Origin of the sequence: Microbacterium sp. (assembly GCF_047607465.1) — a bacterium.
Taxonomy (GTDB): domain Bacteria; phylum Actinomycetota; class Actinomycetes; order Actinomycetales; family Microbacteriaceae; genus Microbacterium.
Window position 1 is genome coordinate 1 of the sequence record NZ_JASGCY010000092.1, and the last position, 56,228, is coordinate 56,228.

Below are 56,228 nucleotides of genomic sequence, written 5' to 3' on the forward strand. Positions count from 1 at the left end.
AGCTGCGGGCGCGTCGGCGGCGGGGGCATCGGCGGTCTCGGCATCCGCCTTCTTCGCGCGGCTGCGGCGCGGAGCCTTCGCCGTGGGCGCGCTCTCTCCCGACTCAGCGACCGGAACCGCCTCGGTCGGCGCGGACTCGGCGGCCGCTGCCGCCTTCTCGGCCCTGGCTGCCGCCGTCGCGGTGGTCGCCCGGCGCGGTGCGCGCTTGCGGGCGGGTGCTTCGGTCACGACGTCGACGGCCGGTGCCGCGTTCTCGTTCGCGGCGGACGAGTCGTTCTGGGTCTCGGAGAAATTCTCCACGAGTACTCCCTCTTTGGTCTCGGAGACATGAGCGTTTCGCGCGCAACGGGTGCTGCGCACGATCGCACGGGCTGACGCTCGGCGACAGCCTGCCTTGGCACAGAACTCTCAATGGAGCTGGGCCTGAAGGGTTTGCGTGCGGGTCCTGCAGAGTTGCATTGGGGCCAGATTCACGCTGTTACGTGGAGCCCTCCGCTCGTTCCCCCACTGTACCACCACGCACGTCGATGGCGAGCAACAACGCCTCCCACGGGGTGTCGGTCACAGAGGAGGCGAGCTCCACGGCGTCCTGGCGGCTTCCGGGGCCGTCGGCGAGCACCAGCACGCTGGGGCCGGCGCCGGAGACCACGGCCGCGAAACCGGCCGCGCGCAGCGCCTGGACGAGCCGTTGCGTCTCGGGCATGGCCTCGGCGCGGTAGTCCTGGTGCAGGCGGTCGGCCGTGGCGTCCAGCAGCAGCTCAGGGCTCTGCATGAGCGCGGCGATGAGCAGCGCCGAGCGCGAGACGTTGAAGACCGCATCCGCTGTCGACACCTGCGGCGGCTGCAGCGAGCGGGCCTTCGACGTCGACATCGTGTACGAGGGCACGAGCACGAGCGGCGAGACGCCGCGGTGCACCAGCAGCTTCTTGTGCTGCGGGCCGCGCTCGCCCATCCAGGCGATCGTCAGCCCGCCGAACAGGGCCGGTGCGACGTTGTCGGGGTGCCCCTCGATCTCGGTGGCGAGCCGCAGCAGGTCGTCGTCGCCGATCTCGACCTCGCCCTCCAGCAGGCCCTTCGCGGCGAGGATGCCGGCGGTCACCGCTGCACCAGAGGAGCCGAGCCCGCGGCCGTGCGGCACGCCGTTCTCGGCGACGATGCGCAGCCCGGGCATCTCGCGCCCGAGATCGGCGTACACGTGCGCGACCGTGCGGACGATGAGGTTGGACCCGTCGCGCGGGATCTCCGCGGCTCCGGACCCCGTGACCTCGATCTCCAGCTCGCCGGCCGGTAGCTCGGTGACCTCCAGGGTGTCGTAGACGCTGAGAGCCAGACCGAGCGTGTCGAAGCCAGGACCGAGGTTCGCGCTGGTCGCGGGGACCGTGACCCGTACTGTGCGCCCCACCGGCATCGTCACTCGCCTTCCACGCGCAGCACCGAGACCACGCGCTCCACGACCGTGCTCTGCGCGAGCGCGTCGACCGTGGCGCTGAGAGCCCCTTCGGTCGCGCGGTGGGTTCCGATGATGAGGCGGGCGGTCGGCTCCGACTCGCCCTCGACGGTCTGCACGACGGTGGCGACCGAGACGCCGCCGTCGCTGAGGATGCCTGCGACCGTGGCGAGCACGCCGGCGGCATCCGACACCTGCAGCGTGATCTGGTACCGCGTCGTGACGTGGCCGATCGGCACGACGGGCAGGTTCGCCCTCGTCGACTCGCCGACTCCGACGCCGCCGGCGATGTGGCGGCGGGCGGCGGAGACGACGTCGCCGAGCACGGCGGAGGCCGTCTGCACGCCGCCGGCGCCTGCACCGTAGAACATGAGGGAGCCGGCGGCCTCGGCCTCGACGAACACGGCGTTGTTCGCCCCGTGCACGTTCGCGAGCGGGTGCGAGTGCGGCACGAGCGCCGGGTAGACGCGCACCGAGATGGACTCGGCGCCGTTCGCCTCGATGCGCTCGCAGACCGCGAGCAGCTTGATCACGAACCCGGCCGCGCGCGCCTCGTCGATCATCGAGGCGGTGATCGAGGTGATGCCCTCGCGGTGCACGGCCTCCAGCGGCACAGCGGTGTGGAAGGCGAGGCTGGCGAGGATCGCCGCCTTCTGGGCCGCGTCATAGCCTTCGACGTCGGCCGTCGGGTCTGCCTCGGCGTAGCCGAGGCGCTGCGCGTCGGCGAGGACGTCGGCGAAGTCGGCGCCCTCGGTCTCCATGCGGTCGAGGATGTAGTTCGTCGTGCCGTTGACGATGCCCATGATCCGCACGACACGGTCGCCGGCGAGCGAGTCGCGCAGCGGCCGGATGATCGGGATCGCACCGGCGGCGGCCGCCTCGTAGTACACGGATGCGCCGACGCGGTCGGCCGCCTCGAAGAGCTCGGGGCCGTGCGTTGCCAGCAGCGCCTTGTTCGCCGTGACGACGTCGGCGCCGGAGCCCAGCGCCAGCAGGATGTTCGTGCGGGCGGGCTCGATGCCGCCGATGAGCTCGATGACGATGTCGGCGCCGAGGATCAGCGATTCGGCATCCGTGGTGAACAGCTCGGCGGGCAGGTCGACATCGCGGGGCGCGTCGATGTTGCGCACGGCGATCCCGGCGAGCTCGAGCGCGGCGCCCGCGCGGTCGGCGAGCTCGTCGCCGTGACGCAGCAGGAGTGCGGCCACCTGGGAGCCGACGGCACCGGCTCCCAGCAGAGCCACGCGCAGTCGTCGGTACTCGGCAGTCATTGGGTTGCTCCTTCGAAGAGTGTCAGCGCCGGCTGCTCGCGCCGGCGACGGGTCAGCGTACGACCGGATCGGATGCCGGGACGATCCCGACGTCGCGACCGAGGACGTCGGCGATGGTCTCGCCGCGGACGATGACCTGAGCGCGACCGTCGCGGACGGCGACGATCGGTGGACGGGGGACGTGGTTGTAGTTGCTGGCGAGCGATGCGCAGTACGCGCCCGTCGCCGGCACCGCGAGCAGGTCGCCGGGGGCTGCGTCTGCGGGCAGGTACTCGTGTTCGACGACGATGTCGCCCGTTTCGCAGTGCTTGCCGACCACACGGCTCAGCCGCGCCTCGCCGATGCCGAGGCGCGAGGCGAGCCGCGCCGAGAACTGCGCGCCGTACAGCGCGGGACGGGCGTTGTCGCTCATGCCGCCGTCGACGCTGAGGTAGCGGCGCACGGCGCCGGAGCCGAGCTGCACGTCCTTGATCGTGCCGACCTCGTAGAGCGTCACACCGGCGGTGCCGACGATCGCGCGCCCCGGCTCGAACGACAGCGCTGGCATCTCGATGCCGCGCGCGGCGCAGCCCTCGGCCACCGCCGCGACGATCTCGCCGGCGAGCGTCTCGATCGGCGTCGGGTCATCGACGCGCGTGTAGGCGATGCCGAAGCCCCCGCCGAGGTTCAGCTGCGGGACCGGGCCCGTCTCGCGCAGCGCCTCGAGCAGTTCGAGCACGCGCGATGCCGACTCGCGGAAGCCCGCGACGCCGAAGATCTGCGAGCCGATGTGGCAGTGCAGACCCGCGAACTCGAGCCCGTCGATCTCGCGGATGCGGGCGACGGCCGCCGCGGCATCCACCAGCGGGAAACCGAACTTCTGATCCTCGTGCGCGGTCGCGAGAAAGTCGTGCGTCTCGGCGTGGACACCGCTGATGACGCGCACGAGCACGCACTGGCGCGCGCCCGTCCGGGCGACGATGGCGGCGAGCCGCTCGATCTCGATCTCGCTGTCGACGACGATGGTGCCGACGCCGACCTCGACGGCGCGTTCGAGCTCCGGCACCGACTTGTTGTTGCCGTGGAAGCCGATGCGGTCCGCGGCGACGCCGGCGGCGAGGGCCACCTCGAGCTCGCCGCCGGTGCACACGTCGATGCGGAGCCCCTCCTCGATCACCCAGCGGGCGACCGCGGTGCACAGGAACGCCTTGCCGGCGTAGTAGACCTGCGCCGTGGTGCCGTGATCGGCAGCGGCGGCGTCGAAGGCGGCGCGGAACGCGCGGGCGCGGACGCGGACCTCCTCCTCGTCGAGGACCAGCACGGGGGTGCCGAACGTCTGCGCCAGGGCGGTGGCGCTCACGCCCGCGATCTCGAGGGCCCCGTCGGCGCCGCGGGAGGCGGATGCCGGCCACACGGCGGCTGCGAGATCGTTGGGGTCGTCGGGCACGACGAGCCATTCCGGGGCGAGCGAGTCGACAGGGGAGAGCAAGGAGCACCAATCGTGGATGATTCTCGGGCGGGATCGCGCACAGCGAGGCTGACCCGATTCTAGGGCACCGGGCATGCCCGATCGGGCATCCTCCCGCCGCGCTGGTTAGGGTGAGGGTGTGAACGCCGGATCCGGATCGAAGCGGCCGGGACCCCTCGCACGGGCGTCCGCGGCGGTGATCCGCCGCGCCCTGCGACTGCGGGCGGTGCGCGCCTGGCTGCTGTACTCCCAGCGGCGTGGGCCGGTGCTCGCCGACGCCGTGACCTACCGGGCGCTCTTCAGCGTGTTCGCCGGGGTGCTGCTCGGATTCTCGATCGCCGCGCTGTGGCTGGCTGGGAACGAGACCGCCTGGAACGCGGTCGTCTCGGCCGTTGAGACCGCCGTCCCCGGGCTGCTGAAGACCTCGGACGGCTCCGGCATCGTCGACCCCAAAGCGATTCTGGTGCCGACCGGGCTGTCGATCACCGGGATCGTCTCGCTCGTCGGTCTGATCGGCTCGGCCCTGGGCGCCATCGGCTCGCTGCGGGTCGCGATCGGCGCGATCGCCGGCACGACGGTGGCGGAAGAGCCCGCGTACCGCGTCATCGTGCGTAACGTCGCGCTCGCGCTGATCATCGGCGGCTCCTTCCTCGTCTCGGCCGCACTCACCTTCGCGGGCGAAGCGGTCCTGCGCTGGGTGGCAGGGATGCTCGGGCTCCCTGAGGACTCCGCCGGGGTCTCCTGGACGGTGCGGCTGCTGTCGCTCCTCGTCGTGCTGGCGCTGGATGCCGTGCTGGTCGCCGCCGCGTTCCGGATGCTGTCCGGGCTACGGCCCGCGGCCCGCTCGCTGTGGTCAGGGGCACTGATCGGCGGCGCGGCGCTGCTGGTGCTGCAGGAGCTCAGCGGGCTGTTCGTGGGCGGCGCGAAGTCGAACCCGCTGCTGGCCTCCTTCGCCTCGCTGCTGGCCCTGCTGCTCTGGCTGAACCTGTCGGCGCAGGTGATCCTCGTCGCGAGCGCCTGGATCGTCACCGCCGAGGACGAGCGGCAGGACCGCGTGCACGCCCGCTACGGCGCCGACACGCTCGCGCAGAAAACCCTGCGGCTGGCGGAGCAGGATGCACAGGCCGCGAGCCGTGCGCTCCGCGCCGCTCAGCGCGCGGCATCCGGCTCCTGACCTCTGCTCCGCCTCCCGGTGGGCGACCCGGCTCAGAGGTCGCGGATCCGCCAGCCGGAGCTGGCGACCTGCTCGCGCCAGAACGATGCGAAGCGTCCGCCTGCGGCGCGCAGCTCCTCGACGCTCCCCTGCTCGATGACCCGTCCGTCCTCGAGGAACACGGCGCGTTCGCAGCCGGCGATGCTGTCCAGGCGGTGCGCGACGATCACCCGGGTGCGCGGTCGTCGCTCGTCCGCCAGTGCGCGCACGACGGCGGCCTCGTTCTCGGTGTCCAGCGCGCTGGTGGCCTCGTCGATCAGCAGGATCGGCGCGGGCTTGACCAGGGCGCGGGCGATGCTCACCCGTTGGCGCTCGCCACCGGAGAGACTTCCGCCGCCCTCCCCGACCGTCCCGTCGCCGAGCCGCTCCGCGACCTCTCGGGCCCTGGCCACCTCCAGCGCGGCGGCCACTTCGTCGTCCGAGGCGTCGGCGCGGCCGACCCGCACGTTCTCCGCGATGGTCGCGTCGAACAGGGACGGATGCTGGAACACCGCCGTCACCAGCGCCCGCCTGGCCTCCGCGCTCAGCTCGGCGACATCGACGCCGCCCACCAGCACACGTCCCGCCGTCGGCATCCGCAGGCCCGCGATCAGCGCCAGCACCGTGCTCTTGCCCGAGCCGGACGGCCCGACCAGTGCCGTCGATCCGCCGGCGTCGAGCGTGAAGCTCACGCCGTCCAGCACCGCGGGCCCGTCATCCGTGTAGCGGAAGACGACATCCTGGAACTCGATGCTCACAGCGGCATCGACGTCGAGGACGGCATCTCCTTCGACATCCGTCGGTGCGGCGAGCACCGCCCGCATGCGGCGTACGGTGCCGAGGGTGCTCTCCAGCGCCGGCGCGAGGGCGCCGAGCATCGTGATCGGCTCGAGATAACGGACGATCACCACGATCAGGGCGATCGCCGCCGGCACGCCGATGTCGCCGCCCACGGTCAGCACGGTCGTGACGCCGGCGAGCAGCACGAGGCAGAGCTGGCTGGCAAGGCTGAACAGGATCTGCCCCGGGATCTGCATGAGCACCAGGCGCAGCAGCGAGCCGTGCTGGGCGTCCAGCGCGTGGCCGGCGAGGCTGCGGGCGGAGTCCGCCCTGCGCGCCGCGCGCAGGGCGGCCTGGGTGCGCGCGAACTCCACGATCCGCTCGGTCACGTCGCTGTTCGCCTCTGCGGCCTCCGCGTCGGCCCGGCGGACGATCCGGCCGGACGCCCACAGCGCGCCCAGCAGCACGGGGACCCCGGCGAGCGCCGCGAGTCCCAGCGGCCAGGCGATCGGCAGCAGCGCCAGCCCGATCGCGACCGGCAGCAGCAGAGCGCCGAGCAGCGGAGTGAACAGGTACACGACGAGCCCGACCAGGTCGGGACCGGTCGCGGCGATCGCCTGTCGAGCCGTAGCGGTGTTCGCTGCGTCGAACCAGGCCAGGCGGATGCGCACGACGTGCTCGGCGATCGCGTGCTGCGCCTCGTCGAGCAGTGCGAAGCCGAGGGCGAAGCCCAGGCGGGCGGCGCCGGCGTCCACCGCCCAGCCTGCGACGGTGACGGCGGTGAGCACCCCGACCCAGACGAAGGCGTCGGCGGGCGCCGGGCCGAACAGCGCGGTCAGCAGCGGGACGAAGAGCACGGCTCCGATCGCGCGCAGGATCACGGACAGCACCGAGAGCACGAGGTAGGCCCCGAGCCGGCCGCGGTCGGCGGCCGGGATGAGGCCGAGGAAGGTGCGGATCATCGGGTAACCTCCGAGGTTCGTTCTTCGTCTCCGGCGACGCCGCCGGAGACCCTGGCATCCCACAGCCGGCGGTAGGCGCCGCCGGCCTCGAGGAGCTCGGCGTGCGTGCCGCTCTCCACCAGCTCGCCCTGCTCGAGCACGAGGATGCGGTCGACGCCCGTGATGGTGTGCAGCCGGTGCGCGATGACGAGCACGGTGCGGCCGCGGGTGAGCTCGTCGATCGCGCGCTGCACCTGGTACTCCGACTCGGGGTCGGCGAAGGCCGTGGCCTCGTCGAGCACCAGGACGGGCGCGTCGGCGAGCAGCGCCCTGGCGATCGTGAGCCGCTGCCGCTCGCCGCCGGAGAGCGCGGCGTCGGGGCCGAGGACGGTGTCGTAGCCCTCCGGCATCCGCTGGATGCGCTCGTGCAACCGCGCGGCGCGGGCGGCGGCCTCCACCGCCGCCCGGTCGGCATCCGGCACGGCGAGGGCGATGTTCTCGTGAACCGTGGCGTGCACGATCTGGGCGTCCTGGAAGACGAACCCGACCCGCCGGTACAGCTCGTCGGCATCGAGCGAGCGGACGTCGTCTCCGCCGATGCGGACCGCGCCACCCGTGACGTCGTGGAAGCGGGCGAGCAGCCCGGCCAGCGTCGACTTCCCCGACCCGGACGGGCCGACCAGAGCCGTCACGGTGCCGGGTTCCAGCACGGCGGTGACGTCCTTCAGCACCGGCACGCCGGGACGGTACTCGAAGCGCACGCCGTCGAACTCCACCCGCCCGGCCGAGACACCTTCTGCGGGGGTTCCTGGACGCACGTCGAGCTCAGTTTCGTCGAGCACGACACCGATGCGGCGGGCGGCGAGGATGCCGTCGCGGATGCCGGACAGCCCGTAGCCGATGCCCAGCAGCCGCGCGCCGAAGGTCGTGCCGAGCAGCAGGAACGGCAGCAGGGAGACCGGGTCCATGCCGCCGGTGGCGACCAGCAGCGTGCCGAACAGCGCGATCAGCCACAGGTAGGTGCCTGGCCGGTTGGCGAGATCCATCACGGTCTTCGCGCCGATGAAGGGACGCTGCCACTCGCCGAGGAAGGCGATGTACCCGTCCAGCCGGCGCCGGAAGGAGGAGCCGGCCGCGCCGCCGAACACGCGCACGATCTGCTGGCCGGCCAGATACGCCCCGGCCTCGTCGTTCATCCGCTCGGCCCAGCGCTGCGCCTGGCCGATCTTCGCCCCAGACTGGATCACCATCACCCACATGCTGACGATGTAGACCAGCACCGGCAGGAACAGCACCAGCCCCAGCCGCCAGTCGACCACGAACATGTACACCAGCACTGCGATCGGGGCGATCACGGCTGACACCGCATCGGGGATCGCGTGCGTGACCAGATAGTGCAGCCCCAGGGTGTCGTCCTGGACGATGCCCTTCACCCCGCCGGAGCCGCGCTCGGCGAACCAGCCCAGCCGCAGCCGGGACAGCTTGTCCAGCAGGCGGCGGCGCAGGTCGCGCTCGAAGCGGGCGTCGACCGCGTGCATCCACAGCAGCAGCGCCGACTCCAGCAGGGCGCCGAGGGCCAGCAGTGCGGCGGCCAGGATGCCGACGGTCCACAGCGCCTGAGCCTCGGCCCCGGCCAGCAGCAGCCGGGCGAGCTCGACGAGCAGCACGAAGGGCGCCAGCTGCAGCACCGTGACGACACCCTGCACCACACCGGCCGCGATCAGGGTGCCCTTCAGCGGGGCCAGCAGCCTGCCCGCCGCCTGGGAGCGCCACCGCCCGGCGGGGGCGCTCGGCGCCGTGGCCGGTTCGGACGCGGTGGGCTCGGAGGCGGCCGGTTCGGACGCGGCCGGCGCCGTCACGGACTCAGCGGCGACGGGAACGGACGCGGCTGTTTCCTCCGCCTGCGCCGACGTCAGGGTCTCGGCGGCCCCCGCCGCCTGCTCCTTCTCGCCGTCGCGGCGCTTGCCCATCGCCCGCCCGTGGATCCAGTACGCCTGCGCGGTGATCTCGCCCTTCGGGAACCCGAAGTCGTCGCGCAGCCGGGCGCGGACGTGCTTCAGGGTCGTGCTCTCCCCCGCCAGCCAGGCGCTCCAGTTCGACCAGTCGCGCGTCTCGATCCCCGCCGCCAGCGCCGACCCGTCGCCGCGGGGAACCCAGTGCACGGCCAGCATCGGGTGCGAGGCGAGCGGAATCCGATGATCGTCGGGGTGATGCTCCTCGAGATACAGCTCGATGGGCACCTGCGCGGGGATCACCGGCAGGATGGTGTTGATCGCGGGCACGGCCGCGGAGTCGCCGATCAGCAGGTAGCCGGCTGGCAGCTCCTCTGGTAGCACGAAGCGCGTCGACCCCATCGACATCGCAGCGACCTCGTCGCCGGGCTGCGCTGACAGTGCCCAGGCCGATGCGGGTCCGGCCGGCTCGTGCAGCACGAAGTCGATGGAGAAGTCCCCGCTCGCCTCGTCGGCCTCGCTGAAGGTGTAGCCGCGCTGGAACTCGACGTCGCTCCCCTCGGGGTCGGGGAACCAGAACCGCAGCCAGGCGGTGGGATCGGGGACGGCATCCTCGAACACGGTGTCCGAGTGCATCCGCACCCGCAGGAAATGCGGCGCGAGATGCTCCTTCCCGGTGACGGTGATGCGGTGATCGCGCGCCCCGAAGCTGCGCATCACGGCGCCCTGGAAACCTCTCCTGGCCATTAGATTCCCTCTCCCGCGGAGCGCAGCTCCGCGATGACGTCCGCGACGGCGCGCCCTGGTGGCGCGACGTCGACGAGTCCCCGGATCGCCGCTGACAGCAGCAGGCGCACGTAGTCGTCCCAGTCCACGGCGGGGAGCCTCTCGTGCGCCGCGCCGAGCTCGGCGTCGGCGGCGAGCTCGGCGGCGGCGCTCAGGCGGGCGCGGTCGAGTCCGTCCGCCCGTTCGCGCTGCAGATCCTCCGCTGCGGCGTATCCGATGGCCACGGAGGCCACTGACGAGCTGAGCACCACCGCCGCATCGGGCGCGTACCCGCGCCGCCCCAGCGCCTCGACCTCGTGTGCGATCAGCGCGCGTCCGGCGTCGCCGCGCGGGAACAGGGTCTGCAGGTAGGCGGCAAGGCCCGGATGGCTCAGCACGAAGTCGCGCAGCTGGATGCCGAAGGACAGCAGGTGCCTGGCGACGTCGTGCCGCGGGTCGTCGATGAGCCGCAGATCGGCGAGCAGGCTCTCCCCGACGAGGGACTCCAGCCCCCAGCGGCCGTCGACATGCCGGTAGAGGGCGGTCGAGCTCACGCCCAGGGCGGCCGCGACGGCGTTCAGGCTGAGCTCGCGCATGCCGATCCGCCGGCCGGCGCGCACGATGTCCTCGTGCTCGATGCGCCGCGGTCGCCCGCCGACACGCGCGCTCGTCGCCGTACCGCTCACCCGCGCCTCCTGAGTTAGCCCCTATAACTAAGGTAAGGCTAACATGCCGCGCGGTGCCGAGCGAACGAGTGGCGGGGATTACGACGTGGGGCAGCTGCCTGTGGCGTAGAGGGCCGCGCCGTCGACGTCGAAGTCGGCCACGACCTCGGCGCCCTGCACCGAGATCGCCGTGAGCCGGATGCCAGCGGGCAGCCGGTCGGCGATGCAGATCCACTGCGGCTGCGTGAGCTGCTCCCCGAGCTCGCCCAGGCGCATCTCCAGCTCCTCCGCGGTGAGCTCGAAACCGCCGATGGTGGCCGCCTTCGGCACCAGCACGAGCTCTCCGGCATCCGCTTCGGGCGTCACGGTCAGCGACAGCGGCAGCGATATGCCGAGAACCGACACACTGCCCTCGGCGGTCACGTCGGGCTCCGCGAGGGAGATGCTCTCGATCGGGAGCCCGGATGCCTGCACGAACGGCGCGAACTGAGACTCGTCGATGCGCACCGTGCCGCTCGCCGATCCGAGATCACCGCCGCGCAGCGGCACGCCGTGCGCTGTAACCTCGGCCGCCCCGGTGAGGGTTCCGATGGTGACCTGCTCCGAGGACAGGTGCAACGCGTTCAGGCTCCCCGCGATCAGCTGGGGCAGCAGCACGCCGTCGGCAGCCACGTCGAGCTGCTGATCGGCGGGCAGGTCCAACTGCTCGATCACGATGCCGCGCACGATCCCTGGGAGCACGCTGCGCGCGATCAGCTCGGCCGCGACGGCGAGCACCGCGAGCACGAGCACCGCGATCAGCAGTACCCGGGGCCACCGGCTGCGACGCGGCGCGGCGACGGCATCCGCTGAGGTCATGGCATCACATGCGCTCGGGGGCCGAGACCCCGAGCAGCTCCAGGCCGTTGCGCAGCACCTGGCCTGTGGCGTCGTTCAGCCACAGACGCGTGCGGTGCACGCTCTCGATCTCGTCGTCTCCCTGCGGGATCACGCGGCAGTTGTCGTACCAGCGGTGGTAGAGGCCGGCGAGCTCCTCGAGGTAGCGGGCGACGCGATGCGGCTCGCGGACCTCGGCGGCGAAGCCGACGATGCGCGGGAACTCCTGCAACGCCCCCAGCAGCGCGCCCTCGGTCTCGTGCGTGAGCGTCTCCGGGGCGAACTCCGAGCGGTCGACGCCGGAGTCGGCCGCATTGCGCGCCACGTTGTGGGTGCGCGCGTGGGCGTACTGCACGTAGAAGACCGGGTTGTCGTTCGTGCGCTTCTGCAGCAGCTCCGGGTCGAGGTCGAGCGGGGAGTCGGCCGGAGAGCGCTCGAGGGCATAGCGCAGCGCGTCGGTGCCGATCCAGGCCTGCAGATCGTCCATCTCGATGATGTTGCCTGCACGCTTGCTGAGGCGCGCCCCGCGGATCGACACGAGCTGGCCGATCAGCACCTCGATGTTCTTCTCCGGATCGTCGCCCGCAGCGCCGGCGACCGCCTTGAGTCGATGCACGTAGCCGTGGTGATCGGCGCCCAGCAGGTAGATCTTGTTCTCGAAGCCGCGGTCGCCCTTGTTCAGGTAGTAGGCGGCGTCGGCGGCGAAGTAGGTGTACTCGCCGTTCGAGCGGCGGATGACGCGATCCTTGTCGTCGCCGAAGTCGGTGGTGCGCACCCAGACGGCGCCGTCCTCGTCGAAGACGTGCCCCTGCTCGCGCAGCCGATCGACGGCCTGATCGATGAGGCTCGCACCGTCGGGACCGGGGGCGTGGAGCGTGCGCTCGGAGAACCAGACGTCGAAGGGCACGTTGAAGCGCTCGAGCGAGCCCTTGATCTCGGCGAGCTGGTACTCGTAGGCGAGGTCGCGCGCGACGACGACCTGCTCGCCCTCTGGGAGTCCGAGCAGATCGGGGCGTGCCTCGAGCACGCGCGCGGCGAGGGCGGCGATGTACGCGCCCGGGTAGCCTCCCTCCGGGGTCGGCTCGCCCTTCGCCGCCGCCAGCACGGAGTGCGCGAAGCGCTCCATCTGCGCACCGGCGTCGTTGATGTAGTACTCCCGCACGGCGTTCGCGCCGCTGGCCAGCAGCAGGCGCACGATCGCGTCGCCGAGGGCCGCCCAGCGGGTGTGGCCGATGTGCAGCGGGCCGGTCGGGTTCGCGGAGACGAACTCCACGTTGACGGACACGCCCTGCTGCGAGTCGTTGTGACCGTATGCGTCGCCCGCCTCGACGATCGTCCGGGCGAGCGCTCCGGCGGCGGCGGCGTCGAGACGGATGTTGATGAACCCTGGACCTGCGACCTCGGCGCTGGCGACGCCGTCGACGGCGGCGAGGCCGTCGGCGATCTGCTGGGCGAGCTCGCGCGGGTTCGCGCCAAGCGGCTTGGCCAGGCGCATCGCGATGTTCGATGACCAGTCGCCGTGGTCGCGGTTGCGCGGGCGCTCGAAGACGATGTCGGCGGCGGTGAGTCCGAGCGGCTCGCCGGGACGTCGCTCGTCGGCAATCGGTGCGAGGACGGCAAGGAGGGCTGCGGCGAGCGTGTCAGGGTTCATAGACCCTCCAGTTTAGGCGCGCCTGGACAGTGGAGTTTGCAGAGCGGATGCCGTGATCTACAGTCGTGCCATGAACGCCGCATCCCGCCGCCGGTCGCTGCCCGCGTTGCTGGCGGGGGCCGCTGTGCTGGCGATCGCCGCGGTGGCGCTGGGGATGTGGCGGCCGTGGACGGCCGCCGCGCCCGTCACTGCGGTCGCCGGTGCCGGATCGGACGAGACGGTGACGATGGGTCCCGCCCCGCTCGCGCTTCCCGCGCATCCGTCCGTCCTCGTCTTCGGGGACTCCTGGACGTACGGATCCGCCGCCACCGTGCCAACGGAAGGGTACGCCTACGTGCTCGCCGACCTGATCGACGGCACGACCGTCGTGAACGGCGTCCGCGGCAGCGGATATCTGACGCCGGGGGTCGACGGGCCCGCCTTCGGCGAGCGCATCGCCGCGCTCGATCCCGCCCTCGACCCTGATCTGGTGATCATCCAGGGATCGATCAACGACCGCGACCTCGGCGAGGACGGCTATCGCGAAGCCGTGCGGTCCGCATGGGACGCGATGGCCGCCGTGTACCCGGAGGCGCAGGTCGTGATCCTGGGGCCGGCTCCGCACGAGCTGCCAGTGGGTGCGGGGACGGCCCGCATCGATCGCGACCTCGCGGCCGTCGCCGACGAACGCGGCTGGTGGTACATCTCCCCCATCAGCGAGGAATGGATCACCGCGGCGAACTACCTCGACGTGATCGATGTGGAGGCGGGGCGCAAGCATCCGTCCACCGCGGGGCACCGCTACCTCGCCGAGCGCCTCGCCGCCGATCTCGCCGATCTCGAGGCGGCGCCGCTGACCGTCGCCGACGGGTCTGAGACCGCGCCGAACCAGTGATAGTGTCTTTCCGTGCGCCTCCGTAGCTCAGGGGATAGAGCGCCGGTTTCCGGTACCGTAGGTCGGGGGTTCGAATCCCTCCGGGGGCACTTTGTGATGAGTCGCGACAGAGGTCGCTGATGAGTCGTGACAGAGCTCATGTTGTGGAAGCCTCCGGCCAGCGGCCGGGGGCTTTCATTGAACTCCGTGCACCAGGTCCTCACCACGAGCGGCGCTCCAGGTCTGCCACAGTTCGGCGTAGGTGCCGCCGCTGGCGACGAGCTCGTCGTGGGTGCCTTGCTCGGTGATGCGGCCGTGCTCCATCACGACGATCCGGTCACAGGTCCCGGCCTGCGAGAGCCGGTGAGCGATCACGAGTCCCGTGCGACCGGCCAGCACCGCGTCGGCCGCCCTGTCGAGCAGGTCGGCGTGGGCGGAGCCGGCCTCGGCGGTGGCCTCGTCGAGGATCGCCAGATCAGGGTCGGCGAGCAGCAGCCGGACGAGCGCGACCTGCTGGGCCTGCGCATCGGTGAGGGCATGTCCGCCGTTGCCGACGATGGTGTCGAGACCTTCGGGCAACGCGTCGAACAGCCCCGTTGACCTGGTCGCATCAAGCGCGGTGCGGATGTCGGAGTCGGTGGCATCGGGGGCGGCGAGGATGAGGTTGTCGCGCAGAGTCCCGGCGAACACATGCGTCTCCTGTGTGATGACCGCCGTGCGGTGCGGCCGGACGACGCTCCCGGATTCGGGCTGGTGGCTGCCGGCGATCACCGCAACGAGGGTGGTCTTGCCCGCGCCGGATGCGCCGACGACGGCCATACGCTGGCCGGCCGGGATCTCCAGCGTGATGTCGTCGAGCACACACGGGTGATCGCCGTACCGGAACGTGACGTTGCGGAGCCGTGCGCTGGTGTCGCTTTCCGCCGCCGGCAGGGTCGTATCGTCGGGAAGGGCGACGACACCGATCATGCGGTTCAGCGATGCGAGGGCGGACTGGAGGGTGTCGAGAACGAACAGCAGTTGGTTGATCGGCCCGAGCAGACGCAGCACGAGCAGCATCGCGGTGGTCGCGGCGCCGACGGTCGAGACACCGTGGTCGATGAGGACGAAGCCGACGACGAGAACGGCGGCCAGGCTCAGGCATTCGCCGACGTTGAGCCGGGCATTGAGCATGCTCCGCACGGTGCGAGTACGAAATGCGTGGACGGCGACACCCCATTACCTTTCTGAGTGACCCCGATGGCCGGGGTTGGTCGCTGGGACCGGTATGACTGTCTTGCCCTGTCGTTCGTATGATCCGGGGGTGTTGTCGCCGGTCGCAGAGGCGTCGGGTGACTGCTGATAGGGACACGGCCGAACCGCTCGCGGTTCAGGTCTCTTCGTAATGTGGGTGCCAGGACCGGACGTCGTGACAGCGGCCGGGAACGACAAGACGAGGAGGCCCGGCGCGGATGGTCGAGCAGCTGATCGATACGACGGACATCCAGGTGTGGTGCGGCTTGGATGTCGGCAAGGAAGAGCACCACGCGTGCGCGCTCGACCACGCCGGGAACCGGTTGTTCGACAAGCCGCTGCCGCAGGACGAGACAAAGCTCCGTGAGGTGTTCACCGGCCTGCAACGACACGGCAGGGTGCTGGTGGTCGTGGACCAGCCCAACACAATCGGCGCTCTGGCTGTCGCCGTCGCACGGGACTCGGGCTGCGAGGTCGCCTACCTGCCCGGTCTGGCGATGCGCAAGGCCGCCCAGCTGCTGCCCGGCGACGCGAAGACCGACGCGAGAGACGCGTTCGTCATCGCGACGACGGCACTGAAGATGCCTGACACGCTGCGAGCCGTCGACCGCGACAGCGAGGTGCTCGCGTCCTTGAAGGTACTCGCCGGATATGACGACGACCTCGCCCGCGAGTCCACCCGATCGATCAACCGGCTCCGGTCCCTGCTGCTGCAGATCCACCCCGCGCTGGAGCGCATGTTCGCGGGCACGAGGCTGACCAACAAGCTCTCCCTCGACCTGCTGGCCCACTACGGCGGCCCGACTGGGCTCGCGAAGGCGGGACCGGCAAGAGTGAAGGCGTGGGCGCGGAAGACCAAGCACCGCGGAGTCGACAAGCTCGTCGACGACGTGTTCGCCGCGCTCGGACAGCAGACCGTGACAGTGATCGGCACCGCCGCAGTCGAGACGATCGTGCCCCGCGTCGCGGAACAGATCAAGACACTCAAAACCCAGCGCGCCGAGCTCGCCGCCGAGGTCGAGAGGCTGCTTGATGACTTCCCTCTTCGCGACGTCTTGATCTCGATGCCAGGAGTCGGGACCAAGACGGCAGCCACCATCCTCCTGGCCATCGGAGACGCCTCCGCATTCCCGACCGCAGGACACCTCGCCGCCTACGCCGGCATCGCCCCCGTGACACGCCGCTCCGGGAAATCGATCCGCGGCGAACATCCCGCCAGATCCGGCAACAAGCAACTCAAGAACGCCCTGTTCCGCTCCGCCTGGGTCGCCTCCACCTGCGACCCCGAATCGGCCGCCTACTACCAACGCAAACGCGCCCAGGGGAAGAAGCACAACGCCGCAGTCATCTGCCTGGCCCGACGTCGTTGCGACGTCATCCACGCCATGCTCAAGACCGGCACGCTCTACCAGCCCCGCAACCACGAGGAACTCCCCGCCGCAGCTTGACAAAACCATAGGGACACATTCGTGGCCTGCCCGCCCGGTCATCGCCGCCGTGCTTCGGCCGGCCTCGATCGCCGCAGGCACTTCGGCGCCCGTTCGGTGAGCGGTCTCGGCCGTCACGGCGCGGTCATGGAGAATGCCCCCGCCGCGCATGACAACGGTGACGTGGTCGACGAGGCCGCGGTCGACCAGCTGCTCCACCGTCCTCGGCGCAGCTTCATAGGCGCTCTCGTGCGCAGCAGAGGGCGTCCACCGGTTCAGATCCGTACCAGAACCGTCCCCGAGGTAGCGCGTGACGGTCCCGAGAGCGGAGACGGCGCCCGGAACGGCGAGCACGCGCGCTTCGACCCGGTAGCCTTCCGCGCGGAACGCGGCCGCCGTGGCCTCGACCACGGGGAGTTGCCGCATCGTCGTCTCCAGGATGACGCTGCGGCGCTCTGCGCGGAGGTAGTCGGCGGCCATGCCGACCCACGCGCCGGAGGCCTGCGCGGTAACGTGCGGCATGGCGAGCGGGTCGCTGCGCATCAGGGCATCGTAGTCCGGATGGAAGGCACGTAGATCGTCACCGATGACGGGCACCGCACCGGGCCGGTCGCTGTGTACGTCCGCGATCGCACGCGACTTGCCGGCTCCCGGCTGGGCGCCGACGAAGACGACGGAAGGGTGCAGCTCGGCGGCGCCACCGGTAGTCAGTGTGGGCGCGATGTCCCGATCGAAGATCTCGCGCAGCTCGTCCGCGCTGAGATCATCCCTCCAACTCACGCCGTCGCGCGCAGTTGGCGCAGACGCGACCGGTACTCTTCGGTCTTCGCCGTGATCGTCGCGAAGTCCGAACCACGCACGCTGTTCACGTCCTGCCACAGGGCGATATGCGCAGCCGTGGCTGCCTCGCGGGCAGCATCCGTGTCAGCATTCCGCGCGAGCCAGATGTACGCCCCGCGCAACTCTGTTGCCGTCTCGCGCATGATGTCGTAGATCATCGGGTCGAAATCCACGATCTCGGGGGCGACTGCCGTCTTAGCCATGAGATCCCCTTGCATCTACCTCTCCAGTGTACGCCGCGCCTCCGACAGCGCCCTCGGAGCGCCCGGCGCGCTGATCGAGGTACCCGCGACGGCGCACCGCCGCGCTCACGCGAGCGCGAGGCCGATCGCGGTGACGCCGACGGCGAGCAGCGGCAGCGTGCCCTGCATCGCCGCGGCGCGCGCCTTCGAGCGATCGGAGAGCACGAGCACGAGAGCGGCCGCGAGCATCATGCCGGTCCCGGCGAACACGAGCGTGAGCCCGACGGTCTGCGCGCCGACGATCACGAGCCCGATACCGAGGAGGGCCGTCAGCGCCAGGAACAGGTTGTAGAACCCCTGGTTGAAGGCGAGCTGCTTCATCGTGACGGCATCCGCTTCGCTGCGCACGCCGAAGATCTTCCGCGTCTCCGGTTCGGTCCACTTCAGCGACTCGAGCGCGAAGATGAAGACGTGGAAGGCGGCGGCAGCAGCGGCCAGGACGAGTCCGATGATGAGCATGACTCGATTCTGCCATCGGGGTTCAGAGTCGGGGTTCAGAGGAGGAACACCGGCAGCAGACCAGGGTTGTGCGCATGCACGAGCACGCCGAACACGACCGCGTCGAAGAGCAGATGCACGGTGACGACGTATGCGAGCGAATGCGTGCGAACGAAGATGAACCCCTGCAGCAGGGCGAACGGGATCGTCAGCACGGGCCCCCATGCCTGATAGCCCAGCTCCCAGAGGAACGACACGAAGACGATCGCCTGGAGGACGTTCGCCGCGGCATCCGAAAAATGCCGGCGCAGCAGCGCGAACACCGTGCAGATGAAGAACAGCTCGTCCCAGATGCCGACGGCCCCCACGCCGACGAACAGCCGCGCGATCAGCGACGGCGTGTCCACGACCGGCCAGTTCTGGTAGACCCCGCTGGTGATGAAGTAGAACGGCAGGATCAGCCATCCCAGCGCGATCACGGCGATCAGCCATCCCCACTGCAGGCGACTCCAAGGGCGGCGGGCGCGCCACGGAAAGCCGATCGCCCTGTCGCGGAAGACGTACCGCGACACGAGATAGGGCACGGCCACGGCGCTGCCCAGCGCCAGCGTGAACCGCAGCATCGCCAGGTCGTCGAGCTCGGCGGCGAGCGGAATGACGCTGACGATGAGCAGACCCAGCGCGATCAGCGAGAGGTCGCGGGTGAGAGAGGGCGCTCGGCGGATGCCGATCTCCTGCGCGGTCTCGCGGCGTGCTCCCATGCTCACGACCCGGTCGGGGACGGCCCTGCGGCGGCGCTCGATGAGCCAGGCGAGGCCGAGACCCGCCGCGAGGAGCACCCATCCGAGCCAGGCGGTCCGCAGCACGAAGAAGGCGGGCGCGGCGGCGCAGACGAGCAGCGCGGGCGCGATCGCGGGCCGGACGTCCGCGACGCCGTCCCCCGTCGTCATGCCCGTGCGACGCGCCGGTACACGAGGTCGCGGATCTCCCGCCCCTTGACGATCCCCTTGCGCTCGAACGCCGTCATCACCCGGCCGTCGAACCGTGCCGCCCACTCCCCCTCGAACGTGCGCTCGAACAGCGGGTCCGCGTCGAGCACGTCGCGCATCTGCAGCGCGTACTCCTCCCAGTCGGTGGCCAGGCGCAGCAGACCCCCGTCCCGCAGCGCGCGGGCTGCGGTGGCGCCGAAGCCGTCGCGGACGAGCCGGCGCTTGGTGTGCTTCTTCTTGTGCCACGGATCGGGGAAGAAGATCCACACCTCGGACGCCGCACCCTCGGGCAGATACGAGGAGAGCACCTCGGGTGCGTTCGCCTCGACGACGCGCAGGTTGCGGGCCCCGGCACGATCGGCGTCGAGCATCGTGCGAGCGAGGCCGGCGCGGAAGACCTCCACCGCGAGGAAGTCGTCTCCTGGACGCGATGAGGCCGCCGCGACGATGGCGTGCCCCTGCCCGGAGCCGATCTCGACGTACAGGTCGGCGTCTCGACCGTATTCGGATGCCGGATCGAGGCGGGCCTGGGGATGCACGGAGGTCCAGGCGACGTCGCGGGGCACGTCCAGCAGGTAGAGCGGCGCGAGCTCCTCGAAGGCCCGCTCCTGCGCATCGGACATCCGTCCGCTGCGGCGCACGAACGACACCGGCTCATCACGGAAGGTACGGGGTTCGGGCATTCTTCCAGGGTACCGGGGCGGCCCGAGGCGCTCAGCGCCCCGCGGGCTCCGTCACGAAGTCGATGAGCTCCTCGACGCGGCCGATCAGCGCGGGCTCCAGGTCGCGGAAGGTGGTCACCTTCGACAGGATGCGCTGCCACGCGAGCCCGGTGTCGGCCGGGGTCTCGTACGGCCAGCCGAACGCCCGGCAGATCCCCGTCTTCCAGTCGGTTCCGCGCGGGATCTCCGGCCATTTCGCGATGCCGAGCGCTCGCGGCGTCACGCACTGCCAGACGTCGACGAAGGGATGCCCGACGATGCGCACATGCCTGCCGTGCGGGCCGCGCGCGACGGCATCCGCGATCCGCGACTCCTTGGACTCTGGGACGAGGTGGTCGACGAGCACCCCGTAGCGCCGGGTGGCGCTCGGCGGCTCGGCAGCGAGGAGTTCGTCGAGCAGGTCGATCCCCTGCAGGAACTCCACGGCCACGCCCTCGACACGCAGATCCGCCCCCCATACCTTCTCGACGAGTTCGGCGTCGTGCTTGCCCTCGACGAAGATGCGGCTCGGCAGCGCGACCCGCGCGCGCTGGTCAGCCACCGCGAAAGATCCGGATGCCGTGCGGCGCGGGCCCTGCACCGCCGCCTTCGGCGGGACGAGCCTGACGGGCCTGCCCTCGACGAGGAATCCGCCGCCGAGCGGGAACAGACGACGACGCCCCTTCCAGTCCTCGAGCTCCACAGCGCCGGCCTGCACCTTCGTCACCGCACCGCAGAACCCGTCGGCCGCAACCTCGACGACGAGGTCAGCGTCGGCCACCACCTCGGGCACCGGCCGCACCCCGCGCTCGCGCCACCCGGCGGCGAGCACGTCCGATCCGTATCTGTCGTCCATGCCTTCCAGGGTATGCGTCTGCGCTGATGGCGAACGCTCTTCCCCCGCGGAGATCTGTCGCGTGTCGGCGCCAGTGCATAGACTCGACCCATGTGGCACGACTGCCTCTCGGAGGGACGCGCATGAGGACTCGCTGGCTCGCACCGTGGGCGCTGGCGGCCGCGGTTCTGTTCGGCGTGTTCAGCGCGAGCGCCGCCTCCGCCACCGATCCCGTCGACCTCGACCCCGGCTATGTCACCGACGACGCCGGCGTGCTCAGCGCCGCCGAGGAGAGCAGCGCCGAGGCACGCCTGCAGACCCTCACCGAGAACTCCACAGCCGATCTGTTCGTCGTTCTCGTCGACGACTTCACCTCGCCCTCCGACTATGTCGTATGGGCCGACACGGTCGCTGAGAACAACAACCTCGGCCCTGAGCAGTACCTGCTCGCGATCGCCACAGAGGGGCGCAGCTACTACATCTCTGCCGCCCAGGGCGGACCGCTCAGCGACAGCAGGCTCGACGACATCGAGGAGAAGATCCAGCCGCTGCTGGCGCAGGACGACTGGGCCGGGGCGATCACGCTCGCGGCCGACGAGATCCAGGGCGACGGCGGAGCAGGGACGATGCGCATACTCTTCACGATCGCCGCGATCGTTGCTATCGCCCTTGTGGTCTTGCTCGTCATCGTGCTCATCATGCGAGCAAGGCGCAAGGCCGCTGTTCGCAAGCGGGGCGCAATGCCCGAGACGCCAGATCCCGCCGACCCGTTCTCGAGTATGACCGACGAGCAGGTGCAGAAGCAGGCTGGTGCCGCCCTCGTCCAGGCGGACGACGCCCTCACCTCGAGCACGGAGGAGCTCGGCTTCGCCGTCGCCCAGTTCGGCGACGAAGCCACGGCCGAGTTCACCGCCGTGATCGACCGCGCCAAGGCGAAGATAGCCGAGGCCTTCGAGCTCAAGCAGAAGCTCGATGACGAGATCGAGGACACCGTCCACGACCGCCGCGCCTGGCACATCCGCATCATCCAGCTCTGCGACGAGATCGACGACATCCTCGACGACAACACCGAAGCCTTCGACGCGCTGCGCAAGCTCGAGCAGAACGCACCGCAGGAGCTCGAGCGCGTCCGCGCCGAGCGCGCAGCGCTGCAGCCCGTGCTCGCCGGAGCGGCCCCTGCTCTCGCCGGCCTCGCGGCCGCATACGACCAGACGGTGCTGGCGTCGGTCGCCGACAACCCGGCGCAGGCGCAGAACCGCGCCGACCTCGCCGACCGGTCGATCGAGGCCGCGGCCCAGGCGATCGCGGGGTCGCAGAGCGGCCCAGCCGCCTTCGCGATCCGCACGGCGGAGCAGTCGATCGCGCAGGCCACCCAGCTGGTCACGGCGATCACGACGCTCGGCTCCGAGCTCACAGCCATCGAGACGCAGGCGCGGGCTCTCGTGGCCGAGCTCCAGGGCGACATCGGCGCCGCGCAGCAGCTTCCGGACCCGGGCGGCACGATCGCCCAGGCCATCGCCGCCACCCAGCAGCAGCTGCAGATCGCCCAGGCGGGTCTCGACGGCGCATCGCGCAACCCCCAGCGGGTGCTCGATGCGCTCACCGCTGCGAATGCCCAGATCGACGCCGCCATCGCGCAGGGCAGGGAGAGCGTGGAGAGCACACGGCGCGCCCAGCAGCTCCTCGAGCAGACCCTCGCGCAGGCCGACTCCGAGATCCGCTCGGCCAGGGACTTCATCCAGACCCGGCGAGGCGGCATCGGCAGCACGGCGCGGACGAGACTGGCTCAGGCCGAGGCGGCGTTGAGCCAGGCCCAGAGCCTGCGTACGACGAGCACCGAGCAGGCGCTGTCCGCCGCGCGCAGCGCACTCGATCTCGCCCGCTCCGCCTCCTCCTCCGCCCAGTCCGACGTGTCCTCCTACGACACCGGCTGGAGCAGCAGCTGGAGCAGCGGCCCCTACGGCGGCTCCCGCGACAGCAGACTCGGCGGCGACATCCTCGGCGGCATCATCGGCGGGCTCCTCTCCGGAGGAGGAGGCGGCGGCTCGTCGCACCGCAGCAGCAGCTGGCGCTCCAGCGGAGGTGGCGGATTCCGCAGCTCCGGATTCGGCGGCGGTGGCGGCGGCAGCAGGTTCAGCGGCGGCGGGCGCTCCGGCCGATCCGGCCGGTCCGGCGGCGGACGCTTCTGATTTCCATAGGCGCACAAGTAAAGATCTCGATCAGGACCCTCTGAAAGGAAACCGAATGACCAAGCAATCCATCTTCGGACGAATCTCGACCCTCGTCCGCGCGAACATCAACGCACTCCTCGACGCCGCCGAGGATCCGCAGAAGATGATCGACCAGCTCGTGCGCGATTACACGAACAACATCGCCGACGCCGAGTCGGCGATCGCCGAGACCATCGGCAACCTGCGCCTGCTCGAGCGCGACCACGAAGAAGACGTCCAGGCGGCCACAGAGTGGGGCAACAAGGCCCTCGCCGCCAGCCGCAAGGCCGACGAACTGCGTGCAGCGGGCAACGCCGCCGATGCCGACAAGTTCGACAGCCTCGCCAAGATCGCCCTGCAGCGCCAGATCAGCTCCGAGCGCGAGGCCTCCGCGGCCGAGCCGCAGATCGCGGCGCAGACCGAGATCGTCGACAAGCTCAAGGACGGCCTCAACGGCATGAAGGAGAAGCTCGGCGAGCTGAAGAGCAAGCGCAGCGAGCTCCTCGCGCGCGCGAAGGTCGCCGAGGCGCAGAGCAAGGTGCACGATGCGGTCAAGTCGATCAACGTGCTCGACCCCACCAGCGAGCTCGGCCGGTTCGAGGACAAGGTCCGCCGCCAGGAGGCCCTCGCCCAGGGCAAGGCGGAGCTGGCCGCGTCCAGCCTGGACGCGCAGTTCGAAAGCCTCGAGGACATCGGCGAGCTCACCGAGGTCGAGGCGCGCCTCGCGGAGCTGAAGTCGGGCGGCGCTGCGCGTCAGGCCATCGAAGGTTCCTGATCCGTCCCGCGGATGCCTCGGGCCGTCCGGTTCGAGGCATCCGCTCTTCCTCGGAGGCCCCATGGCTCGTTTCGTCGTGGTTCCGCAGTGGCAGGGCTCGCCGTCGACCCGCGCCATGCTCCTCGTCGACGGTGCAGCGGCCATCGCCGGTGATCTGCCCCGCGCGGCGACGACCATCCTCGACGTGCCCGTCGAAGCCGGCGAGTCGCTGGGCACGGGCGTGCGACGGCTGAGCGCGCTGCTGCGCACCCGCGAGATCGTCGCCGAGGCGATGACGACCGGCACGGTGATCATCGGCGGGGACTGCAGCGTGACCGTCGCCGCCCTCGCCGCGCTCCCCGGCGGCACCGACGACGTCGCCGTGGTCTGGTGCGACGCCCACGGCGATCTGCACGCGCCGGACAGCTCCCGATCGGGCGCCTTCGCCGGCATGGCCCTGCGCGCCGTCCTCGGCGAGGGCGAGCCGCAGCTCGCGCTGCACCCGGGCATCGCCCGCGAACGGGTGGTGACCGTGGGGATGCGGGAGCTCGACGAACCGGAGGAGCAGTCCTTCGAGGCGTTGCGACGCCTGGGGGCGGCCGACCTGGAGCAGGCGGATGCTCTCGCCGATGCCGTCGCCGCGACCGGGGCCGCCCGGGTCTGGGTGCACATCGACGTCGATGTGCTCGACCCGTCGGAGATCAGCGGCGTGCCCGAGGCGGTGCCCTTCGGTCTGAGCACGGCAGCGCTCAGCGCGGCGATCCGGCGACTGCGCGAGCGCGTCCCGCTCGCGGGCGCGACGATCGCCGGCTTCGCGCCGCGCTCCCCCGCCGACGCCGTCGACGACCTCGGCGCTCTCCTGAGACTCGTCGGCGCCGTCGCGTGAGCGCCGACTGGCGCCCCGCCGCCGACGCCGCCCTCGCGCGGGGTCGGCGCTTCGACCGGCGCATCCCCTCTTTTCTGCTGCGATCGCCGATCAGCCGCGTCGGCTACTGGTGGGCAACGCTCATCGGCTGGATCTGGGGGTCGATCTGGAGCACCGGTCCGGTGCAGCGTCGCGAGGGGCTATGGGTCTTCCGCGGCATGCCGGCATGGACCTACAACCGCGGTGGCGTCTGCGTCGGCGGATGCTTCCTCACCGGTGATACCGACCCGAGCGCCGCCGTGCTGCAGCACGAGGCCGTGCACAAGGCGCAGTGGCTGCGCTACGGCTTCCTCATGCCGGTGCTCTACCTCTTCGCCGGGCGTGATCCGCTGCGCAACCGCTTCGAGATCGAAGCGGGTCTCGAAGACGGCAACTACGTGCGCCGTGCGACAGGCTCGCGCCCTTCAACGAGCTCGCGCCCTCAGACAGCGTCAGAGACCCCGCGGATCAGCGGCTGAGGAGCCCGAACCGCTCGGGCGCCTGGATGCGCGAGGCATCGATGCCGAGTGCGTCGGTGAGGTGATCGATGATGTCGGCGGTGCCGAGGAAGCCGCCGAGCAACGTGATGTGCGTCTCGATCTCGTCGTCGCAGAGCATCTCGTCGGCCCACGCGCAGGCGGCGCGCGCGAGCGCCTGCCCCGCAGCACAGGCGCGGCCCGTGCCGGGAGCACCCGAGCGGTCGCCGCGGGCCAGCCACGTCACCGTCATGCGTGCGGGCGCGTCGATCCGGGAGATCTGGGCGGCATCGGCGACCTCGATGAACACACGGCCGGAGGCGCACAGCGGAAGCGTCGCGAGGAACGTCTCGAGCTCGAGCAGCGAGTGCTCGTCGGCCGTGACCAGGTGGTGCGAACGACGACGAGCAGCACGGCGCTCGGAGCGCGTGATGCGAGTGTCGATGGAGGTCTGCATGATGCCCCCATTCTAGCACCGAGTGAAGGCATGCCTAACCTTTTCTGGGCGAAACGGGGTAACGGCCGGCGATCACGACGCGGTTGAAGGCATTAATGGAGACCGCCGCCCAGCTCAGGGCCGCGTACTCCGCCTCGGTGAACACGCCCAATGCTCTGTCGTAGACCTCGTCGGAGACGCCCTCCTCCGAGATGAATGTGAACGCCTCGGCCAGTTCCAGGGCGGCGCGCTCGCGTTCGGAGAAGACGCCGCTCTCGCGCCAGCAGGCGACCTGCATCAGCGTGTCGGCGTCGATGCCGGCGGCGAGGGCGCGGTCGACGTGCAAGCGCGTGCAGTAGCTGCACCCGTTGAGCTGGGAGCAGTGGATCATCACCAGCTCCTTCAGGCGCTCCTCGATCCCGTTCGATCGGCAGATCTCGCCGACCGTGCGCGCGAACTCGTCCAGCGCGCGATAGGCCGCAGGCTGGGTCTTCGACAGGTGCACCCGTGTCTCGCTCATGGACCCATGCTATTTCCGACCCGTGCTGTTTCCTCCCTCGTCGAGCATTCCGCTCTACGGTTTTCACGAAGAGCGACTCCGAGAGGAGAATATGCAGGTGCTGTCCGACAACACCGAGTTCCGGTATCTTCCCGCGCAGGCCGATGCCATCGGCGTCCCCCTGCCTCCCGTCGAACGACTCGCCATCGAGCTCCCCGACGGCCGCATCCTCAGCGCGCTGCGCTTCGGCGATGGCGCGCCCGAGATCACGCTGCTGCACGGCGCGGGCCTCAACGCCCACACCTGGGACACGACGGCGCTCGCGCTGCAGCATCCGCTGCTGGCCGTCGACCTCGCCGGCCACGGCGATTCGTCCTGGCGCGATGACGCCGACTACGGCGCGAGGACCCTCGCGGCGGATCTGATCCCCGCGCTGGAAGCGTGGACCGCACGCCCTCAGCTCGTCGTCGGCCAGTCGCTCGGCGGGCTCACCGCCGCCGCTCTCGCCGCCGCGCGCCCCGACCTCGTCGCAGGGGTCGTCATCGTCGACATCACCCCCGGCGTCGATGTGAGCGCGGGGCCCGCGGCGCTGCGCGCCTTCTACGAGGGGCCGACCGACTTCGCCACGCGCGAAGAACTCGTCGATCGTGCGATCGCCGCGGGTCTGGGCGGCTCGCGCGCGGAGACCGAGCGCGGCGTGTTCCTCAACACCCGCGAGCGCCCTGACGGCCGCATCGAGTGGAAGCACCACTTCGCCCATCTGGCGGCGCAGGCCCTCGCCGCGCCGGCGCCTGATCCCGGTGCCGCGCCGGCATCCGCCCCCGGTGCCGCGCCGCCGGCATCCGCTCCCCTGCTGCGCGACGACGGCTGGGAGGACCTCGCGGCGACCGTCGCACCGATCACTCTGGTGCGCGCCACGAAGGGCTTCGTCACCGCGGCAGACGCCGCCGCGTTCGCCCGCCGCGTGCCGGACGCCGCCATCGTCGAGATCGACGCCACCCACAACGTGCAGGAGACCGCGCCGGTCCAGCTCGCCCGACTCATCGGCGGCGCACTGTGACGCTTCGTTCCGCTCTTCACCCGCATCCGCTCATCCGTTCCCTAGGCTCGTCCCACCGGCACACAGCATCTGCCGAACCGAGAGGAAAATCCATGTTCCGTGGTACCCGACGACTCGCACTGGTCTCCGCGATCGCGACCGCCGCCATGCTCCTCACCGCGTGCTCCGGCGGCGGCGCCCCCGAGCCGAGCCCCACGTCGGCGGGAGAGCCCGACCCCGACGCCACCCTGCACGTCGGCCTCGTGCTCGCCCCGACGAACTTCGACATCCGCCACACCTCGGGCGCGGCACTCGAGCAGGTGCTCATCGACAACATCTACGAGGGCCTCGTCACCCGCACCCCGGAGAACGAGATCGTCACGAAGCTGGCATCCGACTACGACATCTCCGACGACGGCCTCACCTACACCTTCACCCTCAACGAGGGCATCACATTCCACAACGGCACCCCTCTCACCTCGGCGGACGTCGTGGCCTCGTACGAGACGGTGCGCACGGATCCCACCGTGCAGGGCAACGCTGAGTTCGCCGACATCGCCTCGATCACGGCGGTCGACCCTGCGACGGTCGTCATCGTCCTGAACACGCCGAACCAGAACTTCCTGTTCAGTCTCACCGGCCCCGCCGGCCTCGTGTTCCAGAGCGGCGACACCACCGACCTGCAGACGGCCGAGAACGGCACCGGCCCCTTCACCATCACCCGCTGGAACAAGGGCAACGCGCTCACCCTCTCCCGCTACGACGCCTACTGGGGAGACGAGGCCGGAGTCGCCGAGGTCGACGTGCAGTACATCGACGACTTCAGCGCCGGCGTGAACGCGGCGATCGCCGGCAATGTGCAGGTGCTCACCGCGGTCGACCCGAACCTCGTGTCGCAGTTCGATGGCACCGACTTCACCCTGACGACCGGGCGCACCACCGACAAGGCGACCCTCGCCTTCAACAACGCCAAGGCGCCCCTCGACGACCCGCGCGTCCGCGAGGCGCTGCGACTGGCCATCGACCGCGAAGCGCTCATCGAGGCCGTGGGCGCAGGGCAGGCGCTGTACGGTCCGATCCCCGAGCTCGACCCCGGCTACGAGGATCTCTCCGACGTCGTCTCCTACGACCCCGAGAAGGCACGCGAGCTGCTCGCGGAGGCGGGCCAGGAGGACCTCGAGCTCACCCTGACGATCCCCAGCTTCTACGGAACCACGGTGCCCAAGGTGCTCATCTCCGACTACGAGAAGATCGGCGTCACGCTCGAGGTCGAGCCGGTGGAGTTCGCCGCCTGGCTCCAGGACGTCTACACCGACCACGACTACGATCTCAGCTTCGTGCTGCATGTCGAGCCGCGCGACTTCAGCAACTTCGCGAACCCGGACTACTACTTCGGATATGACAACGCCGAGGTCCAGGAGCTCTACGCACGCGCCCTCGCCACCGTCGATCCCGACGATTCCGCCGAGCTGCTAGCGGAGGCCGCGCGGATCGTCTCCGAGGACCACGCGGCCGACTGGCTGTACAACGGCGCCACCATCACTGCGGTCGGCCCCGAGGTCTCCGGCTTCCCGAAGGACTCGATCAACTCGCGGCTCGACCTCGCCGGAGTCACCGTCAGCGCCGAGAAGTAAGCAGGCGGTGCTCCGCTACGCGCTCACCCGAGGAGCCCTGCTGATCGCGGGGCTCCTCGTGTCGAGCGCGCTGATCTTCGTCACCCTGCGCGTGCTCCCCGGCGACGTGGCGCAGCTCATCGCCGGCACGCAGGCCTCCCGTGAGGAGGTCGAGGCGCTGCGCGAGTCGCTCGGCCTGAACGCACCGCTGGCGACCCAGTACCTCGACTGGATCGGCGGCATCTTCCGCGGCGATCTGGGCACCTCGCTGCTCTCCGGCGCCTCGGTGGGAGAGGAGATCGTCGAGAAGGCTCAGGTGACGGTGCCGCTGGGCATCCTCTCGCTGCTGATCGCCGCGCTCATCGCCGTGCCGTTCGGCATCCTCGCGGCCCTGCGCCGCGGGCGTCCAGCCGGCACCGCGCTCAGCGTGGCCGCGCAGGCGCTGGCCGCCGTGCCCGTCGTCTGGGCGGGGCTCATGCTCATCGTCGTCTTCTCCGTCTGGCTCGGTTGGCTGCCGCCGCAGGGCTTCCCCCGCACCGGCTGGGCGACCCCCGGCGCTGCGCTTGAGTCGCTCGTGCTGCCTGCACTGACGATCGGGGTGGTCGAGGGGGCCATGCTCATGCGCTTCGTCCGCAGCGCCACCCTCCAGGCGGCACGCGAGGACTTCGTGCGCACGGCCGCGGCCAAGGGGCTCAGCCGCACCCGCGCCCTCATCCAGCACGGCATCCCCGCCGTCGGCCTCTCGATCATCACGGTGCTGGGCCTGCAGATCGCCAGCATCATCGTCGGCGCCGTCGCGATCGAGCAGCTGTTCACCCTTCCCGGGATCGGGCGGATGCTCGTCGCCGACGTGGGCACGCGCGATCTCATCAAGGTCCAGAGCGAACTGCTGGTGCTCACCGGGTTCGTCCTCGTCGTCGGCTTCCTCGTCGATCTCCAGCACCACGTCATCGACCCCCGGCAGAGGGAGGCGGCATGAGCTCGTCGTGGCTGCGCCGCCTGTGGGCTGTCTCGACGGGACGCTTCGGGATCGTCGTCGCCTGCGTGATCGCCCTCACCGCGCTCGTGTCGATGCTGTGGACGCCCTTCGATCCGCAGGAGTCCACGATCAGAGACCGCTGGATGCCGCCGGGATGGCCGCATCTGCTGGGCACCGACGACACCGGTCGCGACATCCTCAGCCTCGTCATGGCAGGCTCCCGCACCACGGTGCTCGTCGCCGTCGGCGCCGGCCTCGTGGCCACCGTCGTCGGCGCCGTCCTTGCGGCCCTCGGCGCGCTCACCGCGCGCTGGCTGCGCGAGGCCGTCGCGGTGTTCGTCGACATCCTCATCGCCTTCCCCGTGCTGCTGATCGCGATGATGATCTCAGCGGTGTGGGGCGGATCGCTCTGGGTGGTGATCTGGTCGGTGGGCATCGGGTTCGGCGTGAACATCGCCCGCGTCACCCGTCCGGAGCTGCGCCGTGTGCAGCAGAGCGACTTCGTGCTCGCCGCGCGCGCGAGCGGCCTCACCTCCGGACAGAGCCTGTTCCGCCACCTGCTGCCGAACGTGGCGCCGGTGTTCATCGTGCAGCTGTCGTGGTCGATGGCCGTGGCCGTGCTCGCCGAGGCCGGACTGTCGTACCTCGGCTTCGGCGCCGCGGTCACCGAACCCAGCTGGGGCGTGCTGCTGGCCGACCTGCAGCGCTACATCGGCGTGCATCCGCTCTCGGTCCTCTGGCCGGGGCTCGCGATCACCCTCACCGTGCTCGCCCTGAACCTCCTCGGCGACGGCCTGCGCGAGGCGACCGACCCGACGCTGCGCCACCGTCGCGCCGAGACGCACACACCGGGGGTGATCGCGTGAGCCTGGTCGTCGAGCAGCTCTCGATCGCGTTCGACGGGCGCCGCGTCGTCGACGGGGTGTCGTTCGCGGTGCCGGACGGCGCGCGGATCGGCCTCATCGGCGAGTCCGGATCCGGCAAGTCCCTCACCGCCCTCGCGGTGCTCGGGCTGCTCCCCGAAGGGGCGACGGCGAGCGGCAGCATCCGCTGGGACGGCACCGAGCTGCTCGGCATGCGCGACCGCGACCTCGCACGCCTGCGCGGCGACGACATCGGCATCGTCTTCCAGGAGCCGCGCACCGCGCTCAACCCGATCCGCACCGTGGGGCGCCAGATCGCCGAGTCCGTGCGCATCCACGAGCGCATCAGCCGCCGCGACGCCCGCGATCGGGCCGTCGCCGAGGCCGCGCGCGTGCGCCTTCCTGATCCGGAGCGCATCGTCGACCGCTATCCGCACCAGCTCTCCGGGGGCCAGCGCCAGCGCGTCGCGCTCGCGATGGCACTCGCCTGCCGTCCGAAGCTGCTCATCGCCGACGAGCCGACCACCGCGCTCGACGTCACCGTGCAGGCCGAGATCCTCCGGCTGCTGCTCGACCTCGTCCGCGACGAGGGCATGTCGCTGCTGTTCATCACGCACGACCTCGCCGTCCTCGCCCAGGTCGCGACCACCGGCGCCGTACTCGAGCACGGCAGGGTGGTGGAGCAGGCACCGGTGTCGACGCTGCTCTCGGCCCCCGCGTCGCCGATCACCCAAGGCCTGCTGCGCGATGCGACGGCAACGCTGTGGCGACCGGAAGGAGAAGGCCGATGACGCTCATCGAGGCGCGCGGACTCCGGCGCGACTTCGTGCTCCGCGGGAGAGCCGCCCTCGGGCGCCCCCGTACGCAGACCGCGCTCGAAGCCACAGACCTCGACGTCGTCGCAGGATCGTCGGTGGGCATCATCGGCGAGTCCGGATCGGGCAAATCGACCCTCATCAAGCTGCTCCTCGGGCTCGACCGGCCCACCGCGGGAACCGTCGCGATCGACGGGAGGCCCGTCGACGCCGCGGCCTCCTCCCGCTCGCTGCACTGGCTGCGGCGCGCGAGCGGTCTCGTGCTCCAAGACCCCTACGCCTCGCTGGATCCGCGGATGACCGCGGGGCAGATCATCGGCGAGCCCCTGTGGGCGCTGCGCATCCCCGGCGACCACCGGGCCCGCGTCCGCGAGGTGCTGGTGCGCTTCGGCCTCGAACCCGACATGGCCGACCGCTACCCGCACGAGTTCTCCGGCGGGCAGCGCCAGCGCATCGCCCTCGCCCGCGCCGTCGTGCACCGCCCGCGCATCCTCGTCGGCGACGAGCCGCTGTCAGCGCTGGACGTGACCGTCAGGGCGCAGATCCTCGAACAGCTCCGCGGGCTCCGCCGCGACGACGGCCTCACCCTCCTCATCGTCTCGCACGACATCGGCGTCGTGCAGAACCTCTGCGACACCGTCGTCGTCATGAAGGACGGGCGCATCGTCGAACGAGGCACCACCGACGCCGTGCTGCGGCACCCGCAGCACGACTACACGAAGACGCTGCTCGCGGCGATCCCCGTCATCGGCTGAGCGGGTCAGCGTCCGAAAAGGCGCCGTCTGCCCACCGGCCTCAGCGCCTTCTTCATGTAGACGGTGCCGAGATCGCGGCCGAACTTGTGCCCGACCCTGCCCATGCGTCCCGCCTCGACGAAGCCGAGCTTCTCGTGCAGCCGGATCGATGCCTCCGCCTTGCTGTCGCTGATGACGGCGACCATCTCACGGATGCCGCGCTGCTCGCACGCCTCGATGAGCGCCTGCAGCAGCGCAGCCCCCAGCCCCTTGCCCCCGGCCCCTGGACCGAGATAGATCGAGTCCTCGACGGTGTAGCGGTACGCGTTCTTGCCCGCCCACGGCTGCGCGACGGCGTAGCCGAGCACGACGCCGCCGGGCGAGACCGCCACGAGGAACGGCAGCTCCAGCCGGGTGAGCACGGCGAACTTGTCGCGCCAGTAGGGGATGCTGCTGCGGCTGTCGTCGAGGGTCACGACCGAGTTACTGACGAAGTGGTTGTAGATCTCGCGGATGTGGGGCAGGTCCGCGGCGCGCGCCGGGCGGATGCTGTAGGAGAACACCGGCGGCTCCTGCACCGGACGCAGATGCCGCGGCAGCACCCGACGTCGCTCACCCGGTTCGAACTGCATGAGCTCAGCCTAGGCGCTGCTCCCCCGCGACGCACCAGTCGACGGCCTCGGCGCCCTGCCGCTCCAGCAGCGCGTTCGCGCGCGAGAACGGCCGGGACCCGAAGAAGCCGCGGCTGGCCGACAGCGGAGACGGATGCGCGGAGGCGATCACCGGGGTCGCCCCCAGCATCGGCTGGAGGTTGGCGGCGTCGCGCCCCCAGAGCACCGCGACGAGGGGGCGCTCCCGGGCGACGAGGGCGCGGATGGCGAGCTCGGTGACCTGCTCCCACCCCCATCCCCGGTGGGAGGCGGCGGCCCCGGGGCGGACGGTCAGCACCCTGTTCAGCAGCAGCACCCCCTGATCGCTCCAGGCGGTGAGGTCGCCGTGCGGGGCGGGCGGGATGCCGAGGTCGCTCTCGCGCTCCTTGTAGATGTTCGACAGGCTCCGCGGGAGCGGCCGCACCTCGCGATCCACGGCGAAGGAGAGGCCGATCGGATGCCCTGGTGTCGGATACGGATCCTGCCCGGTGATGAGCACCTTCACCTCGGACAGCGGCCGGCGGAAGGCCCGGAGCACGTGGGCGCCGGCGGGCAGGTAGCCGCGGCCCGCCGCTTGCTCCGCCCGCAGCCGATTGCCGAGCTCGGTGATGATCGGCTGCGCCGGCGCAAGCGCTTGCGCCCACCCCTGGTCGATCTCGCCGTCGGCGGCGAGCTGCTCGAGAGTGCGCGCCGGCATCAGAGCGCCGAACGGGCGCGCAGCGGGCCTCGGGCGAGGAGGTGGTTCGCCGACTGCGCCACCGGCCGCATCGTGATCGAGTCGAGGTTGACGTGCGCTGGCGCCCCCAGCGCGTAGGCGATGACGTCGGCGACGTCGGAGGCCCGCAGCGGCGCCTCGACACCGGAGTACACGGCCTGCGCGGCGACCGCGTCGCCGCGCAGCCGGTTGAGGGTGAACTCCTCGGTGTGCACCATGCCCGGCGCGACCTCGCACACGCGGATCGGCTCGCCGTTGAGCTCGAGCCGCAGGGCGCGCACGAGCATCGTCTCGGCGGCCTTCGCCGCGTTGTACCCGCCGCCGCCGGGGTAGGCGAACTGAGCCGCGGTCGAGGTGACGAACAGCGTGTCGGCATGTCCATCGGCGGATGCCGCGCGCCGCAGCGCCGGCAGGAAGCCCTTGACCAGGCGCTGGGTGGAGAGGACATTCGCCTCGTACATCCACTGCCAGTCCTCGGCCGTCGCGTCCTCGATGCGCTCCGTGCCGCGGGCGCCACCGGCGACCTGCACGAGCGCGTGCACGGGACCGGCCGCCTCGACCTCGGCCACGAGGGCGGCGACGGCATCCGGGTCGGTGAGATCGCAGGTCACCGCCTCGGCCCCGGTCTCGGCGGACAGCGCGGCCAGCCGGCCGGCGCGCCTGGCGACGCCGACGACCTCCCATCCGCGGGCGCGCAACGCGCGCACCGTCGCCGCCCCGATCCCCGTGCTCGCCCCGGTCACCACTGCTCGCCTCGTTGCCATGGCTCCACCGTATCGGGGAGAGCCCCGTTCCTGCCGAAGAGGGTGTTACGTCACATTTCCGGATCGTTGTTGACAGCGGTGCCGATTCCGTACTGTCGCAGCAACGGCATCCGCCACCCACCCGTTTCCGAGTTCCAGGGGGAACCACAATGTCCGCAGCCGAGACCTGGCGTTTCGAGACCAAGCAGATCCACTCCGGCGCCGCTCCCGACCCGGTCACCAAGGCGCGTGCGACGCCGATCTACCAGACCACCTCGTACGTCTTCGACAACGCGGACCACGCGGCGAACCTCTTCGCGCTCGCCGAGTTCGGCAACATCTACACGCGCATCCAGAACCCCACCCAGGATGTGCTCGAGCAGCGCCTCGCGGCTCTCGAGGGGGGCACCGGAGCCCTCGTGCTCTCCAGCGGACAGGCGGCGTCGACGTTCGCGATCCTGAACATCGCGCAGGCCGGCGACCACTTCGTCGCCTCCAGCTCGATCTACGGCGGCACCTACAACCTGTTCAAGTACACCCTCGCCAAGCTCGGCATCGAGGTCACCTTCGTCGAGAACCAGGACGACCCGGAGCAGTGGCGCCGCGCAGTACGCCCGAACACGAAGCTCTTCTTCGCCGAGACGATCGGCAACCCGCAGATCAACGTGCTCGACATCCAGACGGTCGCCGACCTCGCGCACGAGAACGGCGTGCCGCTGATCGTCGACAACACGATCGCGACGCCGTACCTGATCCGTCCCTTCGAGCACGGCGCCGACATCGTCGTGCACTCCGTGACGAAGTTCCTCGGCGGACACGGCACCACCATCGGCGGCGCCATCGTCGACGGCGGCCGGTTCGAGTGGTCGAAGCACGTCGAGAAGTTCCCGAGCCTCACCGAGCCCGACCCCTCGTACCACGGCGCCAGCTACACCACGGCGGTCGGCGACGCCCTCGCCTACATCATCAAGGCCCGCGTGCAGCTGTTGCGCGATCTCGGCTCCGCCATCGCCCCGCAGAGCGCGTGGAACCTCATCCAGGGCATCGAGACGCTCTCGCTGCGCATCGAACGCCACGTGCAGAATGCGCAGGAGATCGCCGAGTGGCTCGACAACCGTGACGACGTCGCGAGCGTCAACTACTCGGGCCTGCCGTCGTCGCCGTGGTACGCGACGGCGAACAAGTACGCCCCCAAGGGCGTCGGCGCCGTGCTCTCCTTCGAGCTGAAGGGCGGCGTGGAAGCCGGTCGCACCTTCGTGAACAACCTCACGCTGTTCAGCCACCTCGCCAACATCGGCGACGTGCGCTCGCTGGTCATCCATCCGGCATCGACCACCCACGCCCAGCTCACCCCGGAGCAGCAGCTCACCGCGGGTGTCACGCCTGGCCTGGTGCGGCTGTCGGTCGGCATCGAGAACATCGACGACCTCAAGGCCGACCTCGATGTCGCCCTCGCCGCCGCGCGCCGCGTCGCCGAGGCCGCCCGCGCCTGACGCGCTCCGCGCCCAGCATCCCTCTTGCAGCATCCCTCTTTCCGCCGACGCCCCATCTGCCCCGCCGCGCCCCACCTGCGCGACGTCTGCCAGGTGGGGCGTCGGCGCACAGGTGGGGCGTCGGCGCCGTAACGTGCGGGGCGAGGGCATCCGTTGACGGGAGAATGGGGAGCATGGACTGGCAGACGACCTCTGAGGACACGGTGCCATCGGCACCGGTGACGGAGGACGACGTGCGTCTGCTGCGCGCGCGTCCGCCGGCCACCGGCGCCTGGCGCGACGGCGATCCCGCAGGAGGCCGCCGCTTCGCGGCCTTCGGCCCGTTCCGCACCGAGAGCGGCGCGGAACTGCCCGGCATCCGTCTCGCCTACGAGAGCTGGGGCACGCTGAGCCCGGAGCGCGACAACGCGGTCCTCGTCCTGCACGCCCTCACCGGCGACAGTCACGTGCGCGGCGAGGCCGGCGCCGGTCACGCCACCGCCGGGTGGTGGGAGGAGGTCGTCGGCCCCGGCGCCGCCCTCGACACGGATCGCTGGTTCGTGATCGCCCCGAACATGCTCGGCGGATGCCAGGGCTCCACCGGACCTGCGAGCATCGCCCCGAGCGGCTACGAGTGGGCCTCGCGGTTCCCGTATCTGACGATCCGCGATCAGGTGGCGGCCCAGGCCCTGCTCGCCGACGCGCTCGGCATCGACCGCTGGGCGGCCGTCATCGGCGGCTCCATGGGTGGGATGCACGCGCTGGAGTGGGCTGTCACCCACCCCGACCGCGTGGCGCGGCTCGCCGTGCTCTCCTCTCCCCCGGCGACGACCGCCGACCAGATCGCCCTGAACACGGTGCAGCTGGAGACGATCCGCATGGACCCGCGTTTCCAGGGCGGCGAGTACTACGACCTCGCCGCCGGCGACGGGCCCCACAGGGGACTCGCGCTCGCCCGCCGCATGGCCCTGCTCAACTACCGCAGCCCCATCGAGCTCAACCAGCGCTTCCAGCGCTCCTGGCAGTCCGACGTGTCCCCGCTCGGTCACGGCGGCCGCTTCGCCGTGGAGTCGTACCTCGACTTCCACGGCAACAAGTTCACCCGGCGCTTCGACGCGAACAGCTACATCACCCTCGTCGAGGCGATGAACTCGCACGACGTGGGGCGCGATCGGGGCGGCGTCGAGGAGGCGCTGCGCACCGTGACCGCGAAGACCCTCGTGCTCGGCATCGACACCGACCGGCTCTTCCCCGTCGACGGACAGCACCGCATCGCCCGGAGCATCCCGAACACGCTCGACGGCAACGAGGCGGTCGTCCTCACCAGCGATTTCGGCCACGACGGCTTCCTCATCGAGACGGATGCCGTCGGCCACCACCTCGCGCGGCTCCTCGCCGAGGAGGCTCCACGGCAGCGCCGGAGCTGAGCTCACGATCTATGCCCGCGCCACGACAGCCGGATCGACCCGGAACGCGAGCGCGGCGATGAGCAGACCCGACACCGCGAGCGCGGCGCCCGTCAACGCCGGGGCGGTGAAGCCCCATCCGAGCGCGATGACGGCGCCCCCGAGGAACGCCCCGAGGCTGTTGCCGATGTTCAGGGCCGAATGGTTCAGCGCCGCCGCGATCGACTGCTGATCCTGCGCGACGTCCATGAGGCGCGTCTGGATCGTCGGCGCGAGCACCGAGGACACCGCGCCGACGGCGACCACCATGACCGCCAGCGGCACGATCCACGCCGACACCAGCGCGAGGACCGCGAGCGCGAGAGCGAGCGCGGCGAGCGCCCAGCACAGGGTGCGCCGCACGCTGATGTCGGCGAGCCGCCCTCCGACGAGATTGCCGATCGTCATGCCGACGCCCATCAGCACGAGCACGATCGGCACCGCCCACGTCGGGGACCCGGCGACCTCGGTGACGACGGGGGCGATGTAGCTGTAGACGGCGAAGAAGCCGCCGAAGCCGATCGCGCCGATCGCGAGCGTGAGCCACACCTGGCCGAGGCGGAACACCCGCAGCTGCTGACGCATCGTGCGTCCGGGCTCGGCGGCGTGCTCCGGCACGAAGAAGCCGATGCACACGGTGGCCAGGGCAAACACCCCGGCGACCACGGCGAAGGCGGCGCGCCACCCCCACTGCTGGCCGAGGAAGGTGCCAAGCGGCACCCCGACGACGTTCGCGATGGTGAGGCCGGTGAGGATGAACGCCACGCCCTTGGCCCGGTTCCCCTGTCCCATCATGTCGGCGGCGACGAGCGCGCCGATGCCGAAGTAGGCTCCGTGCGGAAGGCCGGAGAGGAACCGTGCGACGCCGACGAGCTCGAAGGCGGGCAGGACGACGGCGAGGGCGTTGAAGACGGTGAGGGCGAGCGCAAGGCCGATCATCACGCGATGCCGCGGAAAGCGCGCGATGAACCCGGCGATGGTGGGCGCGCCGATGACCACGCCGAGGGCGTAGAGGGAGATCAGCCAGCCGGCCTGACCTAGCGCCTCCTCCTGGCTGCGCGCCCACACGGCTGGTAGCAGATCGGCGGCGATGTCGGGCAGCAGCCCCATGATGACGAACTCGGTCATCCCGATGCCGAAGCTGCCGATGGCGAGGGAGAGGAGCGCCCTCTTCGCCGCACCCCTCTTTTCTATCGAGGGATTCACCCGTAAAGCCTAGCGGTCGGCCCGCTCCTCCAGCGCCGCCTCGAGCCGATCGATCTTGGCGTCGATCTCCCCCGAGAACCCGGGACGGATGTCGGCCTTGATGACGAGGGAGATGCGCGAGCCGAACGGGGCGACCGCCTCGGTCGCACGCTTGATGACGTCGAACACCTCGTCCCACTCCCCTTCGATCTCGGTGAACATGGAGCTGGTCCGATTCGGCAGCCCCGAGTCGCGCACGACCCGGACGGCGGCGGCGACGGCGTCGTGGACGGAGCCGTCGGGGTGGCTTCCGATTCCGGAGGGGGCGACGGAGAAGGCGGCGATCATGTTCACTCCTCGTGTGTGCGGGTGAGCGGGCGGACGGAGGGGATCGGCACCCGCAGCAGCGAGCGGATGCCGGTGGCCAGGAGCACGACGAGCACGACGTTGCGCGCGGTGAGGAGCACGACGGGCACGAGCTCGGCCCGCAGCAGCGCGTCATAGGAGAGCGGGTAGACGAGACAGGTCAGTCCCGCCAGCGCGAGCACGAGGAACGCCGGCACAGCGGCGCGGGCCCGGTCGAGCACGATCCACAGGACGACCGGCGCCAGCAGCCACGTCTGGAACTGGGGCGATCCCACCTTGTTGCAGACGATCAGCGCCGTCACCAGCGCGAGCGCCAGCGGGGGAAGCAACCGTACGGCGCTGGCGCCGCGCGCGGCCTTGGTCGCGCCGATCGCGGCCACGAGCACCACCGCGAGCGCCATCGCCGGGGTGAGCAGCGCACTGACGGCATCCACCCCGTCGGCTGCGATCTGGAAGGTGAGGATGTCGAAGCTGTACTCGATGCGCGCGGTGCCGGCGAGCGCGAGCCAGAGGAAGGGTGTGGCGGCCACGGCCTCGATCTGCACCCCTCGGCCGGTCTGGGCCGTGAGGAAGCCGATGATCTCCTCACGAGCGCCGAGCAGCCACAGCACCGCGACGACCCCGGCGGTGACGGATGCCGCGGCGAACAGCATCCGCCACCGCCTCCTGGCAGCGACCAGGGCAGCAAGCAGCAGCGCGCCCGGCCAGATCTTGATCCACGCGCCCACGGCGAGCAGCGCCGCCGCGACGGCCGGGCGCTGGAGCACCCAGAGGCCGGCTGCGACCGCGAGCGGCACCGTGACGGCATCAATGCGGTAGATCGCGATCGGCCCGAGCAGCAGCACGGCGATGCACCAGAACCAGGCGGCGAGGCGACGCGGATGCGCCGAGGTGCGCCCGATGAGCACGGCGAACCCGATCGCATTGCCGCCGACCGTCAGGAGCGCCCACGCGATGAGATAGGCGTGCGAGGCGCCGAGGGCCGGGATGAGCGGCAGGGAGATCGCCTTGGCGACGATCATGGGCACGAGGGCGAGCTGCGGATACACCCAGGACTCGTCGACGCCGACGATGGGCCCTCCGGCGAGCGCCGCCGTGGCCCATGGTTCGTACACGAGGACGACATCGCCCATCGGCTGGCTCGGATACACCCACCCCGCGAGGGCGACGTAGGCGTGCACGAGGAGGAAGGCCGCCCACAGCACCATGAGATGCGCCGAGCCGGAGCGGCTCATCCCAGCACATCCGCGATCGCCAGTGGCAGAGCATCGGCGACGTCGAGGGCGACGATGGGGCGACCCGCCGGGCCCGCCCCGACGCCTGCGGCGATGCGCCCGGCCCGCCCGTGCAGCCAGGCTCCCGCCGCCGCGGCGGCAGCGGGGTCGGCCTGCGGGTCGGCCGCGATGACGGCGCCGATGGCCCCGGCCAGCACATCCCCTGTGCCGGCGGTGGCCAGCCACGACGTGCTCTCCTCGACGGCGATCAGCGCACCGTCCGGATCGGCGATGAGCGTGCGTGATCCCTTGAGGAGCACCGCTCCGCCGACGGTGCGGGCCATCTCGACGACGGCGTCCTCGCGGCGCTCGCGCGCGGGCAGCCCGAGAGCGGACTGCATCCGGGCGAGCTCGCCGGCGTGCGGGGTGATCACGAACGGCGCCGTCGCGGCGGCGGCGAGGTCGAGCGCTCCCGCGTCGATGACGACGGCCGTGCGGCCGGCCACGATGCGCGCCAGCTCCTGCGCGTCCGTGCTGCTGCGCGCAGCGGCATCCGTCCCCGATCCGATCACCCACGCGTCCACGCGCGCGCCCGCTCCTGCGCCTGCTATTGCGCCCACGACGGTCTCCGGGCGCCGGGCGAGCACGGCGTCCGCCGCCCGTCCGTCCCCGAAGAAGCGCACGAAACCTGCCCCGGCCCGCCAGGCCGCCTCGACGCCGAGGACGGCGGCGCCAGGGTAGGCGCCGGATCCGGTGCGCAGCGCGACGACGCCCCGGGAGTACTTGTCGTCCTCGGCGGAGGGCACACGCACGAAGCGCGCGGTGTCCGCCTGCGACCACGTCCGTGCCTCGATCATGACACCACGTTAGCCGCGCGGCCCCCGCCCCCTGCGGCAGACACTACGGTCGAGGTGTGAGCATCCTCTTCTCCGAAGCCACCTTCCGTTCCCTCACCGTCCGCAATCGCCTGTGGGTGTCGCCGATGTGCATGTACAGCGCCGTCGACGGCGTCGTGCAGGAGTGGCACCACACCCATCTCGCCCAGTTCGCCTCCGGCGGGGCCGGTCTCGTCGTCGCCGAGGCGACGGCCGTGGTGCCGGAGGGGCGCATCTCACCGCGCGACACGGGGCTCTGGAACGACGAGCAGCGCGACGCCTGGGCGCCCATCGTGCAGGCGATCCACGAGCGCGGCGCGCACGCCGGCATCCAGCTCGCCCACGCCGGCCGCAAGGCGTCGACGTGGTGGCCGTGGGCGGAGCGGCATGGATCGATCCCTGCGGAGGACGGCGGCTGGACGACCAGCGCCCCCTCGGCGATCGCCTTCGAGGGCTTCGCGGCGCCGGTCGCGCTCGACGCCTCCGGCATCGACGCCGTCGTGGCGGCCTTCGCCGCGGCCGCGCGGCGCGCGATCGACGCCGGCTTCGACGTCGTCGAGATCCACGCCGCGCACGGCTACCTGCTGCATCAGTTCCTCTCCCCGCTGTCGAACGAACGCACCGACGAATACGGCGGATCTCTCGAAGGACGAGCGCGACTGCTGCTGCGCGTGCTCGACGCCGTGCGCGCCGAGGTCGGCGACGCCGTGCCGGTCTTCGTGCGCATCTCCGCGACCGATCACGCCGAAGGCGGGTTCGACGCCGCCGAAGCGTCGATCGTGAGCGCCTGGGCGAGCGAGCACGGCGCCGACCTCATCGACGTGTCCAGCGGCGGTCTCGTCGCCCACCAGAGCATCGATGTCTTCCCCGGGTACCAGGTGGGCCTCGCCGCCGACGTGCGCCGCGGCGGACGCATCCCGACCAGCGCCGTCGGGCTGATCACGGCCGCCGAGCAGGCCGAGCAGGTGCTCGTGGACGGCGCCGCCGACGCGATCTTCGTCGGTCGGGAGTGGCTGCGCGACCCGCATTTCGGCCTGCGGGCCGCGCACGTGCTCGGCGCGCAGGTGCGATGGCCCGAGCAGTACCTGCGCGCCCGCTGGCACTGAAGGCGGCGGCTCAGACCCCGCGCACGCGTCGCGTCGCGTCGCGCACCTCGCCGACGAGCTCCTCGAGGATGTCCTCGAGGAACAGCACGGCGACCGTCTCGCCCGCGCCGTCGCGCACCTTCGCGAGATGCCGCCCAGCGCGTCGCATCATGGTGAGCGCATCCTCGAGATCAGTCTCCTCCTGCACGGGCACCATGTGGTGGATGCGCTTGGGCGGCAGCGGTCTGGCCAGCTTCGCCTCGGCATCCGGCCCCTCCGAGGCGCGCAGGATGTCCTTGAGGTGCACGTACCCCACCGCAGCGCCCTCGTCGTCGACGATCACGTAGCGCGAGAAGCCGTAGCGGGCCACGGCCTTCTCGATGTCGTCGGGCGTCGTCGTCTGCGGCAGCGTCACGAGATCGCTCAGCGGCACCGCGATGTCACGGGCCTTCTTGTCGGTGAACTCCACCGCAGCGGCCACCGCTCCCACGGCGTCATCGAGGATGCCCTCCCGACGCGACTGCTCCACGATCGTGGCGACCTCCTCGAGCGTGAAGGTCGACGCGGCCTCGTTCTTCGGCTCGACGCGGAACAGGCGCAGCACGCTGTTCGCCGTGGCGTTGAGCACCCAGATCACCGGCATGAACACCTTCGACACCCACACCAGGGGCGCCGCCAGCATGAGCACCGCGCGGTCCGGTATCGAGAAGGCGAGGTTCTTCGGCACCATCTCGCCAAACACCACGTGCAGGAACGACACCAGCAGCAGCGTGATCGCGAACGACACCGCGTCCACGACGGCATCCGCCCATCCGACGGCGTGCAGGGGCGCCGCGAGCAGGTGATGGATCGCCGGCTCCGAGACGTTGAGGATCAGCAGCGAGCAGATCGTGATGCCCAACTGCGAGGTCGCGAGCATCAGGGTCGCGTGCTCCATCGCATACAGCGCGGTCTTCGCTGCGCGGGAGCCCTGTTCGGCACGCGGCTCGATCTGCGACCGGCGCGCGGAGATGACGGCGAACTCGGCGCCGACGAAGAAGGCGTTGCCGAGCAGCAGCACGACGAGCCAGACGATTCCTGCCCAGTCGCTCATCGGTCCGCCTCCTCATCGGTGTGCGGCCCCGAGATGTAGCGGAGCCGGTCGATGCGCCGGCCATCCATCCGCACGACCTGCAGCGTGCCGGTGTCGGTGGGGACCTCGTCGCCCACCTTCGGAACGCGCTCGAGGACGCTCATCACGTAGCCGGCGACGGTGTCGTAGACATCGCCCTCCGGCACATCGACGCCCGCGCGGCTGCGCAGTTCGTCTGGACGCAGCTCCCCGGGGAAGGTGACGCCGTCGCGGCCGACGATCACGCCGGCACGGGTCCGGTCGTGCTCGTCCGAGACCTCGCCGACGATCTCCTCGACGAGATCCTCCAGAGTGACCAGCCCCGCGGTGCCGCCGTACTCGTCGACGACGACCGCCAGCTGGTAACCGCGGGCGCGCAGCTCGGAAATGAGACCGTCGATGTGCACGGTCTCCGGCACCCGCAGCGGCTCGGTCGCGAGCGCGCCCACGGGCACGTCGGCGCGGCGATCGCGCGGCACCGAGATGGCCGCCTTCAGGTGCACGACGCCGGTGATGTCGTCGAGGTCGTCGTCGTACACCGGGAAGCGGCTGTGCCCCGTGCGGCGGGCGAGCTGGATCACGTCGTCGGCGCTGTCGCCGGCGGCGATCGCATGCATGCTCGGCCGAGGGGTCATCACGTCGGCTGCGGTCAGCCGGGCGAAGGTCAGGGTGCGATCGAGCAATGTCGCGGTGTCCTTCTCGAGCACCCCGGCGATGGCCGAGCGGCGCACGAGAGAGGAGAGCTCCTCCGCGGTGCGCGCCCCGGAGAGCTCCTCCTTGGGCTCGATGCCCATGGTGCGCAGCACGCCGTTCGCGCTGCCGTTGAGCACGACGACCGCGGGCTTGAAGACCGCGGTGAAGGCGACCTGGAAGGGGATGACCAGCTTCGCCGTCGCCAGAGGCAGCGCCAGGGCGAAGTTCTTCGGCACGAGCTCGCCGAGGATCATCGACAGCGCGGTGGCGACGACCATCGCCACGAAGGTCGCCAGCGGCGACACGAGCGCCTCGGGGAAGCCCCACGCGACCAGCGTCGGCCGCAGCAGGTTCGACAGGGCCGGCTCGATCGTGTACCCGGTCAGCAGCGTCGTCAGCGTGATGCCGAGCTGCGCCGAGGACAGATGCGTGGAGGTGCGCCTGAGTGCGCTGATCGTCAGGGAGAGCCGCGACTCGCCGCGGGCCTGACGGGCCTCGAGATCAGCGCGGTCGAGATTCACCAGCGCGAACTCGCTGGCGACGAAGAGGCCGGTTCCGACCGTGAGCAGGAGCCCCACGCCCAACAGGATGTAATCCATCACAGGTTCCTCTCACAGGAGAGAGGCGGGCGGTGGGGCGACGGACTGCAACTGGGAGGGTCATCCATGGTGGACACGATTGTACAGAACTCCGCTGTGCCCCCGGCCCGGCATCCGTCGCGCTGCCGTTTCCTGCTCGCGCTGTCGTTCCCTGCGTCGCGCTGTCGTTTCCTGCGTCGCGCTGCCGTTTTCCGCGTCGCGCTGTCGTTCTCTCCGTCGCGCTGTCGTTCCCTGCGTCGCGCTGTCGTTTCCTGCTCGCGCTGCGCGATTCTCTGCAGCGGTTGCGGCGTTCAGCAGCGCGAACCCGATCACCGGGCTCCAGGACGCGGTCTCGGGTACCTCGAGGGAAGGCCGTCGGCGATGAGGATGTCGTACAGCAGCGCAGGATTCTCATGCGCCGGCGTCCGCCACCGCGAGAGGGCAGCGAGCATCCGCCGCAGCGCGTCCGCGCGGTCCTTCTCCTCCAGGAGCGCCTGTTCGGGGCTACGCCCGGCGAGGATGTCCGGATCGAAGTACTTTCCGAGGCCGTCGAACTCAGCGCCGTGATCAAAATCCTCGAAGTAGTAGTCCGGTCGCGCCTTGCGTCCGTTAGGCAGCACGAATTCCTTCTGCAGGATCGGACGCGGGAAGCCGAGCCGATCGATCAGCACCCGGCCTTCGGACTCGCGCACCGAGTCGGACAGGTGAGTCGAGAAGGAGACGACCGCCGGGACGCGTTTGTACCCTCGCCGCCAGTTCTTATCCATCAGTTCGAGCAGGTGCGCCTTGTCCGTCAATGCCCCGCCGTCTCGTCGGGCCCACAGCGCCTGGTCGGCCGCGACGACCCCGTCGCGGAACACCGATACGGCAGCCAGATCGAGGGCGGTCTGCGCCGGGGTGGTCACCAGATGACCGCGCCACTGCATGAGCTCGACGAAGTCGAACCCCAGCGCGTATCGGCGGACGGCCCCTGACGAGCGTCCCCCTGTGGTGCGCGCGACACGCACGTCGACCGTGTCCGGCCAGGATCCGATGCGGTCCATGCCGTGCACGGCTGCGGCCGCATGGAGCATCAGGACGAGGGGGCCACGCGCCCGGTCGGCCACTTCCAGGACGCGGACGAGATGCCGATCGATCGGTCGCAGCGCGTTCCATTCCCTCGTGCGCACATAGCTTCCGGCGACGACGCGCTTCGCGCCGCCTCTTCGGACCGCTGCCGAGAGCGCGCGCTCATCGGCGTGCGGCCGCTCGCGGCGACGATGGACGGCGATCGGATGCTCGGTGCGCGGGTTCATGCCTGAACGATGGCATCCGCACCCCCGCGTCCGCTCGCTCTCCACAGGGGTGATCGCCGGATTCGCCGGAAACCGCATCGGTGCAGAACGAGTGGGAACGGCATCCGCTCGTCCCCTCCCCGTCGGCTTCCCGTCGGCTCCCCGTCGGCTCCCCGTCGGCTCCCGGTCGGCTCCCGGTCGGCTCCCGGTCGGCTCCCGGTCGGCTCCCGGTCGGCGGATCCGCACCGCCTCTCGCGCTGTCGATCTCCTCGTCGCGCTGCTCTTCTGCGCAGACGCGGCTGGAACTTCAACAGCGTCTGCAGCAATAGACAGCGCGACGATGAGAACAGCAGCGCGACACGGAAAAGAGCAGCGCGACACGGAGAACAGCAGCGCGACGCCCGGAAGAGCAGCGCGACACAGGAAGAAGAGCAGCGCGACACCCAGAAGAGCAGCGCGACGAGCGCGGAGCGCTACCAGCTGACCGGCAGCGCCTTGCCCTCCTCGTAGCCGGCGGCGGACTGCAGGCCGACGAGAGCGCGCTCGTGGAACTCCGGCACCGAGGCCGCACCGGCGTAGGTGAACGACGAGCGCACTCCGGAGGTGATCATGTCGAGCAGATCCTCGATGCCTGGACGCAGCGGGTCGAGGTAGATCTTCGAGGAGGAGATGCCCTCGGCGAAGAGCTCCTTGCGCGCGCGCTCGTACGCGTCGAGACGGCCGAACCGGGCCTGGACGGCCTTCGTCGACGCCATGCCCCACGACTCCTTGTACAGCCGGCCGTCGGCGTCGCGCTGGAGCTCCCCCGGAGCCTCGATCGTGCCTGCGAACCAGGAGCCGACCATGACGGATGCCGCGCCAGCGGCCAGCGCGAGGGCGACATCACGCGGATAGCGCACTCCCCCGTCCGCCCACACGTGGGCGCCGAGCGCACGCGCGGCCTCTGCGGTATCGAGCACGGCGGAGAACTGCGGACGCCCCACTGCGGTCATCATGCGGGTCGTGCACATCGCCCCGGGCCCCACGCCGACCTTGAGGATCGTCGCCCCGGCGTCGACGAGGTCGCGCACGCCGTCGGCGGTGACGATGTTGCCCGCGACGATCGGCAGGCCAAGGCCCAGAGCCGACACCTCGGCGAGCGCGCGCAGCATCCCCTCCTGGTGCCCGTGCGCTGTGTCGACGACGAGCACGTCCACTCCCGCCGCCGCGAGCGCCCTGGCCTTGGCCGCGACGTCGCCGTTGATGCCGACCGCCGCGGCGACGGCCAGTCGTCCGTCCGCATCGAGCGCGGGCCGGTACAGGGTCGAGCGCAGCGCGCTGCGCGCGCTCAAGGTGCCCACGAGGCGACCGTGCCGCGTGATGGTGACCATCTCGACGCCCGCCTCGGAGATCACGTCGAAGGCGTGCCGCTCCGAGCCGATGTCCTCGGCATCCAGTGACGGCGTGCCCGCATGCACGAGATCGCCGAGCTGCGCGTCGGGCAGCGCGGTGGCGAGGCGGGTCGCCGGAAGGATGCCGACGACATCGGCCACCGCGTGAGGCGCCTCTCCCGCGGCGACGACGATGCCGTGGCCCTCGCTCGCCGGCAGCAGCCGCAGCGCGTCGGCGACCGACGCCGACGGCGGCAGCACGATCGGGGTGTCCCAGAGCACCGGCTGCCCCTTGACGTCGCGGATCGCGGCGTCGAGATCCTGCAGCGGCATGTCCTGCGGGAGCACACCGAGACCGCCCCGGCGGGCCATCACCGCGGCCAGCCGCGGGCCGGTCACCGAGTTCATGTTCGACGCCACGATCGGCAGTGTCGCCGACGTGCCGTCGTGCGGCGCCAGATCGACCTGCAGACGGCTGGTCACCCCCGACCTCCGCGGCACCAGGAACACGTCCGAGTAGGTCAAGTCGACAGTGGGCATCTCCCCGGCGAACTCCATGATCCAAAGGTACCGAGATATGCGGACGCATGGAGCCATCCGCGCGACGAAGATCGGAGCGAAACACGATAGGCTTGGGGGTTGAGAGTGTGCGGGCCCGAGCGCATCCCGCTTCCGTGCGAGCACACAGGGACTTCAGCGATGAAAGAGGGCGATCGAGCGTGTCGAACCAGGTGACTGGCGTCGGGGGCGACGGGGGGTTCGGAGCCAATTCCTGGCTCGTCGAAGAGCTCTTCGAGCAGTACAAGGTCAACCACGACTCCGTCGACAAGGAGTGGTGGCCCGTCCTCGAGAAGTACGCCGCCGACACCGCGGCATCCGCCTCCCACCCGCCGGTCGAGACCGCGCACCCGGTCACCGCGCCGATCCCCGTGATCGGGCAGCAGCCCGTCGCCCGCACCACCGCCAAGCCGGCCGCCGCCGCCCCCATCCCCGCCCAGGCCCCCACGCCGGAGGCGAAGGCCGAGGACGCGGTCGACGAGGACAAGGTCACCCCGCTGCGGGGCCTGCCGAAGACCCTCGCCGCGAACATGGACGAGTCGCTCACCGTCCCCACAGCGACGAGCGTGCGCACGGTGCCCGCCAAGCTGATGATCGACAACCGCATCGTCATCAACAACCACATGGCCCGCACCCGCGGCGGCAAGATCAGCTTCACCCACCTCATCGGCTGGGCGCTGATCCGCACCCTCGACGAGTTCCGCAGCCAGAACGTGTTCTACGCCGAGATCGACGGCAAGCCCTCCGTCGTCGCGCCGGCGCACGTCAACCTCGGCATCGCGATCGACCTGCCCAAGCCCGACGGCACCCGCGCCCTCATGGTCCCCAGCATCAAGCGCGCCGACACGATGACCTTCAACGAGTACCTCGTCGCCTACGAGGACCTCGTCACCCGCGCCCGCAACAACAAGCTCACCGCGGCCGACTTCCAGGGCACCACCGTCTCGCTGACCAACCCCGGCGGCATCGGCACCGTGCACTCGGTGCCTCGCCTCATGAAGGGCCAGGGCTGCATCATCGGCGCCGGCGCCCTCGAGTACCCGGCCGAGTTCCAGGGCGCGAGCGAGCGGACGCTGAACGAGCTGGCGATCGGCAAGACGATCACCCTCACCAGCACCTACGACCACCGTGTCATCCAGGGCGCCGGATCCGGCGAGTTCCTGAAGAAGGTCCATGAGCTGCTCATCGGCCAGCGGGGCTTCTACGAGGACATCTTCGCGGCCCTGCGCATCCCCTACGCGCCGATCCACTGGAACCCCGACGTCGCGATCGACCTCGCCGAGCGCGTCGACAAGCAGGCCAGGGTGCAGGAGCTCATCAACTCCTTCCGCGTGCGCGGTCACCTCATGGCCGATACCGACCCGCTCGAGTACGTGCAGCGCTCGCACCCCGACCTCGAGATCGAGAACCACGGCCTCACCTTCTGGGATCTCGACCGCGAGTTCGTCACCGGCGGATTCGGCGGCAGGCGCACCGCGAAGCTGCGTGAGATCCTCGGGGTGCTGCGCGACTCGTACTGCCGCACTGTCGGCATCGAGTACATGCACATCCAGGACCCGGAGCAGCGCCTCTGGTTCCAGGAGAAGGTCGAGGTCAAGTACCAGAAGCCCGGACACGACGAGCAGCTGCGGGTCCTGCGCAAGCTCAACGAGGCCGAGGCGTTCGAGACCTTCCTGCAGACGAAGTTCGTCGGCCAGAAGCGCTTCTCGCTCGAGGGCGGAGAGTCGCTCGTACCGCTCCTCGACGAGATCCTCCAGGGTGCGGCGAACGCCGGACTCGAGGGCGCCGCGATCGGCATGGCCCACCGCGGCCGCCTGAACGTGCTGACGAACATCGCCGGCAAGACCTACGGCCAGGTGTTCCAGGAGTTCGAGGGCCACCAGACGCCGGGCAACCAGCGCGGCTCGGGAGATGTGAAGTACCACCTCGGCACCGAGGGCACCTTCGTCGCCGAGGACGGCGCTGAGCTGCCCGTCTACCTCGCCGCCAACCCCTCGCACCTCGAGACCGTCGACGGCGTGCTCGAGGGCATCGTGCGCGCGAAGCAGGATCGCAAGCCCATCGGCACCTTCACGTGGCTGCCGATCCTCGTGCACGGCGACGCCGCCTTCGCAGGCCAGGGCGTCGTCGTGGAGACGCTGCAGATGTCGCAGCTGCGCGGCTACCGCACCGGCGGCACGATCCACGTCGTCGTCAACAACCAGGTCGGGTTCACCACCACCCCGAACGACGGTCGCACCTCGGTGTACGCCACCGACGTCGCCAAGACCATCCAGGCGCCGGTGTTCCACGTCAACGGCGACGATCCCGAAGCGGTCATCCACGTCGGACAGCTCGCCTTCGAGTACCGTGAGCGCTTCCACCGCGACGTCGTCATCGACCTCGTCTGCTACCGCCGTCGCGGCCACAACGAGGGCGACGACCCCTCGATGACCCAGCCGCTGATGACCGACCTCATCCAGGCGAAGCGCTCGGTGCGCAAGCTCTACACCGAATCCCTCGTCGGACGCGGCGACATCACCGAGGAGGAGTACGACCAGGCGAAGGCCGACTTCCAGAACCGGCTGGAGCTCGCTTTCGCCGAGACCCACGCGGCCGAGACCGGCGCGACGCCGATCGCCGCCGAGGCCCAGCCGGCCGACGAGCAGCACGGCGCCCCCGAGGTCACCGGCGTGCCGAAGGAGGTCATCCAGCTCATCGGCGACGCCTTCGTCAACAAGCCAGAGGGCTTCACGGTGCATCCGAAGATCCAGCAGCTGCTCGACAAGCGCCTCGACATGAGCCGCAACGGGGGCATCGACTGGGGCTTCGGCGAGTTGCTCGCGTTCGGCTCGCTGCTCGTCGAGGGCACGCCGGTGCGCCTGGCAGGTCAGGACGCGCGCCGCGGCACCTTCGTGCAGCGTCACGCCACCCTCCACGACCGCGCGAACGGTCAGGAATGGCTGCCTCTGTCGAACCTCTCCGAGACGCAGGGACGCTTCTTCGTCTACGACTCCCTGCTCAGCGAGTACGCCGCCCTCGCCTTCGAGTACGGCTACTCGGTCGAATCCCCCGAGGCCCTGGTGCTGTGGGAGGCGCAGTTCGGCGACTTCGTCAACGGCGCCCAGTCGGTCATCGACGAGTACATCTCGGCGGCCGAGCAGAAGTGGGGTCAGCAGTCGAGCGTGACCCTGCTGCTCCCCCACGGCTACGAGGGTCAGGGGCCCGATCACTCGTCGGCCCGCATCGAGCGCTTCCTGCAGCTGTGCGCGCAGGAGAACATGATCGTCGCGCGCCCTTCGACGCCCGCATCGCACTTCCATCTGCTCCGCCGCCAGGCCTACGCCCGCCCCCGCAAGCCCCTGATCGTCTTCACCCCGAAGGCCATGCTGCGCCTGCGCGGGGCGACGAGCCCCGTCGAGGCGTTCACCTCCGGCCGCTTCGAGCCGGTGATCGACGACGACCGGGCCCTCGACCGCGCCGCCGTCAAGCGCGTGCTCGTGCACTCGGGCAAGGTGCACTGGGATCTGCGCGCCGAGCTCGACAAGAGCCCGAACCCCGAGGTCGCCCTCGTGCGTCTCGAGCAGCTCTACCCGACGCCGATCGACGAGCTCAAGGCCACCACCGATACCTACCCGAACGCCGAGCTCGTCTGGGTGCAGGAGGAGCCGGAGAATCAGGGCGCCTGGCCGTTCCTCGCCCTCGCCTTCGCCGATGTGCCCGGCGAGCGCCGGTTCCGCCCGGTCGCGCGTCCTGCGTCGGCGTCGCCGGCGACGGGCTCCTCGAAGGTGCACGCCGTGCAGCAGGCCACGCTGCTGCGCGAGGCGCTCACCCTCGACTGAGCAACGAGGCGCGAAGGGCGCCCCGGCCACTCGGCCGGGGCGCCCTTCGCGTGCGCTCAGTACCAGATGCCCAGCAGCGGGGCGCGCTGCGCGCGGAAGGCGTCATCGACGGATGCCGACACCGCCTCATCCGCCTGGATGCGGCCAGCGGCGGCGAGGTGCGTCGCTGACACGCCGCCGACGAGGATGGCGGAGAGCTCCACGACGCTCAGGGAGAGGTCGGCGGCGGCATCCGTCGTTGCGACCTCGGCGCGTCCGTCCGCGCCGACGACGAGCCGCCACGTCCCCTCGGCGAACCCGAGCGGGTCCGTGACCCGGAGCACGACGTCCAGCGGCGCGCGGTAGGTGCGCGCGGTGAGGACGGCCGGCACATCGAGAACGCGCAGCCAGCCGTGGTCGTGCACGGTGAACTCGACCGCGCGCTGATCGGCGACGAGGTGCACGATGGGGTCGTCGAGAGGGCGCAGATCCGCCTCGACGCGGGTGACGAGGTCGTGAGTGACGGCGAAGCCCCAGAGCGCGCGCAGCGCCTCATCCGTCTGCGTCGTCAGCTGGGCGATCGTGAGAGTGAAGCGGAAGCCGTCCGCCTGCTCCGCAAGCCGGTAGGCGAGGATGCCGCGCACGACGCCAGCGGCGTCGAGGTAGCGCACACCGCGCACGGCGGCGCCCTTTCCGCCCTCGTCGGCAAGGCCGGCCGTCCGCCGCCAGCGGTACGGCCATCCGGAGATCTGTCCAGCGCGCGCCCTGCGCGCGCCCTCATGCAGCTCGCTGAGGTCGACGGCGAGCTGCTCGCGGTCGACGTACTCGAGACGGCCGGGGGCGGCGGCCGCCTGCCACCCGGCACGACGCGTGTCGATCGCGACGCGCGCAACCGGCACGGCGGGCGCGAAGCCGTAGCGCCCGTAGATCGTCGCCTCGGATGCCGTGAGCCCGGCAACCGGCACGCCGGCGTCGGCGGCGGCGCGCAGCTCGCCCTCGAGCAGGTTGCGTGCGATGCCGCGGCGACGGTGCGTTGCGGCGACGGTGACCGAGCTGATCGCCCACATCGGCAGCTCTCCGCCGGAGACCGTCAACGGCGTCACCCACGAGTTCACGGTCGCGATCGGGAGGGCGCCCTCGGCGGCGCCGGTCTCGAAGACGCCGATGTTGCGGCGCGCGGCCAGGCTGGGCCGCACGCCGTCGAGGTGCTCGCGGCTGGGCTCCGGGTCGAGGAAGCCGCGCGCGTCCGCACGGGAGAACGCGTCGATCGCAGCGACGTCGGCCGCATCGAGGACGCGGTAGTCGAAGCCGGATGCGCGCAGGCGCTCGGCGGATCGGGGGTCGGCGGGAACGGCGGTCGCGTCAATATTGCTCACCCGCGCCAGCCTATCCACTGGCAGCGGTCAGTGGGCGCTCGCCTGCACTTCGCGCAGCCGCGCGAACACCTGATCGCGCAGCTCCTCTGGCGCGGTCTCCCTGCATGCGCGGGCGACGACCTCGGTGAGGGTCTTCGCCACGAGCGCCTCGTCACGGCAGGACGGGCAGTTCTCCAGGTGCTCGCGGATCTCGGTGTGCTCGGTCTTGCACACCTCGTTGCGGAGGTACTCCTCCAGATCCTGACGGGCCTTGTCGCAGCCGCAGTCGGTCATCTCCTGCTCCTCGGGTCAGCCGCGGCGATGCCCCGCTCGACGGCGTAGTCGGCCAGCAGCTCCCGCAGCATCCGCCTGCCACGATGCAGACGGCTCATCACGGTGCCGATGGGTGTCTTCATGATGTCGGCGATCTCCTGGTAGGCGAATCCCTCGACATCGGCGAGGTACACCGCCAGGCGGAAGTCCTCCGGGACGGCCTGGAGCGCGTCCTTCACGACCGACGCCGGCATCCGGTCGATCGCCTCGGCCTCCGCCGAGCGGCTGTGCGATGCCGTCGTCGACTCCGCCCCGCCCAGCTGCCAGTCCTCCAGCTCGTCGATCGTCCCCTGGAACGGCTCGCGCTGCTTCTTGCGGTAGATGTTGATGTACGTGTTGGTGAGGATGCGGTAGAGCCACGCCTTGAGGTTCGTGCCCTGGGTGTACGACGCCCACGAGCCGTAGGCCTTCACGAACGTCTCCTGCACGAGATCGGCGGCGTCCGCCGGGTTGCGCGTCATGCGCATGGCTGCGGCATAGAGCTGATCCATGAACGGGATCGCCTGCTCCTCGAACTCCCGGCGGGGGTCGCCTGGCGCGTGTGCGAATGCGGTGTCATCCATCATCGGCCAGTCTAGGCCGCTGAGATCCATCCCCCCGCGCTCGGCGGTTGCGAGCATGCACCCACTCCTTCGGTCCTCGTGCGCGTCTGCTTTGATGAGAGCGTCGGACGCGTTCACTAAAGTGGGAACCGATGAGCGCCAACAGGTATTCCCCTCCCCTCGTCCAGGGCGCGTACGCCGCACCCGCCGTCGAGGGCGCCGTGCACGCCACCGTCACGATCCCCGGCTCGAAGTCGCTGACCAACCGGGAGCTCGTCATCGCCGCGATCGCCGACGGCCCCGGCCGGCTCATCGCCCCGCTGCACTCCGACGACTCCCGGCGGATGATCGAGGCGCTGCGCGCGCTGGGCACGGTCATCGAGGAGGACGACACCGGTGGCGCGTTCGGGCCCGACCTCATCGTGACGCCCGCCTCGCTCGTCGGCGGCACGACGATCGACTGCGGTCAGGCCGGTACCGTGATGCGCTTCATCGCCCCGCTCGCCGGCCTCGCCGCGGCGGACGTGCACCTCACCGCGCACGAGAGCGCGCTTCATCGCCCGATGGGCGCCCTCATCAGCGCGCTGCGCGACCTCGGCGTCGACGTCGACGACGAGGGCACCTGGGCGCTCCCCTTCGCCATCCGCGGTCACGGCCACATCCGCGGCGGCCGCATCGAGATCGACGCCTCGGCCTCGAGCCAGTTCGTCTCTGGGCTGCTGCTGGCGGCGCCCCGGTTCGACGTCGGGCTCCACCTCGTGCACACCGGCGAGCACCTGCCGAGCCTGCCCCACATCGATATGACCATCGAGTCGCTGAGCCGCCGCGGCATCCGCATCGAGCGACCCGCCGTCGGCGAGTGGCTCGTCGAGGCCGGAGTGCCCCGCGCCAAGGAGATCGTGATCGAGCCCGATCTCTCCAACGCCGCCCCGTTCCTGGGCGCGGCGCTGGTCACCGGGGGGTCGGTGTCGGTCACCGGGTGGCCGGTGCACTCCACCCAGCCAGGGCATCTGCTGCCGGAGATCCTGCAGGCGATGGGCGCTCACGTCGCTCGGCACAGCGGCACCCTCACCGTCAGGGCGGGCAACGGCATCCGCGGACTCGACATCGACCTGTCGGCGGCGAGCGAGCTCACCCCGACGATCGCGGGGCTCGCGGCCTTCGCCGATCGCCCGACCACGATCCGCGGGATCGGTCACATCCGCCTGCACGAGACCGACCGCATCGCCGCGCTCGTCGCGAACATCCGCGCCCTCGGGGGCGAGGCCGAAGACCTCGGCGACGGTCTGCGCATCCTCCCCCGTGAGCTGCACGGCGGAGCCTGGGTGGCGTTCCACGATCACCGCATGGCGACCACCGGCGCACTCATCGGCCTCCGAGTGCCCGGCGTTGAGATCGACGACATCGGCACCACCGCCAAGACCCTCCCCGAGTTCACCCTGCTGTGGGAGCGGATGCTGCGAGGCGACTCCGCGTGAGCTGGCTCGCAGGGGACGACCTCGACGACGAGTTCGACGACTACGACGAGTCGAGCATCCGCGCGCGCCCGAACCCGAAGGCGAACCGGCCCAGGACGAAGCGCCGTCCCGCCCACGACGACGCCCGAATCGGCCGCGTCCTCGGCGTCGACCGCGGGCGCTACTCCGTGCTCATCGACGAGGACGCCCCCGAGGAGCGGACGATCACGGCGACACGCGCACGCGAGCTGCGGCGCACGCCCATCGTGACCGGCGACCGGGCGCGCATCGTCGGCGACACCACGGGAGACGAGGGCACGCTGGGGCGGATCGTCGGCATCCTCGAGCGCACCTCGCTGCTGCGCCGCAGCGCCGACGACACCGACCAGGTCGAGCGCGTCATCGTCGCCAACGCCGACCAGATGCTCGTCGTCGTCGCCGCGGCCGACCCCGAGCCCCGCGAGCGCCTCGTGGACCGTTACCTCGTCGCCGCCCTCGACGCCGGCATCCGCCCCCTCCTCGTCGTGACCAAGACCGACCTCGCCGACCCCGCCGACTTCCTCACCCACTTCGACGGCCTCGACGACCTGCGCATCTTCACGAGCGGCCGGGAGGGCATGCCGGTGGACGAGATCGGCGCCGCCCTCGTCGGGCACTCCACCGTGTTCGTCGGTCACTCCGGGGTCGGCAAGTCGACCCTCGTGAACGCCCTCGTGCCGTCGGCCGGGCGCGCGACCGGTCACGTCAATCAGGTCACCGGCCGCGGCCGGCACACCTCGTCGTCGACCGTCTCGCTGCGCTATCGCACCCACGACGGCAGCGGCTGGGTGATCGACACCCCCGGGGTGCGCTCGTTCGGACTCGGGCACGTGGACCCTGCGAACATCCTCGCCGCGTTCACCGAGCTCGCCGCGATCGCCGAGCACTGCCCGCGCGGCTGCACGCACCTCGCCGACGCCCCGGACTGCGCCCTCATCGAGGCGGCCGCCGACGGCGAGCTGGGCGAGACGGGGCGCGCCCGCCTCGACTCGCTGCAGCGACTGCTGCAGACCTTCGCCGACAAGGCCGAACAGGCTCCCGGCCGTTAGGGTGGAGAGGTGACTGCGCGCCTCGAACCCGGAACCGCCGCCCCTGATTTCACCCTCCTCGACCAGGACGGCACGCCAGTGAGCCTGTCGGACCTGCACGGCGAGAAGACGGTGCTCTACTTCTACCCGGCGGCGATGACCCCCGGCTGCACGACCCAGGCGTGCGACTTCCGCGACAGCATCGCCTCGCTCCAGGGCGCCGGCTACCGCGTCATCGGGGTCTCCCGCGACGAGCCGGCCAAGCTGGCGGAGTTCCGCGAGCGCGACGGCCTGACCTTCACCCTACTCAGCGACCCCGACCACGCCGTGCACAGCGCCTATGGCACGTGGGGCGAGAAGATGAACTACGGCAAGGTCATCGAGGGCGTCATCCGCTCGACCTTCGTGCTCGACGAGCAGGGCACGATCACCCACGCCCTGTACAACGTCAAGGCGACGGGGCATGTGCCCCG

General features: G+C 70.8%; 50 protein-coding genes, 1 tRNA gene and 2 pseudogenes (1 of these 53 running past the window's edge). 21 read left to right on the forward strand and 32 right to left on the reverse strand.

Translation table 11 applies throughout. The features are described from left to right. The 4 genes and pseudogenes from QM568_RS13215 to lysA form a co-directional block, all read right to left on the reverse strand. Positions 1–300: pseudogene (locus QM568_RS13215) on the reverse strand (transcription termination factor Rho); the annotation flags it as partial. A 178-nt stretch (positions 301–478) separates the two neighbouring features. Further along, positions 479–1,408 (reverse strand): homoserine kinase, encoded by a 930-nt coding sequence (gene thrB, locus QM568_RS13220; protein ID WP_415139599.1) that lies wholly within the window; start codon positions 1,406–1,408, stop codon positions 479–481. 2 nt (positions 1,409–1,410) lie between these two features. Beyond that, a complete protein-coding gene (locus QM568_RS13225) occupies positions 1,411–2,718 on the reverse strand; it encodes a homoserine dehydrogenase (RefSeq protein WP_415139601.1) in 1,308 nt (435 codons plus the stop codon). A gap of 52 nt (positions 2,719–2,770) precedes the next feature. Beyond that, a complete protein-coding gene (gene lysA, locus QM568_RS13230) occupies positions 2,771–4,186 on the reverse strand; it encodes a diaminopimelate decarboxylase (RefSeq protein ID WP_415139603.1) in 1,416 nt (471 codons plus the stop codon). A 118-nt stretch (positions 4,187–4,304) separates the two neighbouring features. On the opposite strand from lysA, the gene QM568_RS13235 reads away from it, so the two are divergent. Beyond that, positions 4,305–5,339, forward strand: a complete 1,035-nt coding sequence (locus tag QM568_RS13235; RefSeq protein WP_415139605.1) for a YhjD/YihY/BrkB family envelope integrity protein — start codon at positions 4,305–4,307, stop codon at positions 5,337–5,339. A 32-nt stretch (positions 5,340–5,371) separates the two neighbouring features. On the opposite strand, the gene QM568_RS13240 is transcribed toward QM568_RS13235, so the two are convergent. The 5 genes from QM568_RS13240 to argS all read right to left on the reverse strand — a co-directional run bounded on the left by QM568_RS13240 (position 5,372) and on the right by argS (position 12,987). Beyond that, a complete protein-coding gene (locus QM568_RS13240; RefSeq protein ID WP_415139607.1) occupies positions 5,372–7,099 on the reverse strand; it encodes an ABC transporter ATP-binding protein in 1,728 nt (575 codons plus the stop codon). Continuing rightward, positions 7,096–9,777, reverse strand: a complete 2,682-nt coding sequence (locus QM568_RS13245) for an ABC transporter ATP-binding protein/permease (protein WP_415139609.1) — start codon at positions 9,775–9,777, stop codon at positions 7,096–7,098. The genes QM568_RS13240 and QM568_RS13245 overlap by 4 nt, the downstream gene beginning before the upstream one ends. Beyond that, positions 9,777–10,481: a TetR/AcrR family transcriptional regulator gene (locus QM568_RS13250; RefSeq protein WP_415139611.1), complete on the reverse strand. Its 705-nt coding sequence runs from the start codon at positions 10,479–10,481 to the stop codon at positions 9,777–9,779. The genes QM568_RS13245 and QM568_RS13250 overlap by 1 nt, the downstream gene beginning before the upstream one ends. A gap of 78 nt (positions 10,482–10,559) precedes the next feature. Then, complete coding sequence (locus QM568_RS13255; RefSeq protein WP_415139613.1) at positions 10,560–11,318, reverse strand: DUF2993 domain-containing protein; 759 nt, start codon at positions 11,316–11,318, stop codon at positions 10,560–10,562. A gap of 4 nt (positions 11,319–11,322) precedes the next feature. After that, positions 11,323–12,987, reverse strand: a complete 1,665-nt coding sequence (argS, locus tag QM568_RS13260; RefSeq protein WP_415139615.1) for an arginine--tRNA ligase — start codon at positions 12,985–12,987, stop codon at positions 11,323–11,325. A 70-nt stretch (positions 12,988–13,057) separates the two neighbouring features. Here argS and QM568_RS13265 point away from each other — a divergent pair, with 70 nt between their 5' ends. Both QM568_RS13265 and QM568_RS13270 read left to right on the forward strand, forming a co-directional pair. Beyond that, positions 13,058–13,861 carry an SGNH/GDSL hydrolase family protein gene (locus QM568_RS13265; RefSeq protein ID WP_415139617.1) on the forward strand — a complete coding sequence of 268 codons (804 nt, stop codon included), beginning with the start codon at positions 13,058–13,060 and terminating at the stop codon, positions 13,859–13,861. Between the two features lie 16 nt (positions 13,862–13,877). Next, positions 13,878–13,950, forward strand: a tRNA-Arg gene (locus QM568_RS13270). 85 nt (positions 13,951–14,035) lie between these two features. Here the strand turns inward: QM568_RS13270 and QM568_RS13275 are convergent. Beyond that, positions 14,036–15,013, reverse strand: a complete 978-nt coding sequence (locus QM568_RS13275) for an ABC transporter ATP-binding protein (protein WP_415139619.1) — start codon at positions 15,011–15,013, stop codon at positions 14,036–14,038. A gap of 278 nt (positions 15,014–15,291) precedes the next feature. Between QM568_RS13275 and QM568_RS13280 the strand changes: the two genes are divergently transcribed. Next, positions 15,292–16,521 (forward strand): IS110 family transposase, encoded by a 1,230-nt coding sequence (locus QM568_RS13280; RefSeq protein WP_415139621.1) that lies wholly within the window; start codon positions 15,292–15,294, stop codon positions 16,519–16,521. Positions 16,522–16,653: 132 nt separating this feature from the next. Here the strand turns inward: QM568_RS13280 and QM568_RS13285 are convergent. The 6 genes and pseudogenes from QM568_RS13285 to QM568_RS13310 form a co-directional block, all read right to left on the reverse strand. Further along, positions 16,654–17,379, reverse strand: a pseudogene (locus tag QM568_RS13285) (zeta toxin family protein); the annotation flags it as partial. Then, positions 17,277–17,543: a hypothetical protein gene (locus QM568_RS13290; RefSeq protein WP_415139623.1), complete on the reverse strand. Its 267-nt coding sequence runs from the start codon at positions 17,541–17,543 to the stop codon at positions 17,277–17,279. The pseudogene QM568_RS13285 and the gene QM568_RS13290, both read right to left, overlap by 103 nt. A 105-nt stretch (positions 17,544–17,648) precedes the next feature. Next, the gene (locus QM568_RS13295) at positions 17,649–18,041 is read right to left on the reverse strand and encodes a DUF1304 domain-containing protein (RefSeq protein ID WP_415139625.1); all 393 of its coding nucleotides are present in this window, start codon (positions 18,039–18,041) and stop codon (positions 17,649–17,651) included. Between the two features lie 35 nt (positions 18,042–18,076). Then, positions 18,077–18,970 (reverse strand): CPBP family intramembrane glutamic endopeptidase, encoded by an 894-nt coding sequence (locus QM568_RS13300; protein WP_415139627.1) that lies wholly within the window; start codon positions 18,968–18,970, stop codon positions 18,077–18,079. Further along, positions 18,967–19,692, reverse strand: a complete 726-nt coding sequence (gene trmB, locus QM568_RS13305; RefSeq protein ID WP_415139629.1) for a tRNA (guanosine(46)-N7)-methyltransferase TrmB — start codon at positions 19,690–19,692, stop codon at positions 18,967–18,969. Before trmB ends, QM568_RS13300 begins: the two co-directional genes overlap by 4 nt. Positions 19,693–19,723: 31 nt before the next feature. After that, positions 19,724–20,566 carry a DUF3097 domain-containing protein gene (locus QM568_RS13310; RefSeq protein WP_415139631.1) on the reverse strand — a complete coding sequence of 281 codons (843 nt, stop codon included), beginning with the start codon at positions 20,564–20,566 and terminating at the stop codon, positions 19,724–19,726. 122 nt (positions 20,567–20,688) lie between these two features. On the opposite strand from QM568_RS13310, the gene QM568_RS13315 reads away from it, so the two are divergent. The 4 genes from QM568_RS13315 (at position 20,689) to QM568_RS13330 (ending at position 24,892) form a co-directional block, all read left to right on the forward strand. Beyond that, positions 20,689–22,734: a TPM domain-containing protein gene (locus QM568_RS13315; RefSeq protein WP_415139633.1), complete on the forward strand. Its 2,046-nt coding sequence runs from the start codon at positions 20,689–20,691 to the stop codon at positions 22,732–22,734. A 55-nt stretch (positions 22,735–22,789) separates the two neighbouring features. Beyond that, entirely contained in the window at positions 22,790–23,530 is a 741-nt protein-coding gene (locus tag QM568_RS13320; protein ID WP_415139635.1) for a PspA/IM30 family protein, read from the forward strand. Between the two features lie 61 nt (positions 23,531–23,591). Then, on the forward strand, positions 23,592–24,395 hold the full coding sequence (locus QM568_RS13325) for an arginase family protein (protein ID WP_415139637.1): 804 nt from the start codon (positions 23,592–23,594) through the stop codon (positions 24,393–24,395). Beyond that, positions 24,392–24,892 (forward strand): Fe-S oxidoreductase, encoded by a 501-nt coding sequence (locus tag QM568_RS13330; RefSeq protein WP_415139639.1) that lies wholly within the window; start codon positions 24,392–24,394, stop codon positions 24,890–24,892. Before QM568_RS13325 ends, QM568_RS13330 begins: the two co-directional genes overlap by 4 nt. Here the strand turns inward: QM568_RS13330 and QM568_RS13335 are convergent. Both QM568_RS13335 and QM568_RS13340 read right to left on the reverse strand, forming a co-directional pair. After that, on the reverse strand, positions 24,882–25,346 hold the full coding sequence (locus tag QM568_RS13335; RefSeq protein WP_415139641.1) for an SIP domain-containing protein: 465 nt from the start codon (positions 25,344–25,346) through the stop codon (positions 24,882–24,884). The genes QM568_RS13330 and QM568_RS13335 overlap by 11 nt on opposite strands. A gap of 34 nt (positions 25,347–25,380) precedes the next feature. Next, positions 25,381–25,845 (reverse strand): carboxymuconolactone decarboxylase family protein, encoded by a 465-nt coding sequence (locus QM568_RS13340; protein WP_415139643.1) that lies wholly within the window; start codon positions 25,843–25,845, stop codon positions 25,381–25,383. Positions 25,846–25,936: 91 nt separating this feature from the next. Here QM568_RS13340 and QM568_RS13345 point away from each other — a divergent pair, with 91 nt between their 5' ends. The 6 genes from QM568_RS13345 to QM568_RS13370 all read left to right on the forward strand — a co-directional run bounded on the left by QM568_RS13345 (position 25,937) and on the right by QM568_RS13370 (position 31,888). Beyond that, positions 25,937–26,884: an alpha/beta fold hydrolase gene (locus tag QM568_RS13345; RefSeq protein WP_415139645.1), complete on the forward strand. Its 948-nt coding sequence runs from the start codon at positions 25,937–25,939 to the stop codon at positions 26,882–26,884. Positions 26,885–26,976: 92 nt separating this feature from the next. Continuing rightward, entirely contained in the window at positions 26,977–28,497 is a 1,521-nt protein-coding gene (locus QM568_RS13350) for an ABC transporter substrate-binding protein (protein ID WP_415139647.1), read from the forward strand. Between the two features lie 7 nt (positions 28,498–28,504). Beyond that, positions 28,505–29,455, forward strand: a complete 951-nt coding sequence (locus QM568_RS13355) for an ABC transporter permease (RefSeq protein WP_415139649.1) — start codon at positions 28,505–28,507, stop codon at positions 29,453–29,455. Continuing rightward, on the forward strand, positions 29,452–30,321 hold the full coding sequence (locus QM568_RS13360) for an ABC transporter permease (RefSeq protein ID WP_415139651.1): 870 nt from the start codon (positions 29,452–29,454) through the stop codon (positions 30,319–30,321). Before QM568_RS13355 ends, QM568_RS13360 begins: the two co-directional genes overlap by 4 nt. Next, a complete protein-coding gene (locus QM568_RS13365; RefSeq protein ID WP_415139654.1) occupies positions 30,318–31,109 on the forward strand; it encodes an ATP-binding cassette domain-containing protein in 792 nt (263 codons plus the stop codon). The genes QM568_RS13360 and QM568_RS13365 overlap by 4 nt, the downstream gene beginning before the upstream one ends. Beyond that, the gene (locus tag QM568_RS13370; protein WP_415139656.1) at positions 31,106–31,888 is read left to right on the forward strand and encodes an ABC transporter ATP-binding protein; all 783 of its coding nucleotides are present in this window, start codon (positions 31,106–31,108) and stop codon (positions 31,886–31,888) included. Before QM568_RS13365 ends, QM568_RS13370 begins: the two co-directional genes overlap by 4 nt. A gap of 5 nt (positions 31,889–31,893) precedes the next feature. Here QM568_RS13370 and QM568_RS13375 read toward each other — a convergent pair whose 3' ends face one another. From QM568_RS13375 to QM568_RS13385, 3 genes are read right to left on the reverse strand one after another with little or no spacing between them, the layout of a single operon-like run. Then, positions 31,894–32,499 (reverse strand): GNAT family N-acetyltransferase, encoded by a 606-nt coding sequence (locus tag QM568_RS13375; RefSeq protein ID WP_415139658.1) that lies wholly within the window; start codon positions 32,497–32,499, stop codon positions 31,894–31,896. A 4-nt stretch (positions 32,500–32,503) separates the two neighbouring features. Continuing rightward, a complete protein-coding gene (locus QM568_RS13380) occupies positions 32,504–33,214 on the reverse strand; it encodes a uracil-DNA glycosylase (protein WP_415139660.1) in 711 nt (236 codons plus the stop codon). After that, positions 33,214–33,996, reverse strand: a complete 783-nt coding sequence (locus QM568_RS13385) for an SDR family oxidoreductase (RefSeq protein WP_415139662.1) — start codon at positions 33,994–33,996, stop codon at positions 33,214–33,216. The genes QM568_RS13380 and QM568_RS13385 overlap by 1 nt, the downstream gene beginning before the upstream one ends. Before the next feature lie 149 nt (positions 33,997–34,145). Here QM568_RS13385 and QM568_RS13390 point away from each other — a divergent pair, with 149 nt between their 5' ends. Beyond that, complete coding sequence (locus tag QM568_RS13390; RefSeq protein ID WP_415139664.1) at positions 34,146–35,468, forward strand: bifunctional o-acetylhomoserine/o-acetylserine sulfhydrylase; 1,323 nt, start codon at positions 34,146–34,148, stop codon at positions 35,466–35,468. Positions 35,469–35,641: 173 nt separating this feature from the next. Continuing rightward, positions 35,642–36,874, forward strand: a complete 1,233-nt coding sequence (metX, locus tag QM568_RS13395) for a homoserine O-acetyltransferase MetX (RefSeq protein WP_415139666.1) — start codon at positions 35,642–35,644, stop codon at positions 36,872–36,874. Between the two features lie 9 nt (positions 36,875–36,883). Here the strand turns inward: metX and QM568_RS13400 are convergent, their stop codons facing one another. From QM568_RS13400 to QM568_RS13415, 4 genes are read right to left on the reverse strand one after another with little or no spacing between them, the layout of a single operon-like run. Then, entirely contained in the window at positions 36,884–38,098 is a 1,215-nt protein-coding gene (locus QM568_RS13400) for an MFS transporter (protein WP_415139668.1), read from the reverse strand. A 9-nt stretch (positions 38,099–38,107) separates the two neighbouring features. Then, on the reverse strand, positions 38,108–38,425 hold the full coding sequence (locus QM568_RS13405) for a thiamine-binding protein (protein ID WP_415139670.1): 318 nt from the start codon (positions 38,423–38,425) through the stop codon (positions 38,108–38,110). Between the two features lie 2 nt (positions 38,426–38,427). Continuing rightward, positions 38,428–39,678, reverse strand: coding sequence for a hypothetical protein (locus tag QM568_RS13410; protein ID WP_415139672.1), 1,251 nt, complete (start codon positions 39,676–39,678; stop codon positions 38,428–38,430). Further along, positions 39,675–40,514, reverse strand: coding sequence for an ADP-dependent NAD(P)H-hydrate dehydratase (locus QM568_RS13415; protein WP_415139674.1), 840 nt, complete (start codon positions 40,512–40,514; stop codon positions 39,675–39,677). Before QM568_RS13415 ends, QM568_RS13410 begins: the two co-directional genes overlap by 4 nt. A 56-nt stretch (positions 40,515–40,570) precedes the next feature. On the opposite strand from QM568_RS13415, the gene QM568_RS13420 reads away from it, so the two are divergent. Further along, entirely contained in the window at positions 40,571–41,638 is a 1,068-nt protein-coding gene (locus QM568_RS13420) for an NADH:flavin oxidoreductase/NADH oxidase (protein ID WP_415139676.1), read from the forward strand. Between the two features lie 10 nt (positions 41,639–41,648). On the opposite strand, the gene QM568_RS13425 is transcribed toward QM568_RS13420, so the two are convergent. The 4 genes from QM568_RS13425 to QM568_RS13440 form a co-directional block, all read right to left on the reverse strand. Further along, entirely contained in the window at positions 41,649–42,710 is a 1,062-nt protein-coding gene (locus QM568_RS13425) for a hemolysin family protein (RefSeq protein ID WP_415139678.1), read from the reverse strand. Continuing rightward, positions 42,707–44,020, reverse strand: a complete 1,314-nt coding sequence (locus QM568_RS13430; protein ID WP_415139679.1) for a hemolysin family protein — start codon at positions 44,018–44,020, stop codon at positions 42,707–42,709. Before QM568_RS13430 ends, QM568_RS13425 begins: the two co-directional genes overlap by 4 nt. A 308-nt stretch (positions 44,021–44,328) precedes the next feature. Beyond that, entirely contained in the window at positions 44,329–45,294 is a 966-nt protein-coding gene (locus tag QM568_RS13435) for a hypothetical protein (protein ID WP_415139680.1), read from the reverse strand. A gap of 452 nt (positions 45,295–45,746) precedes the next feature. After that, complete coding sequence (locus QM568_RS13440) at positions 45,747–47,201, reverse strand: GuaB1 family IMP dehydrogenase-related protein (RefSeq protein ID WP_415139681.1); 1,455 nt, start codon at positions 47,199–47,201, stop codon at positions 45,747–45,749. 161 nt (positions 47,202–47,362) lie between these two features. Here QM568_RS13440 and QM568_RS13445 point away from each other — a divergent pair, with 161 nt between their 5' ends. Further along, entirely contained in the window at positions 47,363–51,022 is a 3,660-nt protein-coding gene (locus QM568_RS13445; protein ID WP_415139682.1) for a multifunctional oxoglutarate decarboxylase/oxoglutarate dehydrogenase thiamine pyrophosphate-binding subunit/dihydrolipoyllysine-residue succinyltransferase subunit, read from the forward strand. 56 nt (positions 51,023–51,078) lie between these two features. Here the strand turns inward: QM568_RS13445 and QM568_RS13450 are convergent, their stop codons facing one another. Genes QM568_RS13450 through QM568_RS13460 form a run of 3 tightly spaced genes read right to left on the reverse strand, consistent with a single transcriptional unit; the run spans position 51,079 to position 53,282 of the window. Beyond that, on the reverse strand, positions 51,079–52,377 hold the full coding sequence (locus tag QM568_RS13450) for a GNAT family N-acetyltransferase (protein WP_415139683.1): 1,299 nt from the start codon (positions 52,375–52,377) through the stop codon (positions 51,079–51,081). Positions 52,378–52,404: 27 nt separating this feature from the next. Next, positions 52,405–52,650, reverse strand: coding sequence for a zf-HC2 domain-containing protein (locus QM568_RS13455; protein WP_415139684.1), 246 nt, complete (start codon positions 52,648–52,650; stop codon positions 52,405–52,407). Beyond that, positions 52,647–53,282: a sigma-70 family RNA polymerase sigma factor gene (locus tag QM568_RS13460; RefSeq protein WP_415139766.1), complete on the reverse strand. Its 636-nt coding sequence runs from the start codon at positions 53,280–53,282 to the stop codon at positions 52,647–52,649. Before QM568_RS13460 ends, QM568_RS13455 begins: the two co-directional genes overlap by 4 nt. A 101-nt stretch (positions 53,283–53,383) precedes the next feature. Between QM568_RS13460 and aroA the strand changes: the two genes are divergently transcribed. The 3 genes in view from aroA to bcp are tightly spaced (at most 9 nt apart) and all read left to right on the forward strand, a layout consistent with a single transcriptional unit that may run on beyond the window. Then, positions 53,384–54,709, forward strand: coding sequence for a 3-phosphoshikimate 1-carboxyvinyltransferase (gene aroA / locus QM568_RS13465; RefSeq protein WP_415139685.1), 1,326 nt, complete (start codon positions 53,384–53,386; stop codon positions 54,707–54,709). Next, on the forward strand, positions 54,706–55,776 hold the full coding sequence (gene rsgA / locus QM568_RS13470; protein ID WP_415139686.1) for a ribosome small subunit-dependent GTPase A: 1,071 nt from the start codon (positions 54,706–54,708) through the stop codon (positions 55,774–55,776). The genes aroA and rsgA overlap by 4 nt, the downstream gene beginning before the upstream one ends. Positions 55,777–55,785: 9 nt before the next feature. Next, positions 55,786–56,228, forward strand: the 5' portion of a protein-coding gene (gene bcp, locus QM568_RS13475) for a thioredoxin-dependent thiol peroxidase (RefSeq protein WP_415139687.1). Its footprint extends 31 nt past the window's final position; only the first 443 of its 474 coding nucleotides appear in the window; the start codon lies at positions 55,786–55,788; its stop codon lies beyond the right edge, outside the window.

What these genes read in the sequence shown, in the direction of transcription:
- thrB (WP_415139599.1), bottom strand. Translation starts at nt 1,408, where the DNA reads ATGCCGGTGGGGCGCACAGTACGGGTCACGGTCCCCGCGACCAGCGCG.
- QM568_RS13225 (WP_415139601.1), bottom strand. Translation starts at nt 2,718, where the DNA reads ATGACTGCCGAGTACCGACGACTGCGCGTGGCTCTGCTGGGAGCCGGT.
- QM568_RS13240 (WP_415139607.1), bottom strand. Translation starts at nt 7,099, where the DNA reads ATGATCCGCACCTTCCTCGGCCTCATCCCGGCCGCCGACCGCGGCCGG.
- QM568_RS13245 (WP_415139609.1), bottom strand. Translation starts at nt 9,777, where the DNA reads ATGGCCAGGAGAGGTTTCCAGGGCGCCGTGATGCGCAGCTTCGGGGCG.
- QM568_RS13255 (WP_415139613.1), bottom strand. Translation starts at nt 11,318, where the DNA reads ATGACCTCAGCGGATGCCGTCGCCGCGCCGCGTCGCAGCCGGTGGCCC.
- argS (WP_415139615.1), bottom strand. Translation starts at nt 12,987, where the DNA reads ATGAACCCTGACACGCTCGCCGCAGCCCTCCTTGCCGTCCTCGCACCG.
- QM568_RS13265 (WP_415139617.1), top strand. Translation starts at nt 13,058, where the DNA reads ATGAACGCCGCATCCCGCCGCCGGTCGCTGCCCGCGTTGCTGGCGGGG.
- QM568_RS13275 (WP_415139619.1), bottom strand. Translation starts at nt 15,013, where the DNA reads ATGCTCAATGCCCGGCTCAACGTCGGCGAATGCCTGAGCCTGGCCGCC.
- QM568_RS13280 (WP_415139621.1), top strand. Translation starts at nt 15,292, where the DNA reads ATGGTCGAGCAGCTGATCGATACGACGGACATCCAGGTGTGGTGCGGC.
- QM568_RS13290 (WP_415139623.1), bottom strand. Translation starts at nt 17,543, where the DNA reads ATGGCTAAGACGGCAGTCGCCCCCGAGATCGTGGATTTCGACCCGATG.
- QM568_RS13295 (WP_415139625.1), bottom strand. Translation starts at nt 18,041, where the DNA reads ATGCTCATCATCGGACTCGTCCTGGCCGCTGCTGCCGCCGCCTTCCAC.
- QM568_RS13300 (WP_415139627.1), bottom strand. Translation starts at nt 18,970, where the DNA reads ATGACGACGGGGGACGGCGTCGCGGACGTCCGGCCCGCGATCGCGCCC.
- trmB (WP_415139629.1), bottom strand. Translation starts at nt 19,692, where the DNA reads ATGCCCGAACCCCGTACCTTCCGTGATGAGCCGGTGTCGTTCGTGCGC.
- QM568_RS13310 (WP_415139631.1), bottom strand. Translation starts at nt 20,566, where the DNA reads ATGGACGACAGATACGGATCGGACGTGCTCGCCGCCGGGTGGCGCGAG.
- QM568_RS13315 (WP_415139633.1), top strand. Translation starts at nt 20,689, where the DNA reads ATGAGGACTCGCTGGCTCGCACCGTGGGCGCTGGCGGCCGCGGTTCTG.
- QM568_RS13320 (WP_415139635.1), top strand. Translation starts at nt 22,790, where the DNA reads ATGACCAAGCAATCCATCTTCGGACGAATCTCGACCCTCGTCCGCGCG.
- QM568_RS13325 (WP_415139637.1), top strand. Translation starts at nt 23,592, where the DNA reads ATGGCTCGTTTCGTCGTGGTTCCGCAGTGGCAGGGCTCGCCGTCGACC.
- QM568_RS13335 (WP_415139641.1), bottom strand. Translation starts at nt 25,346, where the DNA reads ATGCAGACCTCCATCGACACTCGCATCACGCGCTCCGAGCGCCGTGCT.
- QM568_RS13340 (WP_415139643.1), bottom strand. Translation starts at nt 25,845, where the DNA reads ATGAGCGAGACACGGGTGCACCTGTCGAAGACCCAGCCTGCGGCCTAT.
- QM568_RS13345 (WP_415139645.1), top strand. Translation starts at nt 25,937, where the DNA reads ATGCAGGTGCTGTCCGACAACACCGAGTTCCGGTATCTTCCCGCGCAG.
- QM568_RS13350 (WP_415139647.1), top strand. Translation starts at nt 26,977, where the DNA reads ATGTTCCGTGGTACCCGACGACTCGCACTGGTCTCCGCGATCGCGACC.
- QM568_RS13360 (WP_415139651.1), top strand. Translation starts at nt 29,452, where the DNA reads ATGAGCTCGTCGTGGCTGCGCCGCCTGTGGGCTGTCTCGACGGGACGC.
- QM568_RS13370 (WP_415139656.1), top strand. Translation starts at nt 31,106, where the DNA reads ATGACGCTCATCGAGGCGCGCGGACTCCGGCGCGACTTCGTGCTCCGC.
- QM568_RS13375 (WP_415139658.1), bottom strand. Translation starts at nt 32,499, where the DNA reads ATGCAGTTCGAACCGGGTGAGCGACGTCGGGTGCTGCCGCGGCATCTG.
- QM568_RS13380 (WP_415139660.1), bottom strand. Translation starts at nt 33,214, where the DNA reads ATGCCGGCGCGCACTCTCGAGCAGCTCGCCGCCGACGGCGAGATCGAC.
- QM568_RS13385 (WP_415139662.1), bottom strand. Translation starts at nt 33,996, where the DNA reads ATGGCAACGAGGCGAGCAGTGGTGACCGGGGCGAGCACGGGGATCGGG.
- QM568_RS13390 (WP_415139664.1), top strand. Translation starts at nt 34,146, where the DNA reads ATGTCCGCAGCCGAGACCTGGCGTTTCGAGACCAAGCAGATCCACTCC.
- metX (WP_415139666.1), top strand. Translation starts at nt 35,642, where the DNA reads ATGGACTGGCAGACGACCTCTGAGGACACGGTGCCATCGGCACCGGTG.
- QM568_RS13405 (WP_415139670.1), bottom strand. Translation starts at nt 38,425, where the DNA reads ATGATCGCCGCCTTCTCCGTCGCCCCCTCCGGAATCGGAAGCCACCCC.
- QM568_RS13410 (WP_415139672.1), bottom strand. Translation starts at nt 39,678, where the DNA reads ATGAGCCGCTCCGGCTCGGCGCATCTCATGGTGCTGTGGGCGGCCTTC.
- QM568_RS13415 (WP_415139674.1), bottom strand. Translation starts at nt 40,514, where the DNA reads ATGATCGAGGCACGGACGTGGTCGCAGGCGGACACCGCGCGCTTCGTG.
- QM568_RS13425 (WP_415139678.1), bottom strand. Translation starts at nt 42,710, where the DNA reads ATGAGCGACTGGGCAGGAATCGTCTGGCTCGTCGTGCTGCTGCTCGGC.
- QM568_RS13430 (WP_415139679.1), bottom strand. Translation starts at nt 44,020, where the DNA reads ATGGATTACATCCTGTTGGGCGTGGGGCTCCTGCTCACGGTCGGAACC.
- QM568_RS13435 (WP_415139680.1), bottom strand. Translation starts at nt 45,294, where the DNA reads ATGAACCCGCGCACCGAGCATCCGATCGCCGTCCATCGTCGCCGCGAG.
- QM568_RS13440 (WP_415139681.1), bottom strand. Translation starts at nt 47,201, where the DNA reads ATGGAGTTCGCCGGGGAGATGCCCACTGTCGACTTGACCTACTCGGAC.
- QM568_RS13455 (WP_415139684.1), bottom strand. Translation starts at nt 52,650, where the DNA reads ATGACCGACTGCGGCTGCGACAAGGCCCGTCAGGATCTGGAGGAGTAC.
- QM568_RS13460 (WP_415139766.1), bottom strand. Translation starts at nt 53,282, where the DNA reads ATGGATCTCAGCGGCCTAGACTGGCCGATGATGGATGACACCGCATTC.
- aroA (WP_415139685.1), top strand. Translation starts at nt 53,384, where the DNA reads ATGAGCGCCAACAGGTATTCCCCTCCCCTCGTCCAGGGCGCGTACGCC.